At 59.2% G+C, this 42,999-nt stretch carries 56 protein-coding genes; 26 read left to right on the plus strand and 30 right to left on the minus strand.

Annotated features, from left to right (window positions below; genetic code table 11):
- A partial coding sequence (locus tag OCW50_RS26730) for a hypothetical protein (RefSeq protein ID WP_262299670.1) occupies window positions 1-696 on the plus strand: 696 nt, incomplete at its 5' end.
- Window positions 697-1,419: 723 nt separating this feature from the next.
- Entirely contained in the window at window positions 1,420-2,109 is a 690-nt protein-coding gene (locus OCW50_RS26735) for a LuxR C-terminal-related transcriptional regulator (protein WP_262299671.1), read from the plus strand.
- A 452-nt stretch (window positions 2,110-2,561) separates the two neighbouring features.
- Here the strand turns inward: OCW50_RS26735 and OCW50_RS26740 are convergent, their stop codons facing one another.
- From OCW50_RS26740 to OCW50_RS26750, 3 genes are all read right to left on the minus strand, one after another.
- Window positions 2,562-3,962, minus strand: a complete 1,401-nt coding sequence (locus tag OCW50_RS26740) for an ISL3 family transposase (RefSeq protein WP_262299672.1) — start codon at window positions 3,960-3,962, stop codon at window positions 2,562-2,564.
- 125 nt (window positions 3,963-4,087) lie between these two features.
- Window positions 4,088-4,945, minus strand: coding sequence for a recombinase family protein (locus OCW50_RS26745; RefSeq protein ID WP_262299673.1), 858 nt, complete (start codon window positions 4,943-4,945; stop codon window positions 4,088-4,090).
- Complete coding sequence (locus OCW50_RS26750) at window positions 4,942-5,328, minus strand: DUF2513 domain-containing protein (RefSeq protein ID WP_262299674.1); 387 nt, start codon at window positions 5,326-5,328, stop codon at window positions 4,942-4,944. The genes OCW50_RS26745 and OCW50_RS26750 overlap by 4 nt, the downstream gene beginning before the upstream one ends.
- Window positions 5,329-5,971: 643 nt before the next feature.
- Here OCW50_RS26750 and OCW50_RS26755 point away from each other — a divergent pair.
- Entirely contained in the window at window positions 5,972-6,724 is a 753-nt protein-coding gene (locus OCW50_RS26755; protein WP_262299675.1) for a cadherin repeat domain-containing protein, read from the plus strand.
- A 173-nt stretch (window positions 6,725-6,897) separates the two neighbouring features.
- On the opposite strand, the gene OCW50_RS26760 is transcribed toward OCW50_RS26755, so the two are convergent.
- Window positions 6,898-7,146 carry a WGR domain-containing protein gene (locus OCW50_RS26760; RefSeq protein ID WP_262299676.1) on the minus strand — a complete coding sequence of 83 codons (249 nt, stop codon included), beginning with the start codon at window positions 7,144-7,146 and terminating at the stop codon, window positions 6,898-6,900.
- A 245-nt stretch (window positions 7,147-7,391) separates the two neighbouring features.
- Between OCW50_RS26760 and repA the strand changes: the two genes are divergently transcribed.
- The 10 genes from repA to OCW50_RS26810 all read left to right on the plus strand — a co-directional run bounded on the left by repA (window position 7,392) and on the right by OCW50_RS26810 (window position 14,553).
- On the plus strand, window positions 7,392-8,606 hold the full coding sequence (gene repA, locus OCW50_RS26765; protein ID WP_262299677.1) for a plasmid partitioning protein RepA: 1,215 nt from the start codon (window positions 7,392-7,394) through the stop codon (window positions 8,604-8,606).
- Window positions 8,607-8,608: 2 nt separating this feature from the next.
- A complete protein-coding gene (gene repB / locus OCW50_RS26770) occupies window positions 8,609-9,664 on the plus strand; it encodes a plasmid partitioning protein RepB (RefSeq protein WP_262299724.1) in 1,056 nt (351 codons plus the stop codon).
- A 154-nt stretch (window positions 9,665-9,818) separates the two neighbouring features.
- On the plus strand, window positions 9,819-11,045 hold the full coding sequence (repC, locus tag OCW50_RS26775; RefSeq protein WP_262299678.1) for a plasmid replication protein RepC: 1,227 nt from the start codon (window positions 9,819-9,821) through the stop codon (window positions 11,043-11,045).
- The gene (locus OCW50_RS26780) at window positions 11,042-11,737 is read left to right on the plus strand and encodes an endonuclease/exonuclease/phosphatase family protein (RefSeq protein WP_262299679.1); all 696 of its coding nucleotides are present in this window, start codon (window positions 11,042-11,044) and stop codon (window positions 11,735-11,737) included. The genes repC and OCW50_RS26780 overlap by 4 nt, the downstream gene beginning before the upstream one ends.
- 75 nt (window positions 11,738-11,812) lie before the next feature.
- Complete coding sequence (locus tag OCW50_RS26785) at window positions 11,813-12,070, plus strand: WGR domain-containing protein (RefSeq protein ID WP_262299680.1); 258 nt, start codon at window positions 11,813-11,815, stop codon at window positions 12,068-12,070.
- 609 nt (window positions 12,071-12,679) lie between these two features.
- Window positions 12,680-12,982 carry a hypothetical protein gene (locus tag OCW50_RS26790; RefSeq protein ID WP_262299681.1) on the plus strand — a complete coding sequence of 101 codons (303 nt, stop codon included), beginning with the start codon at window positions 12,680-12,682 and terminating at the stop codon, window positions 12,980-12,982.
- A 262-nt stretch (window positions 12,983-13,244) separates the two neighbouring features.
- Window positions 13,245-13,631 carry a hypothetical protein gene (locus tag OCW50_RS26795; RefSeq protein ID WP_262299682.1) on the plus strand — a complete coding sequence of 129 codons (387 nt, stop codon included), beginning with the start codon at window positions 13,245-13,247 and terminating at the stop codon, window positions 13,629-13,631.
- 74 nt (window positions 13,632-13,705) lie between these two features.
- Window positions 13,706-13,936 (plus strand): DUF6894 family protein, encoded by a 231-nt coding sequence (locus tag OCW50_RS26800; RefSeq protein WP_262299683.1) that lies wholly within the window; start codon window positions 13,706-13,708, stop codon window positions 13,934-13,936.
- A gap of 135 nt (window positions 13,937-14,071) precedes the next feature.
- On the plus strand, window positions 14,072-14,329 hold the full coding sequence (locus OCW50_RS26805) for a DUF6894 family protein (protein WP_262299684.1): 258 nt from the start codon (window positions 14,072-14,074) through the stop codon (window positions 14,327-14,329).
- A gap of 35 nt (window positions 14,330-14,364) precedes the next feature.
- On the plus strand, window positions 14,365-14,553 hold the full coding sequence (locus tag OCW50_RS26810; protein WP_262299685.1) for a hypothetical protein: 189 nt from the start codon (window positions 14,365-14,367) through the stop codon (window positions 14,551-14,553).
- Window positions 14,554-14,791: 238 nt separating this feature from the next.
- Here OCW50_RS26810 and OCW50_RS26815 read toward each other — a convergent pair whose 3' ends face one another.
- Complete coding sequence (locus tag OCW50_RS26815) at window positions 14,792-15,616, minus strand: hypothetical protein (RefSeq protein WP_262299686.1); 825 nt, start codon at window positions 15,614-15,616, stop codon at window positions 14,792-14,794.
- Window positions 15,617-15,896: 280 nt separating this feature from the next.
- Here OCW50_RS26815 and OCW50_RS26820 point away from each other — a divergent pair, with 280 nt between their 5' ends.
- From OCW50_RS26820 to OCW50_RS26840, 5 genes are all read left to right on the plus strand, one after another.
- On the plus strand, window positions 15,897-16,595 hold the full coding sequence (locus OCW50_RS26820; RefSeq protein WP_262299687.1) for a MerR family transcriptional regulator: 699 nt from the start codon (window positions 15,897-15,899) through the stop codon (window positions 16,593-16,595).
- Window positions 16,596-16,683: 88 nt separating this feature from the next.
- Complete coding sequence (locus tag OCW50_RS26825) at window positions 16,684-17,505, plus strand: DUF7146 domain-containing protein (protein ID WP_262299688.1); 822 nt, start codon at window positions 16,684-16,686, stop codon at window positions 17,503-17,505.
- The gene (locus OCW50_RS26830) at window positions 17,505-18,944 is read left to right on the plus strand and encodes a phage/plasmid primase, P4 family (RefSeq protein WP_262299689.1); all 1,440 of its coding nucleotides are present in this window, start codon (window positions 17,505-17,507) and stop codon (window positions 18,942-18,944) included. Before OCW50_RS26825 ends, OCW50_RS26830 begins: the two co-directional genes overlap by 1 nt.
- 235 nt (window positions 18,945-19,179) lie before the next feature.
- Complete coding sequence (locus OCW50_RS26835) at window positions 19,180-19,494, plus strand: hypothetical protein (protein ID WP_262299690.1); 315 nt, start codon at window positions 19,180-19,182, stop codon at window positions 19,492-19,494.
- The gene (locus tag OCW50_RS26840) at window positions 19,494-19,880 is read left to right on the plus strand and encodes a hypothetical protein (protein WP_262299691.1); all 387 of its coding nucleotides are present in this window, start codon (window positions 19,494-19,496) and stop codon (window positions 19,878-19,880) included. Before OCW50_RS26835 ends, OCW50_RS26840 begins: the two co-directional genes overlap by 1 nt.
- Window positions 19,881-19,916: 36 nt before the next feature.
- Here OCW50_RS26840 and OCW50_RS33500 read toward each other — a convergent pair whose 3' ends face one another.
- The 24 genes from OCW50_RS33500 to OCW50_RS26955 form a co-directional block, all read right to left on the minus strand.
- On the minus strand, window positions 19,917-20,408 hold the full coding sequence (locus tag OCW50_RS33500) for a VRR-NUC domain-containing protein (RefSeq protein ID WP_373371520.1): 492 nt from the start codon (window positions 20,406-20,408) through the stop codon (window positions 19,917-19,919).
- A 37-nt stretch (window positions 20,409-20,445) separates the two neighbouring features.
- Complete coding sequence (locus OCW50_RS26845; protein WP_262299692.1) at window positions 20,446-20,652, minus strand: hypothetical protein; 207 nt, start codon at window positions 20,650-20,652, stop codon at window positions 20,446-20,448.
- The gene (locus OCW50_RS26850) at window positions 20,649-20,930 is read right to left on the minus strand and encodes a hypothetical protein (protein ID WP_262299693.1); all 282 of its coding nucleotides are present in this window, start codon (window positions 20,928-20,930) and stop codon (window positions 20,649-20,651) included. Before OCW50_RS26850 ends, OCW50_RS26845 begins: the two co-directional genes overlap by 4 nt.
- A complete protein-coding gene (locus OCW50_RS26855) occupies window positions 20,927-21,178 on the minus strand; it encodes a hypothetical protein (RefSeq protein ID WP_262299694.1) in 252 nt (83 codons plus the stop codon). Before OCW50_RS26855 ends, OCW50_RS26850 begins: the two co-directional genes overlap by 4 nt.
- 8 nt (window positions 21,179-21,186) lie before the next feature.
- A complete protein-coding gene (locus tag OCW50_RS26860) occupies window positions 21,187-21,636 on the minus strand; it encodes a DUF5681 domain-containing protein (RefSeq protein ID WP_262299695.1) in 450 nt (149 codons plus the stop codon).
- Window positions 21,637-21,638: 2 nt separating this feature from the next.
- Window positions 21,639-24,224: a hypothetical protein gene (locus tag OCW50_RS26865; protein ID WP_262299696.1), complete on the minus strand. Its 2,586-nt coding sequence runs from the start codon at window positions 24,222-24,224 to the stop codon at window positions 21,639-21,641.
- The gene (locus tag OCW50_RS26870) at window positions 24,225-24,548 is read right to left on the minus strand and encodes a hypothetical protein (protein WP_262299697.1); all 324 of its coding nucleotides are present in this window, start codon (window positions 24,546-24,548) and stop codon (window positions 24,225-24,227) included.
- A gap of 151 nt (window positions 24,549-24,699) precedes the next feature.
- Entirely contained in the window at window positions 24,700-25,104 is a 405-nt protein-coding gene (locus OCW50_RS26875; RefSeq protein WP_262299698.1) for a hypothetical protein, read from the minus strand.
- An 11-nt stretch (window positions 25,105-25,115) separates the two neighbouring features.
- Window positions 25,116-25,973 carry a hypothetical protein gene (locus tag OCW50_RS26880; protein ID WP_262299699.1) on the minus strand — a complete coding sequence of 286 codons (858 nt, stop codon included), beginning with the start codon at window positions 25,971-25,973 and terminating at the stop codon, window positions 25,116-25,118.
- A gap of 14 nt (window positions 25,974-25,987) precedes the next feature.
- Window positions 25,988-29,374 (minus strand): hypothetical protein, encoded by a 3,387-nt coding sequence (locus tag OCW50_RS26885; RefSeq protein ID WP_262299700.1) that lies wholly within the window; start codon window positions 29,372-29,374, stop codon window positions 25,988-25,990.
- Between the two features lie 8 nt (window positions 29,375-29,382).
- Window positions 29,383-30,573, minus strand: a complete 1,191-nt coding sequence (locus OCW50_RS26890) for a hypothetical protein (RefSeq protein ID WP_262299701.1) — start codon at window positions 30,571-30,573, stop codon at window positions 29,383-29,385.
- A gap of 12 nt (window positions 30,574-30,585) precedes the next feature.
- On the minus strand, window positions 30,586-31,575 hold the full coding sequence (locus tag OCW50_RS26895; protein WP_262299702.1) for a hypothetical protein: 990 nt from the start codon (window positions 31,573-31,575) through the stop codon (window positions 30,586-30,588).
- Window positions 31,565-32,305, minus strand: a complete 741-nt coding sequence (locus OCW50_RS26900) for a hypothetical protein (protein WP_262299703.1) — start codon at window positions 32,303-32,305, stop codon at window positions 31,565-31,567. The genes OCW50_RS26895 and OCW50_RS26900 overlap by 11 nt, the downstream gene beginning before the upstream one ends.
- 2 nt (window positions 32,306-32,307) lie before the next feature.
- On the minus strand, window positions 32,308-32,544 hold the full coding sequence (locus OCW50_RS26905) for a hypothetical protein (RefSeq protein ID WP_262299704.1): 237 nt from the start codon (window positions 32,542-32,544) through the stop codon (window positions 32,308-32,310).
- A gap of 38 nt (window positions 32,545-32,582) precedes the next feature.
- Complete coding sequence (locus OCW50_RS26910; RefSeq protein ID WP_262299705.1) at window positions 32,583-32,807, minus strand: hypothetical protein; 225 nt, start codon at window positions 32,805-32,807, stop codon at window positions 32,583-32,585.
- A gap of 135 nt (window positions 32,808-32,942) precedes the next feature.
- A complete protein-coding gene (locus tag OCW50_RS26915) occupies window positions 32,943-33,266 on the minus strand; it encodes a hypothetical protein (protein WP_262299706.1) in 324 nt (107 codons plus the stop codon).
- A gap of 211 nt (window positions 33,267-33,477) precedes the next feature.
- Window positions 33,478-35,271: a DUF927 domain-containing protein gene (locus tag OCW50_RS26920; RefSeq protein ID WP_262299707.1), complete on the minus strand. Its 1,794-nt coding sequence runs from the start codon at window positions 35,269-35,271 to the stop codon at window positions 33,478-33,480.
- Window positions 35,268-35,501, minus strand: a complete 234-nt coding sequence (locus OCW50_RS26925) for a hypothetical protein (protein ID WP_262299708.1) — start codon at window positions 35,499-35,501, stop codon at window positions 35,268-35,270. Before OCW50_RS26925 ends, OCW50_RS26920 begins: the two co-directional genes overlap by 4 nt.
- On the minus strand, window positions 35,498-35,887 hold the full coding sequence (locus OCW50_RS26930) for a hypothetical protein (RefSeq protein ID WP_262299709.1): 390 nt from the start codon (window positions 35,885-35,887) through the stop codon (window positions 35,498-35,500). The genes OCW50_RS26925 and OCW50_RS26930 overlap by 4 nt, the downstream gene beginning before the upstream one ends.
- The gene (locus OCW50_RS26935; protein WP_262299710.1) at window positions 35,880-36,146 is read right to left on the minus strand and encodes a hypothetical protein; all 267 of its coding nucleotides are present in this window, start codon (window positions 36,144-36,146) and stop codon (window positions 35,880-35,882) included. Before OCW50_RS26935 ends, OCW50_RS26930 begins: the two co-directional genes overlap by 8 nt.
- A complete protein-coding gene (locus OCW50_RS26940) occupies window positions 36,139-36,537 on the minus strand; it encodes a hypothetical protein (protein WP_262299711.1) in 399 nt (132 codons plus the stop codon). The genes OCW50_RS26935 and OCW50_RS26940 overlap by 8 nt, the downstream gene beginning before the upstream one ends.
- An 83-nt stretch (window positions 36,538-36,620) precedes the next feature.
- Window positions 36,621-36,848: a helix-turn-helix transcriptional regulator gene (locus tag OCW50_RS26945; RefSeq protein WP_262299712.1), complete on the minus strand. Its 228-nt coding sequence runs from the start codon at window positions 36,846-36,848 to the stop codon at window positions 36,621-36,623.
- A gap of 82 nt (window positions 36,849-36,930) precedes the next feature.
- On the minus strand, window positions 36,931-37,668 hold the full coding sequence (locus OCW50_RS26950; RefSeq protein ID WP_262299713.1) for a hypothetical protein: 738 nt from the start codon (window positions 37,666-37,668) through the stop codon (window positions 36,931-36,933).
- Between the two features lie 491 nt (window positions 37,669-38,159).
- Window positions 38,160-38,417 (minus strand): helix-turn-helix domain-containing protein, encoded by a 258-nt coding sequence (locus tag OCW50_RS26955; RefSeq protein ID WP_262299714.1) that lies wholly within the window; start codon window positions 38,415-38,417, stop codon window positions 38,160-38,162.
- A 121-nt stretch (window positions 38,418-38,538) separates the two neighbouring features.
- Here OCW50_RS26955 and OCW50_RS26960 point away from each other — a divergent pair, with 121 nt between their 5' ends.
- The 7 genes from OCW50_RS26960 (at window position 38,539) to OCW50_RS26990 (ending at window position 41,197) form a co-directional block, all read left to right on the plus strand.
- Window positions 38,539-38,811 (plus strand): hypothetical protein, encoded by a 273-nt coding sequence (locus OCW50_RS26960; protein WP_262299715.1) that lies wholly within the window; start codon window positions 38,539-38,541, stop codon window positions 38,809-38,811.
- A 12-nt stretch (window positions 38,812-38,823) separates the two neighbouring features.
- Window positions 38,824-39,003, plus strand: a complete 180-nt coding sequence (locus tag OCW50_RS26965) for a hypothetical protein (RefSeq protein WP_262299716.1) — start codon at window positions 38,824-38,826, stop codon at window positions 39,001-39,003.
- On the plus strand, window positions 39,003-39,215 hold the full coding sequence (locus OCW50_RS26970; protein WP_262299717.1) for a hypothetical protein: 213 nt from the start codon (window positions 39,003-39,005) through the stop codon (window positions 39,213-39,215). Before OCW50_RS26965 ends, OCW50_RS26970 begins: the two co-directional genes overlap by 1 nt.
- Before the next feature lie 310 nt (window positions 39,216-39,525).
- Window positions 39,526-39,792, plus strand: coding sequence for a hypothetical protein (locus OCW50_RS26975; RefSeq protein ID WP_262299718.1), 267 nt, complete (start codon window positions 39,526-39,528; stop codon window positions 39,790-39,792).
- Window positions 39,793-40,033: 241 nt separating this feature from the next.
- Window positions 40,034-40,213: a hypothetical protein gene (locus OCW50_RS26980; RefSeq protein WP_262299719.1), complete on the plus strand. Its 180-nt coding sequence runs from the start codon at window positions 40,034-40,036 to the stop codon at window positions 40,211-40,213.
- Between the two features lie 143 nt (window positions 40,214-40,356).
- Entirely contained in the window at window positions 40,357-40,680 is a 324-nt protein-coding gene (locus OCW50_RS26985) for a hypothetical protein (RefSeq protein WP_262299720.1), read from the plus strand.
- Window positions 40,681-40,894: 214 nt separating this feature from the next.
- Window positions 40,895-41,197: a hypothetical protein gene (locus tag OCW50_RS26990; protein ID WP_262299721.1), complete on the plus strand. Its 303-nt coding sequence runs from the start codon at window positions 40,895-40,897 to the stop codon at window positions 41,195-41,197.
- Window positions 41,198-41,982: 785 nt separating this feature from the next.
- Here OCW50_RS26990 and OCW50_RS26995 read toward each other — a convergent pair.
- Window positions 41,983-42,198, minus strand: coding sequence for a hypothetical protein (locus OCW50_RS26995; protein WP_262299722.1), 216 nt, complete (start codon window positions 42,196-42,198; stop codon window positions 41,983-41,985).
- A gap of 214 nt (window positions 42,199-42,412) precedes the next feature.
- Between OCW50_RS26995 and OCW50_RS27000 the strand changes: the two genes are divergently transcribed.
- Window positions 42,413-42,999: hypothetical protein (locus tag OCW50_RS27000; protein WP_262299723.1), on the plus strand; the 587-nt coding region annotated here is incomplete at its 3' end.

The raw sequence follows: 42,999 nt of genomic DNA on the forward strand, positions 1-42,999 counted from the left end.
CTGCTGTCTGTTCTGATCCCTTTAAGCGTTCTGCATGTCCACTCCCGGCGGCAGGGCGCTGCCCTCGCTCTCGTGGGCTTCATAGGTTGTGCACTCGCAAGCGACGCGAACCCGCCAAGTGACGTGCTTGATCCTGTACTATCAGGGCGCGTCTTTGACGGTGCCTCGTTGATGGCTGCTTTCCACCAGGAACTTGCGTCACAGCCCCAAAGCTCGAAAGAGCGGCTGAACGTGCCGGTCGACCAACAGGAATTTTTGGAAATCTGTCACAAAGCACGCGCCAAGTATGCTCCTAGCGGGCGGGAGGACATGGTTAATGAGTCAGCCCGGTTCGATCGTGAGAAACTCCTGTGCGATGCATTTCCTAGCCCGGACGTGCAGAACTGGATCGGTCAGATTGCGGCTGTTTCAATCGACTCTGCTGGGCGCCTTGCGCTAACCGTTTCGCTTGACGCCAACACCACTGTCAGCACCGAGCGTAGCAGTTACCTGACACTGACGAACACTCCCGGCGCTGGAGACTCTGCTGCCCTGCTCGAGCAATCTGGCCTCACGAAGGGACAGTGGGTTCAGTTCTCCGGGACTTTCATCAAAGCGAAACGAGACTGCTTTGCGGAGAAGAGCATGACGCTATCGGGCTCAATGCAAACGCCGGAATTCGCCTTTCAGTTCTCCGATATCAGCCTGATCCCTTGATGAGTGAACAGGCACGAATTCCTTTCCTCATTCGCGAAGAAGCGGCCTCCATCCCTTGATATGCCGATCCGAGCAGAAGAGCGGTGGATCGCCGAAGAGCCGCCAATAGCCTATGCGAGCCTCGGGACTTTGGATCCAGTAGCCAACAGATTGCGGGGCCTCTGGCAGGATCTCGTCTTGGGCCATCCATAAGATTATGGGCGTGCCATCACGCGGTGCAGCGTTGATTGGAGACCAGCCCTCATGCAGGTCCATTCTCGACATCGTAAGCTGAACCTTACGGAGTACCACGGCGTTTGTATGTCTGGGTGGCCCGGATCTGGTGCGGCACAATGAACTTTCTCGACCTTAAGCCTCATGTCCAACCCGAAGCGGCTCAGGCTGAGCTTGATCGGTTCGGATCTCAGGCCGTCTCCATCGTAGCTTTGGCCCTGGCGCTTTCCGGCTTGAACTGTGCGATCCTGATGTACGCAATGCTCTAAGACGCGCGCATTGGAGCCTTCCCTAACCTCGGCAAATTGCGGCCCGTGGTGCCAACGAGCTTACGGGCGGTGACCGTCTAGGGTTCAGGCGGCCGAAAGAGTTAACCCACCAGCGCCCGGGTAATGCCACGTTCGCGACCAACCACCGGGCATGCTCGTGGTACAGTATTGAGTTGCTGACTAAGGGCCGAGGGGGCGTCGAGTTATGAGACAGGAAGTTGTTGTCAGGAGGCAATCGCCATTGATTGCCTCCAATGCCTTACCGTGTACTACAACCTTGCTGATCTGCCGCAACATTGTTCTTCGCGCCGGTCTCAGGCTCGTCCTATCTGACACGCCGTTCGCTCTGTCGGATCATGCCATCGATCCAGCTTCGGATATGTTGGCCTTTGCCGAAAGCGACCGCATTCTCATTCTGCTGGGAGAGACCCTCACACTCGACGCGTATCTGGAAACCCTGGAGAGGCTGAAGGCCCAGTGTCCCGCAGCCTGGGTGGTCGTTCTGGCCGACCATTTGGAGCCCAACGCCGTCCTCCGTCTGCTCCAAGCCGGTCTGAACGGGCTGTGCTCTCCAGCCATGGGCGGGAGCAGCTTGGTCAAGGTTCTTGAACTGGTAACCGACGGCGAGACCTTCCTTCCGGCTGAGATAGGCATGGCTCTGCTCGAACGGCAATCCCATTGGAGCGGGCTTGACGCTCAGAACAGCCCGGTGCTCCCGGCTGTTGGGTTGGCAGGGCGGCTGTCGGACAGGGAAGCCCAGATCCTTCGATGCCTGACACAGGGCGCCTCCAACAAAATGATTGCGCGTCAGCTCGGGATCGCGGAACCAACCGTGAAGGTCCACATCAAGAGCATTCTGAGAAAGGTCAAGGCGGGCAACCGCACCCAAGCCGCCATGTGGGCGCAGCACCATCTGCAACTGCCTGCCTGAGGCAGCGGGATCGCACAGCAAGACCCGCCGGGAGAGCGGAAGCAGCGGATCAAAGAGAAGCCGACAGGGCGCGGAGCTTGGGAGCGTCCGTTGGATTGACCTGCATCGTTGCTTGTTCATACTGACCGCGATGAAGCGTTTGATCAGCCAAATCCGCAGCTACCTTGCCCATCTATCCGAGCGTCGAAGTCGAGACGGGCTCACAGCCGTCGAGTACGAGGCTGTCTGCCTGATCACCTATGAGAGTGCCGCGGCATACGCCCGTGCCCGGCAACAAGCCTTCTACTGTCGCTCTCGTGGAAGCGAACAGGGCTTTCGGTTCTGGTCAGCCGTTGCAGCCGAGATTGATCGACGGGCGGGTGCCAGCTCTAAAAGGGCCGATGAGCGGCCGGAATAGCCCCAGTACTCGCGCGTGGGGCTATCCGCGATAAGTGTTTGATTTGGTGTTCTCGTCAGGTGGCGGGCTTGAACGGATCCAGGCCTTCAAAGCCGCCAGGAGTGTCGAAGATTTCGATCAGTTTATCGATCGATGCGCCGTAATTGACCGTCTCGTAATACGTCACCACCTCGCCCCCTTTCGCGCCCCCTAGAGAGTTGAAGAAGCCGGGTCGCAGTTCCTTGGTGCTTAGATCCATGCGCCGGAATTTGGGACGCTTTTCCAGCTTATGAGTCGAGTGAGCCAACAAGATCTTGGCTCTCATCTTATCGAAGGAGTAACCAGACCCAGCCCATTTGAGTCCTTCGATAGATCGATTGATGCCTTCAAGGTAGTTCGTCGTGAATCTGTTGTCCCAATAGGCGAATACAACATCCTCACGTGGATTCACGAATTTGATAACGTCGAAAAAATCTCTATAGATCTCGTTCGGAATGCTGGCCTTCCATGCTTTATACAACTGTTTTGCTTCAGGAGAAGAACATTTTGTATCGTACATGTTGGCGAACCTCTCCTTCGCCCAGTACGCAGCCGCGAAGCGAGGAAGGCGATCAAACCATCTGGATAGTCGCTCGCGCGAGTCCTCGTCATTACCCCCACCTCGCAGAAGCAGGAGCTTTGCGTCATGTTTCAATTCAAGGCGCTCCTCCTTGCTCAAGGTCTCTGCTTCCGCCTTCCGGATCTGCTCCAACACGGCGACAACTTTGCTCTCGACGTGGAAGCGGTCTAGGACAATGGCCGCGCCCGGGAACCAACGGCGAGCGACCGAATGGAACTCACTACGCATGTCAAGGCAAACAACCTTGACCTTATGCCTGTCGCGACGGCTTTCGAAGTAAGTATCTAGCGCCGCTGAACTGCGGCTGGGAAGGATGTTAATCAGAGTTCGCTCTTTGATATTGCCGATCACGCAGCAATATTTCTTGAGCCAGAACTTTTCATCGAACCCAAGGACCTCTGGCATATCGAAATGAGTGCTTGCGAAAACATCATCGCTGAACGATTTGAACACTCTGCTGATCGTGTCCGTTGAAAGGCCGACTTCTCGTGCCAAGGCCTCGTCCGTCTGCCGGATGTTTGCCTCTCCAATATGCTGAAACAGCCTCATGGTCATCTTGTGGATAGGATGAAGGCTTGTTGGGAGAGGATCCTTCGCTGTTACCTTGCATAGCTTGCAGCGATAGAGCTGCCGTTTCAGGATCAGCTCAACCCACTTCTTGTTAATGGGTAGATCCGTGAACCGCGGCGGCTTCCCTCTAGGCCCATTTCGCGTCATGCGGCATGGTGGGTTCTTGCAGCGGTCTTCCCGCACCAGTCCCTTCGTCACCTCAATCTCAAAAGCATACTGATTTTCGAAGCGATGCCAGTCGACGACCTTCACACCTTCGAGGTCTAGGAAATCGGGAAGGTCACTCATGGGGAACTCTGGAGGGAACGCAGGCGGCGCTTCTTGCCCCTCTCCTGAGGTGCCGTCAATGCGACGATCAAACACTTATCGCGGATAGCCCCACGCGCGAGGATCGTCTGTCATTTCGCGTCTTGCTAGCCGATTATGATGTGCGGATGAGAACCAGCCCGAACGATATGGCTCTCGCTGCCATTCCACCTGAACAGATATTCTACCTGTCCTCGATACTTCGGGTTATCGAGGACATAGCGAACAGTTGCCGGCCACCACTTGCCGCCGCGGGCCGTAGGCACTCCATCGGTGTTAAGGACGTTGGCGATCGATTGGAGTGTGGCGCCCTCCCCTTTCATGGCGAAGATGCGACGCACCGTGTCGGCGCGCTCTTGATCCTCTACAAGGCCACCCTGCCTGTCTTTCCGATAACCGAGAGGAGCCGCCCCACCTGCGAAGCCGCCTCGGGATGCCTTTTCGCGGCGTCCTAAGAATGTGCGTTCAGTGATGACCTGGCGCTCCTGCTCGGCCATGCCCGCGAGAATGGCGAAGACAGTCCGGCCCATGGGGGTGGCTGTGTCGATAGGCTCGGTCACTGACCGGAGTTGCACCCCATGCTGTTCCTGTAGGTCGTTGGCGGCCGTGACGGCGTAGACAATCTGTCGGGCCAGGCGGTCGAACTTCCAGACCAGGAGGACGGAGAAGGCGCCCTGCTCGGCCATCTCCACGATGCGGCGGAATCCTTCACGGTCTCCTGGCTTGGTCGCACCCGAGACGCCTGGATCGGACACGACCTCGAGCAGCTCGTAGCCCTGGCTGGCGGCAAAGGCCTTGATAGCTGCCTCTTGGGTGGTGAGACCGAACCCGGAGGAAGCCTGTTCCTCGCTCGACACCCTGATGTACCCGACAGCTTTAGAAGCTACCTCGGCGCGGGCCGTCTCGGCTGCATGGGCACGACGTTTAAGGCGCTGAACCCGCTTCGATCCTCCTGCTGGCGTCATATTTCAAACCCCAGCTTCTCCTTGGCCATGTGCTTTATATAGCCTGTCGCCAAATCCTTGATGAGCCCTACGCCAAAGCCGCCGACTTTTGAGGCCCCCTCCTTTGTTTTCTTCCAGACTTCCGGGTCGCGAATTGCGTCCAAGAACTCATGTCCCTCCCATGACAGGCGGCTGAACACTACCTCGCCTTCGTGAACTCCATGGTGCCGAATGAAGCCGGCCTCGTAGAGCAGCATGACATGATAATCGACTTGCTCGGAGGTATACCCTTCGAGCTCAAGATCCGCGTCCTTTGAGGAAAGGGGCATTGGCTTGTTCGGGTCGCGGTCACTGCTCTCCAGTGTCAGGAGCAGGTTTCGGATGAGATCCATATCCCGTTTCATCGCCGTTCCGTTCCAGGCAGGGCAATATCCTACCTGCCCATTTATAAACTCTCCCGAGAATTTATAACTGCTTCGCTTATCAGATGGCAACTCAGCTTGTCGAGATGGCCGTATCCCAGGCTAACGCCACCTCAAGGCGGCGAAGCCTTCGCGATGCGTTTTAGACTACGACTCTGTAAGACATATACAAAATCTTTGTTAAAGTAGTGAAGTCTGAGTTGTCTATGGTTTCCTGCAGCGTTCGGAGCACACTTGGACGCTGGTTCATAGGTGATGCCAGCGCAAGATCCTCCCATGGTTGAGCGCGAAGACTGAACCGATCGATAGCGGGCAGACTGAGCCTAGGATCTTGCCCGTCGGTGTAAGGCAAAGTGCCCGAGTGTGAACAGGTAAAGCAATTGTCTGATGCTCAAGTCCCATGATTGAAGTCCCTCAAGTCGAGCCCAGCCTTTCGTTAGTAGGATGGTCTGTCTCCTCCCCGTCCGTACGCGGACTGAGTGGTGGTCTGTCCCTTTGCACCTGCCATTGCTGGCGAAGGGACACTACCTCTCCACAAAACAATTGTATCAAGCCAAGTTGAGGAGCAGGATGTCCCAAACCCGGCAGAGGCTTCAGGGGCTCACCAACACCTGAGGGGATGACCATGGCTCGCCCTGCTAGTCCAGGCCCGAAGATACTATGGGCCGACACGAACAATTCCAACAATGAGATTTCCGAAGGAGCGTCCGCGGGAACGTCGGTTGGGATCACCGCTCAAGCGTCGAAGGGCGGTTCGAAGTTCAGTTACAGCTTAACGCAAGGTTCGGACGCCTTTGCGATTGATCCGAGAACAGGAGCGATTACCGCTAAGGATGGCAGCCTTCTTGATTACGAAACCGCACACAGCAAAACCGTAACGGTCAAGGCAACGAGTGCCGGCGTAACCAGTTCGCAGGACTTCACGATCAATCTCAAGGACGTTTACACCATCACCGATGTAACACTTGGGGGCAATTACACTGCAACGTCCGAGAACGACTATTATGTAGTCGACCTGACGACGTTCAAAAGCCAGGTCGGTGTTGAGCCCAGCTATCGCTTTATTGCAGGCTTCGACCCGAACCACGACAAGGTCGTGTTGGCGAATTTCAGTTACGACAGCACAAATATCGGAAATGGAGGTCGCGATTTCGATCTTCACGGCCAAAGCAGTGACGGGTATTTCGCATTCTCGCGCTTCACGACCAACGACGCACAGACGAGCGTTGCTGTGAGGCTCACAGATCCTGACACGGCTGATATTGCCTATATCGAGGTGGTCCTATCTGGTGTCACGGGGGATTCCGGGCTGAGTAAGTTCAACCAGTTTGGCTTTGTTACTAGCGGCACATTTGAGTACAGCGATTTGTTCATCTGAGTGAATATGCGGCCAACGGTGTTTGGTAGGAGAGACACAGAACCTTCAGCGAATTCTAAGTTCCTCGAGGCAGCTTAGGTCACAGAAGACTGAAGGGAGGGCGATGACGGTAGAACCGCAATCGACACTATATATACGTGAGGTTGACGTCCCCCGCCGTATAGCGCCACCTTCTATTTGAGTGTGACATAACCTCTTTTACGTTTTCGCTTGAGCCACGCATTCAAAGCTTCTGCGGCCTGCTCCTGGGTTTCGTAGAGTTCTATACGCCTTCTTTCGACGAGGCCGATCCGACCCCATGCACGAACTAAGGCGGTATCTCCAAACAAGGTTGGTTCGACAGCAAGCGAGTAAAACCGGGCCATACTGCTGGCCGAGTTCCGCCTCTCAAGGGTGATGCGCTGCGGTTCGTTCTTGGGCATGTTCAAGACTTAGCGCAGGGCGCTTCAAGGTCTAATGAAAGTTATGAATCATTAATGCCAGAGCGATTCACTTCCATGGTCGGTCCGGAGCGGCTCTCGTCTAGTTGTCAGCTGACAACCAAGTCACGCCCATTCGTTAACAGCTTGGTAACCCTTAAACGCTTGCCCGGCTCACCGAATCGTGGCCATTATCTCAGACGGAAAGCAGGCGTTTAACGCCCGGAAACCGTTTTGAGAGAGAGTTGATGGCAGAGGCGGCGCTAAAGAATGAGCAGAGAGGCGAGGCGACCAGTGCGCGAATTGCACGCCATGCCCAAGTTCTCTCGAGTCAGCTACGCTCGCTTGGTACGTCACTATTCCCACCTTCAGCGTCTAAGGGTCTGAGGTCCTTCTCCTCCGGTGAGGTCGCCCGTATCGTTGGCGTCTCTGACGGCTACCTGCGTCAGCTCTCCCTTGATGGACTTGGTCCTAAGCCAGCACTGGCGACAGGCGGCAGGCGGTCCTACACGCTATCTCAGGTCAATGAGTTGCGAGAGTATCTTGCCGAAGCGCGCCCGAAGGAAGCCCTTCAGTTCAAGCCGACGCGCAGGTCTGGGGATAAGCTGCAGGTGATTGCGGTCGCCAATTTCAAAGGCGGATCCGCAAAGACTACGACAGCTCTGTACCTGACTCAATATCTGGCCCTTCAGGGTTTCCGCGTCCTAGCAATTGATCTAGATCCGCAGGCTTCATTGTCTGCCATGTTCGGGTATCAGCCTGAGTTTGACATTGCGGAGAATGAAACCCTTTACGGCGCCATTCGCTATGACGAGCTCCGTCGCCCGATGCGGGAGGTCATTCGTCAAACCTACTTCGATGGCGTGGGACTGGTGCCTGGCAACCTAGAGCTAATGGAGTTCGAGCACCATACGCCGCGGGCCATGATCGATCGCCGGGAGCGGGGGCATGACCTGTTCTTCCGTCGTGTCGCGACAGCGATCGAGCAAGTGGCTGATGACTACGATGTCGTGGTAATCGACTGCCCTCCCCAACTAGGCTACCTGACGCTTGGGGCACTCAATGCAGCGACCGCGATGCTGGTCACCGTCCACCCGCAGATGGTGGACGTTGCCTCGATGAACCAGTTCCTCCTCATGACCTCGGAGTTGATCTCGGTGGTCGAGGAGGCAGGTGGGCGGCTCGATCACGACTTCATCCGGTATGTCATCACTCGCCACGATCCAAATGACGTGCCCGAGGCGCAGATCGTCGCCCTCCTCCGCGGCCTATTCGGCGAAGACGTGCTGCGAGCCACAGCATGGAAATCGACCGCCATCGCGAATGCCGGACTCACCAAGCAGAGCCTCTACGAGCTCGATCGCGGATCCGTCGGCCGGGCGGCTTATGACCGTGCTTTGGAGTCCGTGGACGCTGTGAACGCAGAGATTACAAGTCTGATCAAAGGAGCCTGGGGGCGGTGAGCATGAACAAGCGGATGGACGCCATACGGTCTCTGATTGCTAATCCTCAACCCGACCCGTTGTCAGCTGACAACAAGCCGGCACCCCTGCCCCGTGTGTCCTCGGGCTCCGTCCGTTCCATGAAGGACTCATTTTCCGGCGTCGAGCGGGAGAACGAGGAACTCCGCGAAAAGCTCGCGGCGGCCGTCGTTGTCCTGGATATCGATCCCAGCCTCATTGACCCCTCGCCCATTGCTGACCGCTTCCGTGAACAGGAAGACGCCGGCTTCGAGGCTTTGAAGGAGTCAATCAAGGCCCGAGGTCAAGAAGTCCCCGTCCTGCTCCGCGCTCATCCGTCGGAAGCTGGCCGTTATCAAAGCGCATACGGCCACAGACGCATCCGGGCCGCCCGTGAACTTGGCGTGTCTGTTCGGGCCGTCGTTCGAGCGCTGTCCGATGAGGACCTGGTAATTGCTCAGGGTGTTGAGAACTCCGCTCGTCAGGATCTGAGCTTCATTGAGCGAGCTGTGTTTGCCGCTCGCCTTGAGGATGCGGGGCACGAAAGGTCCGTGGTGCAAGACGCCCTATCGGTCGACAAGGCCGAGGCATCCAAGCTCATTTCAGTGGCCAAGGCGATCCCGGCCGACATCATCGAGGCTGTTGGACGAGCGCCAAAGATTGGCCGGCCCCGATGGCAGGCATTGGCTGACGCGCTGAAGGCCCACCGCGGCGCGGCGAAGGCGATAAGGGCTGTCATCAGCAAACCCGACTTCGTGGGGCGAGATTCGGACGCGCGGTTCCTCAAGCTGCTGTCAGCGGCGACCCAAGCGCCTGACGAGCCACAGAATGGCAAGTCCGAGGCCCGGACGGTTGTTGCAGCTACCGGCCAGAAGATTGCGCGGGTGAAGAACTCGGGGCGAGATTTGAAGATTTCGTTCGATCAGGGACTGGATGCGGCTTTCGCATCGTTCCTGGTAGAGCAGATCCCATCCTTGTTCGCGACCTATGTGGAAGCGAACGGGAAGGGTGAAGCCGGTGAGGGTGATGCTCTCGCCAATCAGCAACGTGAGCAGGAGTAGCGCGGCAAAAGAAAAAGGCCCCCGGAACAACGTCACGGAAGCCTCTCTCTGTAGTCTGGACAACTCAGAGAATCCCACTTCCGCAAAACTCAGTCAAGAGTCTTAGCGTCGTTTTGGCGAGCGGATTTCCTTTGCCCTGAACAAGGCAAAGAACATGGATCATATCTCATCGACGCCCTTCGGGCGGCCGCTCTCGCTCACCATGGTGGCTGCGAGGGTGAAGGCGGAGCATTGCCCAGCCGAGACCATCGCCGAGAAATGGAAGGTGCTCGACAACTTGCGGGAGGCCAAGCAGGTCCTCGGAGTGTCGGATCGGGCGCTCAGCGTCCTCAACGCGCTTTTGACATTCCATCAGGACACGACGCTGGCGCTTGGCGGGGATCTCATCGTCTATCCGTCAAATCGGTCTCTGCTGCTGCGGGCGAACGGCATGGCGCCGGCAACGCTCCGGAGGAACCTGGCGGCGCTTGTCCACGTGGGGCTGGTAATCCGCAGGGACAGCCCGAACGGCAAGCGGTACGCTCGTAAAGGGGAGGGCGGCCAGATCGAACAGGCGTTCGGGTTCGACCTGAGCCCGCTCGTCGCTCGTGCGGCCGAGTTCGAGAAGCTTGCCGGGGAAGCTCGAGCCGCGGCGAAGGCTCGGTACCTGCTGCGGGAGGAAATCAGCCTCCTGCGCCGCGACATCTCGCAGACGATCCTCATGAGCCTCGACGAGGGGCTTCCTGGTCCTTGGCGCTCCCTAGCGGATCGGTTCAAGGCTCTCGGCGGTATGCCGGCACGGAACGCTGACGTCCTGCTCCTCGAGGGACTGGCGAAGGATCTGCGGGCGCTGTGGCGGGATGTGGACAAGTGCCTGACAGATCATCTGAAACAGGAGAATATGAGCACCAATGAGTCTCATACTGAGCGCCACCATCAGAATTCAAACTCAAACCCCTCAAATGATTCTGAACGCGGCTATCGAGTAGAGGAAGAAGGGACCGGCACACCTGATCCTGAAGCCTTGAGGCAGCCGGTGAGGGCATTCTCGTTAGGTGTCGTGCTCCAGGCATGCCCGGACATCGCCATGTACACGAGGGGCGGGGAGGGAATTGCAACTTGGCGAGCTCTCTCTGAAGCGGCAGCCGTTGTTCGGCCGATCCTTGGCATCAGTCCCAGCGCGTGGGCTGAGGCCTGCGAAACTATGGGGCATGACAATGCGGCTGTCACTGTTGCCGCCATTCTTCAGAGGGCAGAAGCTATCAGGAGCCCCGGGGCGTATCTTCGCAACCTGACGCAGCGGGCAAAGGAAGGAAAGTTCTCGCTCGGACCTGTTATCATGGCTCTGCTGCGAGTGAACACCAGTCATGAGACGAAACTCAAACCACAAACAGGGGCATGAAGATGCGGTTCATCACATGGAACGTGTGTGATGGGTTCGAGCGAAAGTTTGGTCACCTAGAGAGGCTAAAACCCGATATCGCAGTGCTACAGGAGGTCCGACCTGAGTGCATAGCTTATGCCGGCCTCACCGAACGCGCTGTATGGGTAGGCGATATGGGCCAGAAGGGACTGGCAGCAGTCGCCTATGGTGATTGGACGCTTACACCAGCGTCCTTTACAATCTCGGAGCGCTGGTTCATCCCGCTCATTGCTCAGAACGGTGCAACCAAAATCCACATAGTTGCCGTATGGGTTGACTCCGCTCAAGAGTGCGGACCTCCCACACTTCGGGCTCTGGAGCAGCTCAGAGACTTCATTGCAGCAGCTCCTACCATCATCGCCGGCGACTTCAATCACTGTATCGCAATGGATAAGCGCAAGGGCCCTGGGCGGCGGTTCTCTGAGGTCCTGGCTTTGCTTAAGTCCTACGGCCTGGAGAGTGCTTGGCATTCATTTTATGGGGAAGAGCAGGGGGCGGAGACCGCAGCGACACTCTACTGGAGATGGAACGCAGAGCACCCCTTCCATATCGATTTCGTGTTCTATCCTGAGCGTCTACAGGTCGAGAATGTCTCGATAGGCTCCTTTGAGAAATTCGTTCCGACGCGGATCAGCGACCACGTTCCCGTCGCCGTCGACTTCGCTCTCTAAAGAATACTATCGGTCTATCACCGCGGCGCTCGTGACGAGAGACTCAGAAGAGTGGACGCAACCGGAAAGGCAATGATGCCTGACGAATTCCGCTCCCCAATCAAGCATCATCTCGTGCTGCATCGGATCGACCCGGAGCAGGGGATCCGGCGTTTCTACTCGCTCATGATCGAGAGAGACTTGTTCGGCGTCGTGCGCCTGGTCTGCCATTGGGGGAGGGTAGGGACGCGAGGCCAAGAGGCTGTGACAGAGTTCACGACGGAGCAGGAAGCTGCGGAGGCTCTGGAAGCACTGGCTCGGCTAAAGCGGCGGCGCGGCTTTCTGGATCTCTAAAATCAGGGCATGGCATCGCGCATAAACTACGAAACCAAATTCCGAGGAGGATTGGGCTGCGTAACTCCGATAAGGCCGTTTCTGACATCAGCCTTAAGGCCAAGATGCTTGAAAGACCCCATACACAAGGTCTTAAAATTAACATGGATCAACTTATACTTGTCAGTGGTCGCCCTGGGCTCAAGAACGACATTTCTGGAGTGACGCAGATGCCCAACCTCTTCACTGACCGTTGGGAGGGCCCGATCACGGGTCTTCGTCTCCCCCTCGCAGTCTGGAAAGTCTTGATCAACGAAGGCATCAGAACCGTCGATCAGCTTAGTGCAGTCGCGGATCGCCTTGAACAGCTTCCGGGCATCGGACCGGCAATGGCGCGAGTGACCCGGGACGAGCTCGCCCGCGCTTCATTTCCTGAAGGAAGCCTGTCTGGCCGGGGCTGAAGCTGCGAACTTCCGGCAAATCCCTTTATCGATCGGTGAGCAAGCGGTCTCCTGGTGCATTCGTTGGCATTCCTCAGGCGGATAAGGGTGCGTCTCCTCCGTTTTCCGCTTCGGAGGATAGCGACAGTTCCAAGGGGAGCAGGCCTCGGGGGGAAGAGCTTACGGATCCATGACGCAGCCGGCGAACTTCTCGCGAGCGTTGCGGGAGCACTCTCCTGACAGCGTGCTGGATCAGCTTCAACTCTTCCTGGAGGAATGTCAGGCGCTGCAACAGCTCGGCATCCGCCATCGGCCGAGAGGGAGGCGCATCATCCCGGCCCAGGCGACGGATTTTCTTCAAGACGGCTGGGCCGATGGCCGGGGTGGCGAGCCAGTGAGCATCCGGGATGTCAGCCACCTCTTGCTGGCTCGGGCGACGGCCATCGAACTCGTCCAAGATTGCAGCCCTGATCCGAGACGGAAATTGTTCTAAGGGGAAAGGTTCATCCGGCGTCATGGGTTCTGCTCCAGGCGCAAGTGGGCCTGCGATGGCAGGTTCTAATCTTGGCACGTGCAAGGCAGGATATAGGCCGAGCTTAGGCATTCTAGCCTGACCATCCCTTTGCGTTCCTATACACCGATGGGAAACCGTCCGAAGGTGGCTGCGAATTTCGGGTAAGCCTTTTGTGGAACACGGCTAAAGCAAGGTCGTTGTTACATTGTAGGTCTGACCGATAGAGGTCAGGATCATGCCCATGCATGACAAAGCGGCGGATTACCGTCGACAAGCCCAAGAGACCCGCGCCGTCGCCAAGTGGCTCTCCTTGAACGATGATCGCCAGAGGCTTCTGGACGACGCCAATCGGTTAGAAGCTCTGGCCGAGACCGAGGAGCGTCAAGGGGATAGCCTTGTCCTGACTCCTCAGTCTCACGAAGATACCCTGTTCAAGCGTGCCGAGGCGGCCATTGCGGAAGCGTCAAGACTTCGCGAGGCCCGTCGGCAGATCCAGATGCGAACGGCTCAGCAGCTTGAACGGATGCAGCAGATCGAACGAGAGCTCGACCCCCTCTTCCTGCACCCCTATTGGGAACTTGGCATAGTGAGGGCAATCCGGGCGCAGGCAGGAAACCAGTCTCCGTAATTCGCAGAAGCCCTTTAGGGAACGGTGAGCGAGCCTCTTGGCTTAATAGCCATTAGCCTAAGGTCAGCGTATCCATGCCGCGTTATTACCTTCACCTTCACACCGGCCAGGACCTTGAGCTAGACCCAGAGGGCGATGACTTTCCGGATCTTGGGGCCGCCCAAGCGGAGGCTAAACGGGTGATCGGGGAACTCTGGCTCGATTGGCCTGAAGCCCGAATTGGCATGGCAATCGAGATTGTTGATGAGACTGGCCAAACCGTGCTGCGGGTTCCCTTCGCGGATGTAATCGGGCGGATGCAGTGAAGCCCGGTGGGCCAGGTGCGTTCAATAATGCCGATTGCAACACCCGGCGGTAATTCGCAGAAGGTCATTTACGGAATAACGAACAACCCGCTCCCCCACGAGTTGGTAGGCATCAATTCAACCAGGGGAAACGCCATGCCGCGCTTCTATTTCGACGTGCGGGAGGGGGCGACATTCACCCCTGATGAAGAGGGCGTGGAGTGCGAGAGTTTCGACGCTGCGGAACTCTTGGCCGCCGAGGCCGCGGCTGAGATAGGCCGGGACCGCCTGCCCAAGGGCGATGCTCGAGACGTCACGGTCGAGCTCAAGAACGAGCATCGCCAGCGGGTCCTGACGGTGACGGTGACGATGGAGATCCACCGGGTCCACCCGCAGCCGCAGCCCCCGCGATGATGTTCTCAATGTCCGAAGGATCAAGGTTCCACTCCGTGCCTCACCCCCGACCCAACAAGGCAGCCGAGTATTGGTGGAAGGCCGCCACGCTTCTGGCTATTGCCGAGGGTGCAGCGAACCGAGAGACCAAGCTCCAACTGATCAAGGCGGCGCAACACCTTGAGGTGCTGGCGGCGGATGAGGAGCGCCTCCAAGCCAGTCCCAAGCCTCTCCTGCGGGGGTGAAAGCCCGGTGCCGCATGATTGCCTAGCGAAGGAGAGGCCGAGAGGAACACTTCCCGGCCTCTCCCCGCCTGGATGAGGAGCAGTAGGGGGCTATGCTCCAGATCCAAGCCAAGAGATTATAGCCGCATCTCCAGGGACAGGTACGATAGCCTGCGAGGTGATGGATTAGGTTTCAAACAACTCGGGCGGATGGATGATGGATGGCTTGTTGCCAACTGGTCGACTGACTAGCCCGTCCTCATAAGCGAGAAAGCACGTCTTCCAGTCCGGCTTTATATTTGTCCGCTAGCTTGTTCTTCCAGCCATCAGGGAGACGGAAGCTCCGATGGTCAGCGCCGACGCTCTTCTTCCGCTTCTTCGTCTTGGAATAAACCTTGAACTCGATGCGACCCTGAACTCTGGGATCGGCATAAACGATGTAGCTCTCGGTCTCTTCCATGTAGGACTTGATATTTCCATCGACCGAAAGCTTGAATCCGATCTGGGCAAGCCGACCTTCTGCTACCGCTAGAGACTCCTCATCTCGGGCTTGCTCCGAAAACCACAACTCATTGATGAGCTTCGGAGCGCCTTGATCGACACGCCATAGGGTCTCAACCGCCCGGCGAGCTTTGGCCTCAGCTTCTTCCGCCTCCCGCTGCCTGCGCTCCTCTCTTTCGATCTGCTCGCTCTTGGACGTGTGTGCGAATTCCCAGATCACTTCCATGACCGAGCAGCCATGGCCTGTCGTGGCTCGATCAAGATGTCTCTCAAGCCCTAGTGGTATCGAGAAGCCCTCCTCATACGAAGATGATGGGCCTTCTCGGCACAGCGGGCAGTAAGCACGCTCGCCAGAATAGCGGTGCTTTGGGAGGATCTCAGCTCGGCTGATGATGTACCTCATCAGTCTGCGGCGCCAAGCCCCCAGCTCGGTCCTGGTTTTACAGGCATAGAACTCATCAATGACTTTCTGAACATCGGCCGGCATGAGGCGAATGACCGTCGAACGCGCGTCGTAGATCTCTCTCTCAAGCCTTCGTATGATTTGGTCCGATTGCCGATGGGGCGGGATCCTGGCGGACATAGAGGCGGCCTCTTGGAACTGCCCAAATGTACAAACGCCGGCGAGCCATACAAGCCACGCTTTAGGACAGTACGCCCGATACCTCGTTTTGCAGTTGTAACCCGTGTAACTGCTGTAACCTCAATTAAATCAACGACTTATCAGTTACACACCCGTGTAACCCGTGTAACCGAAACTGCCGAGCATGCTCTCATGTTGCCTCAGGGGTAGATGGAGCGCCCGGTTCGGAAGAAAAGTGTGGGCCTTGCCACGTTTTGAAAAGTGTGGCATATCCCACGGTATGGAAGAGATCCCTGCTTCGCGCCGCCTGAGAGTGGCGACTTTCACAGCTTCCGAAGTCGAGAAGATCACAGGTGTCACGTCCGCTATGCAACGCGACTGGCGCCGGCGTGAGCTGATCGACACATCCCCCGGCCGCGGATGGAAGAGACTTGGGACTGAAGAGTTAGTCCAAGTCTTGGTTATGCGCGTCCTCAGTGAGAGGAACATACCGCCAGGCTTCGCCCGGAAGCTCGGGCGCATGGCAATTTTGCCTGTGCTTGAACGGCTACTAGCGGAGGCTTACCCCGGCGAAGACATTGAACTCATGGAGACTACAGCAGCATTCGGGACGGTAGCCAGCATCCTCGACCAAGCTGAACAAGCTGTTCCAGCAGAGGAGAAGCTCCTTGTCGTAGGACCATTTGCGGGAGACCTGTACACCACTCCACTGCGTCAGGATGAGAACCGCTACCTTATCTACGCTGAAACTAAGGAGCCTTCCGGCTACATCAGCTACTCTATGGAGAGAGCTGCGAGCATTGAGAGCTTCAAGCTAAGTAATGCTGCTCAAAGGAAGAAACTCAAAAGACCTGCAGCTGATAGGTTCTTCGTCTTTGTTGTGGTCGATATCCTCGACATCTTCGCCGAGATGATTGATCGACGGATCAAACCCTACTTCATCGAAATCGAAGAGGAAGGGCAAGCCAATGAATCCTAAAGCCCTTGCTCGCGCCCTTGGCGGCGAGGTTACCGGCCGCAACCGAATTCTGGCTCCAGGTCCCGGCCACAGTCGGCAGGATCGCAGCATGTCGGTCCATCTTGATCCGATCTACCCGGAGGGGTTCTGGGTCAAGTCCTTTGCCGGGGATGATGAAATTCAATGCCGCGACCACGTGCGGGCATTGGCCGGGCTGCCTGCCTGGGGTCCAAACTCTGGGAACCAATCAGCAGCGCCTCGCCCTGTCATTGTTCCAGACAAACCAGACGATGATGAAAAGCGCAGGGCTGCATGGCTCCAGGCCCGCGTTCTGTCTATCTGGGAAGGTGGAAGCGATCCACACGGTACCATCGTAGAAGCTTATCTCGCCAGCCGCGCCCTCACACTACCTAGCGACGTGGCTGCAGCTGTCCTGCGCTTTCATCCGGCCTGCCCTTGGAAGGATGCAAACGGCAATCTCCTCTACGTTCCGGCCATGGTCGCTGCGATGCGTTGCATCAGGACCGACCGTCTCAAGGCGGTTCATCGCACGCGACTGACGCCGGACGGCAAAAAGGTTGATCGTCGGATGCTTGGAGATGCGACCGAGGTTGCTGTCAAACTCGATCCCGACGAGGCGGTGACAATGGGCCTTATTGTTGGCGAAGGCATCGAGACATGCCTCGCCGCACGCCAAATTGGCCTCCGACCCGTCTGGGCGCTTGGCTCCGTCAGCATGATCCAGACCCTTCCTGTACTTCCCGGGGTCGAGGCACTCACACTCTTGGCTGAGACAGACAAGAAGGGCGCCAATGCCCGCGCGATCAACGCCTGTGGGACACGCTGGCATGAGGCCAACCGCGCCGTGATTGTGGCCAGCCCGAAGTTCGGCGGCGATGTCAATGACGCCTTGCAAGGGAAGGTGGCCTGATGACTGAGATCACACCTCCTTCTGAGCAAGCGGCCGAGATCCTTGATTTTGCGGAGTTCTCTCCATCCAAGACCACCAAGAAGGCCAAACAGCCTAGTAAGATGGCCGCAGGGAGCAACATCGTCACCGAGGACGGCGCGGCCCAGCGGTTCGTCGAGATGTACGCCGACAAGCTCCGCTACTGCCACACCACAGGCGCTTGGTTCGAGTGGGATGGCATCTCCTGGAAGCAGGACACCAAGGGGTTGGCCTTCTATTGGGCCCGGAAACTGGCGCGCGAACTGGCGGTCACGCAGCCGGATAAAGTGCGCTACATGGCCAGCAAGACCAGCTTTGCCAGTGGCGTAGACAGGTTCGCCAGAACGGATCCCGCCTTGGCAGTGACTGCTGAGGTCTGGGACGAGGACACCTTCCTATTCGGGACACCAAACGGCACGGTGGATCTGCGGACGGGCAAGCTAAGGCCAAGCGTTCCTAAGGAGGGGATTACACGTCTATCGGCCGTCAGCCCAGCTGAGACCGCCGATTGCCCTCAATGGCTTGCGTTCCTCGATCAGATCACGTGCGGCGATGCCGAGTTGATCCGGTTCCTGCAGCAGTGGTGCGGATACAGTCTTACCGGAGACACGACAGAACAGACCCTCGTGTTCGGTTGCGGTCCGGGAGGCAATGGCAAGGGCGTCTTCGTCAACACGGTTTCAGGCATCTTCGGCGACTATGCCGTGACAGCTGCCATGGACACGTTCACGGAGTCCAAGTTCACGAAACACTCAACCGAGCTCGCCATGCTGCGGGGCGCGCGGATGGTTACGGCGAGTGAGACGGAAGAGGGTCGGCCTTGGGCTGAGAGCCGGATCAAGCAGTTGACGGGCGGCGACAAGATAACTGCTCGCTTCATGCATAAGGACAATTTCACCTATATCCCGCACTTCAAGCTCACCATTATCGGTAATCACCACCCGGTTCTGCGTACGGTGGATGATGCGATGCGCCGGCGCTTCCGCATCGTGCCGTTCATGCACAAGCCTGCGAAGCCTGACCCGCACCTCGAGGCAAAACTCAAAGCGGAATGGCCGCAGATCCTGCGGTGGATGATTGAGGGCTGCCTGGACTGGCAGAAGAACCGCCTTATCAAGCCGAAGGCGATTGCCGAGACAACGGAGACCTACTTCGCCGACCAGGACCTCTTTGGCTCCTGGCTGGAGGAGGAGTGCGACACGGATCCCGGCAATGCCAGCAAGTGGGAGTCCGCCGCCCGCCTTTATGCTGAGTGGGCAATGTTCGCTCAGAACGCGGGTGAGACGCCGGGCACAGCCAAGACTTTCGCTGCCGAGATGGGACGAAGGGGCTTTGCTAGGCACAGGGCTCGCTCGGCCGGCAAGATTGTCCGAGCCTTCAAGGGCATCCGTCTTGCTCCGAAAAGCTCTGACGCACTGTGAACACGTGAACACATGTTGCCAGGAGAAACCTAAAACCTCCCCCACGCGCACGCGTACGCGCGTAAGACCGTTCTTTGTTTGGACGTGTTCACATGTGTTCACGTGTTCACGGCAGAAGCGACCAGACCCCAGCACCTGGTACCCCAACACCTAGACCGCACCCTGGCTCCGCTGGCGCAGGCAGGGATGAGGATTCACCATTCGCCAGCCGCAATCATCCAGAGGAACAGTTTCCATGCCCGATACACCCACCCCAGAGATGCCGATTCCAACCCACGACGAGACCGAGGCCCATTTCATCGCTCTCCAAGAGATCCTGCTGGGCACCCACGCTCTGGCAACAAAGTTCGTCGCCGAGATGCCAAGCCCAACCGGACAATCAAGCCGCCAACGTGCGGAGAATTATCTTGAGAGGCTGGCCGTCCTCATGGACAAGGTGTTCGAAACACAACCCAGCCCAATTCGGAACGAGGGCAGGACCTACGCGGCCGTGAACACCACTCGCCTTCACAGCATCATCAAGGACACTTGGCCGGAGAGGGTGCAGTGATGAACGCTATCAAGCCGCAGTTCCCGATCGCCAACACGGTCGAGGCAGAAGCTGGTCGTCTGCTCGCCCTGGAATGGGGCGTCAAGTACGCTCTACTCGTCCTTGTCTCACGAAAGGTCTGGGAAGAGAAATCAGGACCCGAAGGAATTCAAAAGCACATTGGATGGGTGGCTCATCACGTTGCCGTGCACATCAATGGCCTGCCAGCCGAAACCAGGAAGTACGCAACAGACTACGCAGCCGGCATCCTTGGCGAAGTGATTAGTGAGGTCGAGCTAGCCCTTGGTCAGGCGCCAAAGGATGGAGACGAGGCACGGCGCCTATCCATGCTTAAGAAGTTCATGGATGATGAGTCGGGTCCAGGGTCTGACGACAAGGTCAATTGACCGGAAGCCGCCCAGGATACTCGCAAATCGCTCCGCTCAACCCCGCCTGCCGTTGATGCAGGCGGGGTTGAGGACACGGTCGTAACTTGGTGAGGAGAAACATGTCAGCGGGTTCTTAAGCGCCCCCCAATTTGATAGGGCGACGAGAACGTCCCTAAGGTCATCCAAGCAGGCAAAGGGAACGCCCTGACTCTGGCACCATGCCGCAAACGATTTTTGTTCGTCGGTCATGACGCCACCCCGACGCTTCAGCTCCAAAGCATGCAGCCGCCCGCCCGGACCAAACAGGATGAAATCAGGCCAGCCCTTTTGGACGCCCATGGCTTTGAGCTTCGCAGCGGTCCGTGGGTCACGCTTTTCGCCGGCAGGGAAGTGGCTCCATCTCCAATCTGGATGCGCAAATGTCCGTAGATGGTCGGCAACCGCGCGATGGAGGACAGACTCCTTCGGAGCCGGTACCTTGGGCTGCCGATACGCCTGGGGCTTGCCACGAGAAGGGAAGAGGGGGAGGGAGCGCTGCCTAGTCATCGTGACACAAACACCATGAACTCGGCCACCTCTCGGCTCATTCTGCCCCCTCAGGGACTTCGACGCCCACCAGGCGGATGACCATCAGGTTGTCGCCCTCGGTCCACTTCAGGGAGGCCTTCAGTTCTGCCGTCTTCTGCTCCTCTTCCTCGTCACTGCCCACGATGATCGAGTGCCACCTACCAGTGTCCTGCGGAGCCTTTCGCTCCAGGACTTCAAGCCGCTTGAGAGTGCTGCGGTTCATCGGTCAATCCTTCCATGGTCATGGACCCGGCGCCCGTTCATGGCGACATGGGCCAGCAGATCCGTCATCGTCTTGCCTGTGGTGAATGGGTCCGCCTGGGCAGATCCGTGGATCCGCACGAAGATGTCTCCAGGACGGGCGCCATGCTCCGCGAGGAGGATTGTCCGCTTCTCCTGAAATTCATCGCCATCGTGAGCGGGGATGACGTGCACAATGCCGTCCCATGTGAACGTGGAGGATTCCAGCTTCGCCAAGCGGATGAGTGTCGTTCGGTTCATAGAGCCTCTAATCGCTTCTCATGGGTTTCGGAGACGGGGATCGTCTGCGGCTCCCTGAACTCCCGCTGCTCCGGGGCCAGGTTGAAGTTCCAGTCGAAGAAGAAGTCATCGGGCTTGGCGCGGTCGGACTGGATCATGCCCACCTTCTGGGCCTCAAAATCCTCTGGGCTCCGTTCGTAGATGACGTGCAGGTACCCAAGAGCCCTCCGCCCTGCGGCTGCCTCCAACCTCATGAGGCGGTTCGTCAATGCCCTGCTCATTTCTGCCCCTGCGCTGCTTCCAACTTCTCGAGACGTTGTTGGATCTCGTGCAACTCCACAGCCTTGGTGAACCCGTCCACCAATTTGGCGAGTTCGCCGGCCTCCCCCGGGGTGATGTCCCCGTTGGCCACTGCCCCCGCTAAGGCGGCCGTCGCCTTTACCGCGTCCCCAGCGGTCTCCAGCTTTGGGAGGGTGAACATCACAGGCCGATCCTTTCGGGGCGGCATGATGCGGTCCATCACCATCCGGAGAGCTACGCTGTCCCCGGCAAGCGCCATCTCGACAGCCTTCCGCGTGATGGCCTCCGCCTCACCATCCAAGAGGGCTTCGAGTGCCAGCGTCGTCTTATTCCGAGAACCCTTAGGGCGCCCCGGATTGCCAGGGGCAAATAACCGTCCGCCCCTCGTTTTCTCCTCGTTTTTTCGGGAGGTGGTAGCCTTTGCCATGGTCAAAGAATTCCCTGCGGGGAGTTCGAATTGTAGCCCGCCATCTCGCTGTAGGAGCCATCGCCTACCGTGGCGTTCCCCGAACGATCCTCACCCGTAGGCGAGCGTTCGCCCCGGGAGTTGTACCCAGGCCCGTAGCCCATGGTTGCGGCATCCCAATTGTCCCAGCTTGCGGCCGGTCCGCCGAACATGCCCCCGAGCATGTCGCCAAAGCCTGTGTTCCCCCCGAAGAGGTCGCCGATGGCATTGAAGGCCTGCCCGCCGAACTTGCCCGTCTGGTAGCCCATGAAGGCACCCATTGGCCCGCCCGTCACAAGACCCAAGGCGCCGCCAATCAGGCCGGGAGTGCTCCAGCCAGAGGGGGGGCTGCTCGACATCTTGTCCATGAAGCCAGGGTGATAGCCCTTCGCAATGTCAGGATTGGCCATCGCATCCATGAAACTCGTGTCCGGCTTGGTGGAGAAGCCCAGACCGTCCTTGATGGCATCCACGGGCGAGGCGTACCCGCCGATGGTCAGGCCCGTCTTGTCATTCCAACCGAAGGGACCGATGGAAGACGTCGTCGTGGGAGCGGTCGACGCCATCTCGTTCATGAAGTTCTCATAGGACTTGCCGAAGTTGTCGAGGTCCAACCCAGCGAGACCGCCCACTCCGGTCGTATAACCACCCCAGCCATCGGGACCGACGCCAGGGTTCCAGCCCTCCGGGGCGCCACTGGTCGGAGCTGACCGGACAGCAGCCACGGGAGCCGAGGCGACGGGTGCGCTCGGCCTCGTCGGAGGTGTCGGCTTGCTCAACCGAGCAGGAGCCATGGCCGGGCCAACTGCCGTTCCCGTCGTGGGATTGGTGAACCCAGCCAGACCAAAGGAATTCAGCCCCGACGCCACAGGAGCCTCGAGGGAGGCGATGTCAGTGTTGAAGCCCGACGGCGTGGCTGAGAACGACTTGGTTGCGGCGTTGTAGGCTGCCAGATCCCGCTCGTATTGTGCCTTCTCCCGATTGTACTCAGACATGGCCCGTTCATAGGCCTGCTGTTCCTTCTCGGAGACGCGGCCCAGGTCGGCATTCATGCGGCCGGCAATCGCCTCGTTGTCCATATCCGAGCGGTGCCAACCAGTCGCGGCAGCGGCGTCGTTCAAGGCGGTGATGCCGAACGCCTCATTGGTGCGGTAGGCTTCCGAGGGTGCGTTGAAGTCTGGGACGTTGCCCCAAGGACCGGAATCCACCCCGGCCGAGAAGCCTGAGGGAGCGAAGCCCTCTGCATTGATCCCGAAGGTTTCACCCATGCCAAGAGCGCCAGGCGAGACGATACCCAGATCAGTCTCCGGATAGCCCGTCTCAATGGCACGCTCTGGAATGGCACCGTTGAAGCGAGCGTCGAAGTTGGCTTGGTCGATCAGCCCCGGGGCATCAAACCCCTCGAAACCTGGCGTCCATCCCGCATCAAAGGCCTGCGGGGAACCCATGGGAGCGCCACCGAACAATGCGGCCGCGTCCGGCGAGGTGAAACCCTGCGACGGACCAAGGGGCTGCCCACTGAACGCCCCGGCAGGCGCAACGGAGCCAGTACCCGTGATGGCGTCAGGACCATCGATAGGACTCGGCCCGACAGGATCGAGATATCCGGCGAAATCCACCCGCCCGATAGGATCAGCCGGGAAAGAGCTATAGCCATCATCCGGCGTGATGCCGAACGTGTCGCCCATCTCCGTCGGCCCCAGGGGACCGATCCCGAGTTGTCCCGTCATGTCGGGGACGTCTACGGCCGCGAGACCCGTAGGCTGCACAACGTCGTCATAGTCAAAGCCTGGCATCACGTCTTGCCCGAGCTTCTGGCTCAGGAAGTCTTGGGCTTGCCGCTGCACGGCAGGGGCCGCCGCCATAATGGCCGCGTTGCTCGTGAACGGCGCGATGTCTTGAACGACAACCTCATCAGGGACCTCAACCCCGGCCAGTTTCGCAGCCACGGCGAACCGCGTTGCCATCTCCTGCTTGGATGGGGCCCTTACGCCTGCCGGCCACCCGCCTGTTGGTGAGAAGCTATGACCGCCGAACCTCGAGCGGTTGGCGCCTACACCAGCATCCTTCTCGAACCCCGGAGCGGAGAAATGCTCCACCCCAAAGCCGATATCGATCCCCATGCTATGGGCCTTCGTTGCTACTTCCGTAGCAAGCTGGGCACGTTCAAAGCTAGCTTGCCGGGGACCAAGGGCCGGCGAGAACTCGGGATCGAGAGCTGCCATCAACGACGCCTCAACACCCGCCTTGAAATTGGCATGGCCGGCCGTCGAGGCGCCCCGCATGTCCTTGTTGAACGTCGGGGAGAACTGCCGACCAGCACCAGGCAGAGAACGGTTCTGTCGTGTGGCCTCGAGCATGGTCTCCGCACTGAAGGGAGCCGAGAAGATGTCGCCAAGGGCAGCCGAGCGGGACAGGTAGGCGCTCGGGTTCATCGAGCGGTTAAGACCCGTGGCCGCCACGATGCCCATACCGACAACGCCCTCGTTGAGGGCTTCGCCCATGACCATGCCAACGGTCATGGCATAATCCAGGTCACTCAAGCCGTATTCGGAAAGAGGGTTAGGCATCTATCGGGCCTCCGGGGGCAGCATCATGGGCGGCCCAAAGTTGTACGGTTGGCGGGGCTGGGATCCCGCCGCAGAGGAGTTCCCAGCCGGCGCCTGGTTGTATTTCTTCCGGTACTCCTGGAGGGCCTGTTCAGCCCCCTCCCGGTCGCCCTTCATCATGAGGTCAACGACCCCCCGCAGTTCTTGCCCGCGGGGGGAGTTCAACAGGCGTTCGGCCCCCGTCTCGCCTTGGAGCGGAGGCGCAAATTCATAGTTGGTATCACGCGCCATGACGGGGCTCCCCAGCAGCAGCGTTGCGAGAGCGAGAGCGGCCGGCCGGTTCATGGCGGGTTCCTTCGTCGGAGTTGTGCCCGGCTAGATTAAGCCGCTTGGCAGCCTCCGGGTCCACCTTCATCAGGATAAGGTGCCCAAGAGACCGCACAAAGCTGTCTTGATCCGCCTGCAATTGGGAGCGGGTGCTGTTCATCGCGTCCCTCTATGCGCTTGGGGCCAGGAGCTCAGCCGCTCGGTCAGGTCCAAACTGAGCCACGAAGCCGGCCTTCAATTGGATGAAGTAAGGGTCCGCATGGTCCAGGAAGTCGCAATCCCGGAACAGGTTGCGAAGGCGAACTGGCTGGGCGTTGATTTGAGCGTCGATCGTGACCGCCTCTGCGTCAGTTGCCTCACGCCAGATATCCGCTTTGTAGGTGCGGGCAGAGAAAGACGGAACCGGCTCAGCGGGAAGGTCGACTACCTCAGCATCCACCAGCCGAGCGCGTCCAACCTTACCGGCGGCTTGGTCATACACGGCCTGAGAAACTTCGACGGCTCCAGGCTGAAGGTCGTTCGACTGAACAATGGTCCGAATGATGTTGTTTTCGTCGCGAATGATTTGAAACATAGAGCGCCCCGTTAGCCGATGTTCTGGCCAGTAACCCATTGCCCACGAGGAGCAACCGCCGTACTGCCGTTTGATTGGTAGAAGTACAGGCGAACCGTGTACTGTGTGCCCACGCTCAGGCCAGTGACGACTAGGCCCATGTTGGCATTGCCGATGCCACGAGCCACCCGCGTGTCGAGGCGGCTGTACTGGACCTGACTCTGCGCAACCGTTGTGCCGCCCGTCGTCGCAATCAGGCGGATGAAAGAATAAACTTCCGTTTCGGAGGCCCCGGAGGTCTTCTCGTAGTGACATCCCGCGTTCAGCACGAGATTGGGGGCCGTCGCCGTAAACGACACCTGCAAGCCTGCCGCGGCGGAGCCAATGCCCCCCGCCGTGACAGCCGGCTCCGTCCCGCCTTCGGCTCCGAACAAGGTCGAGCCGGTTCCTGACGGATTGAGCAGGATGTACGCACCTGAGCCGCCGTTGGCCGCCGCCTCGTACTGCACACTGTACCGTCCGCCCGAGACTATGTCCCCCGGCGCCAGAGCAACCTCTGCGTTGTTGACGAACCTCCGAATGCTTTTTGATGCGAAGGCACCACCGCCGGCAGGAGTGGTCACCAGCGTGGCGGCGCCCGTGTTGGTGTGGTTCGCCGTGAAGGAGAAGTTCAGACCATCAACCAAGGAGGTGGGCGCCGTGCTCAATGTGATAGTGTAAGCGTTGGAAGAGCCCCCCGCAGAGAGCGAACCACCATCGTCTTTCAGATATTTCGCAAGTTCACCCTGCACCGCGCGAATAGCGTTGTTGACCGCTGACGGCGCCATACCCTCGGGGGCGATGTCCGTGTTGCTGTCGGCTGTCGTGTTGTAGTCTCTGATACTCGCCATAACTGGCCCCTTGATCACTGAATTGGTTGGTTATTGGATGACGGCGCCGCATACCCAGCACCTGTGGCTGCACTCTTGCCGATCCGTTCGAGGCTTTGACGGAGAACCCGTTGAGCCGCCTTGCTCGATACCGGAGCCTTGAGGAGGGCAGCCTTTGCCAACTGCGGGTCCAGCATCATCTCGAGGACTAGGTCGTCGACTTTCTTGAGACCAGCCGCCCGCATGGAGCCAAGGACTCCCTTCAGGCCGGCGCCCGCAGCACCCACCGCGGCGCCCGTGAAGTCCCCAATGAGGGCACCGCCGCCAGCAGCCACGAGGATCTGAGAGAACAGGCTGGACTTGCCCGCCTTCTCAGCATGTTTGTCGAGAGCTGCGCCGATGTCTTGTGCCGTGTTGGAGTTGCCAGGAGTCCGAACAGCCTGAAGGGACCGCTCCGACCGCTTGATGTCGTCCGCAATGGCCTGGAGCCTCAGAACATGCTCCTGTCCGAAGACGAGGGTCAGAGCCCCCTTCTTCGACCGGATGAATCCTTGGAAGGCATCCGCCCTGATGGCGTTCTCTCCGGAGGCGCCGACCTCCTTGTTGGAGATGAACCGCTCCTGGACATACTCGGCCACGGCCCGGCGCAGCCCTTCCTTGGCATTCGGGTTCTTGTTGGCGGCCGCCACGAGTTGAGCCATCTGCTTGTTGGCATCAGCCCCGTTCAGGATCCGACCGATTGCCCCAGGGAGATCCGCAGTATCGACCTTAGCGAGCCTGCCGAGGACCGACTTGTTGAAGGCATCGAGTTTCGCCTTCCGGAGCGCCGCGACCTGATTAAGGGTTTCTGATGCCAGAGAGGCATTGGCGAACCGTGCCCGCACGTCAGGAGGCAGTTCCTGCAAAGCGGCTTGGTACTGCTGCCGCCACCGTTGGAAGCCCTTCGGATCCAGAACGCCGTCCTTGATGTGCTTGGACAGGGACAGAGCGGCCGCCTCTGCGATATCGGAGTGCTTGGCCCCAGCCTTCACCAGAGCCTTGACCCTCTCGCCGCCCGTAGCGCCGGGCATGAAGGCATTCTTGGTCACAGACCCCGGACCCATGCGGAAGGTGTCCTTGTCGCCTTCCTTGCGCAGGATCTGACCAGCATAGCCCTTGTTGAACGTGCCGACGCGTTCCCGTGTCGCCTTGGTTGCGGCGTCGTACCGCTTGCCGGCCTCCGGATCCTCGTTGAAGCCATCCAGGAGAGAGCCAGCCGACCGACCCGCACGCGGGGCATAGGTCGCCCCTACAGGGCCTTCGTCCTCGAGGGACATGACAGCCCGCTCATACGCCGTGATGGCATCTGCTTCTTCGCTCCGGGCGAGCCGCTCGACGGCATCATTGAACGCTTGAGGGCTGATTTCCTCCGGACGGACCCCAGCCCCTTGGAGTTCCTTCTGCAATTGTCTTGAGACGGCCGCGGAGTTACCCTTCGGCTCATCATCGAAGGTGCCGGTTGTGTGATTGGCGCGGGTACTCTTAACGGGGATCTGGGACGTCAGGTCGTTGATAGGCCCATCAAGTTCCTGAACGCGAGCCTTGGCCGCCTCAAAGGCTGCCGTGTCGCCACGCTGCTGGGCTGCTACTGCCTGATCGAAGGCACGAGACCGCTCGTCCCGAAGGCGGTCTATTTCCGCTCGGAGTCCCGCTTCGTTTTGTACGCCTTGATTTCGCGTAGGGCTTCCAGATCCGCGAGAGAACGGGCCTTCTTCTCGACCCACGCCAGGAACGCCGCCCTGTCGTACGGCTCGAACCGCTCCATTACCTTCGCTAGCGTTTCGCCCTGTGGCGTCTGCCCACTCATTGGCCCATTGCGCGAATTTGCTGCCGATAGCAGGATCAGTCGAGATCCGCTCCGCTGCTGATTTAGTAATAGCAGAGCGAAGAGCCTCGTTCAATTGAGCCAGGCGGGCATAGGCTGGTGTCCGTCCGCGGCCGGGCGAACTCAGTTCCGCTCGCATCGCTGCCTTGATCTGCGAGGCAAGGTCATTGAGTTCACGGAACGCCTCGACAGGCCCGTATGAACCGATGAGTTCCCGAATGCTCCTCTCTTCAGGGGTGAGGCCAATTTCAGCCGCTCGGGTCATATTCCCATAGACGCGATGTGCAGCCTCACGTGCCCCCTGTGTAGGAACGGTCAGAGAGCCGTCAGGATCTACGGCTTCCCAGAGGGACTTTTCCCGCCTGCGGGCTTCGTCCTCGGCCTCCTTCATGGCACCGCGGATTGAATTGCCAATGCCGTCGGCGTCCTCACTGAAACGGATGGCGTCAGTCGCCTCTTCCGCAGCCGCCCGTGCTTTAGCCTCGTAGTCGCCCGTGACGCGGTCGATTTCGTCCAACTGTCCCTTCAGGAAGGTGACGATATCCTCCGAACTCCCTTCGCCCTGGACTGAACGCAAGGACTCCAGGCGGGCTGAGTTCTGGTCGGCACGACGCTGTGCGAAAACCTCGGGGTTGTTGGTCTGCAATTCCCGCTCGAGGGAACCAAGCCCCATGTCCCCGGTCGCCTGGAACGTGGTGGGCCTCGACCCCGGGACGAGTTCAGCCCCGGCGCCTTCCTCGAGTTCCCGCAAGGCTGCATCAGGATCCGAGGCCGCACCGAAGATGCGAGCCCTCGCGGCCCTTGCCTGTGCCTCAGGAGACCGCAGGAGGGCCTGATCCAGCGCATTGGTCGCCGACTGGAAGCCCTGCCGTGCCAACGTGGGGACAGCAGCCCCGGTGACGCCGAGAGCCAAGCCCCCGACGGTTCCGAGGAGCGGGTTGACGTCGTTCTCAACGGCCGTCTGGGCACCAGTCCCCGCAAGACCACCAATGGCAGCCTGTGTGAAGGGAGCGTCCGCCAGTTCCGTGAAAACCCGTCTCGTCCCGCCTTCGACGGTCTTCGCGCCGACCTTGGCGAGACCCGCCCCGGACAGTGCCTCGAGGGCAGTCTGTCCGCCGGCAACCGCAATCCGTTCGCCCTCCGTCTCCGGCTTCGGCAGGCCGAGAGCATCAGCCCCGGCCTCGCCCAGCGATGAGACGGCATTGGTCATCTTGAATGGATCGCGGTAGGGAACCTCCTGTGCTCCGAGAGCACGGGCGCCGACGTTGTAGGCCTGGCGCGTCATGTTCTCGAGGAAGCCAATCGTTCCGTCGTAGGCGAGAGCCGGAAGGCCAGCGATTGCCCCGGGGACGGCCTGCACACCCGCACGACCCGTAAGGCCTGCGGCGCGTCCGGCCGTGAGTTCGGGTGCTTCAGCCGTATCGGATCCTGCGTCATCACCCGTAACCCCGAGTGACTGCGCGATTTCCTCCACGGTTGCGTTCTGCTGTTCCGGAGAGAGCTTCAGGAAGTCGTCGCTGACTTCAACTTCCCGATTGCCGATGGTGAGGGTTGTCATGCTTCACCTCACCGTGCCGACCAGGTGACGCCCGAGGACGTCTTGCCGCTGGCAGCCTGTTGGGCCGTGACCGATGCACGGTTCTGGCCGACGGGCTTCCGTGCCCCGGAGTAAACCCGCTTCTGCACTTCCTCGAACGTCGGGGACTCGAACTCGGGATAATCAGTGTCGACTTGGCGCTTGGAGCGGCGTCCCGTGAGAGCTTCACGCTGGGCGCTCCGGAGAGCCGCCCGAAGGCGATACTGCTTGTCCAGCACAGTGGCGGCGTTGTCGCCCTGCTGCACCAGGTACTGGTTGGCCTCTTCCCGCGCTTCCGACTCCGAACGGCCAGCACCCGTCAACATGCGGACGAGAGCCTCAGAGCCAATCTTCATGTCGCGCTGGAGAGAGCCGCTCTTACCGAAGCCAAGGCCATCGATGGGGCCCGTAATCTTCGGATCCTGCGATTTCAGATCCGACTCGATGCCGCCGAAGCGCTTGAAATACTCGTTCGCCAGACCGAAGCGGCCGGCGATTTCAGCGGGAAGAGGTTCGTTGATGTCCCTGTCCGGATCCTGCGGGCCGCCGGGGATTGGCGCCAGCTTGCCGTCAGGGCCATAGGCATAACCCGACGGTGCGTTGGGAGCACCCTTCTTCTCACGCAGGAACTTCGCGAATTCCGGATCACGCTTCGCCAACTCGAATTCGACCATGTCGTCGGTCGTGGCAGGCTTAGTCTCGAGGCCGAGCTTGTAACGCTTGGCCTTCTGCAACTCCTCAGGGGACAGACCCTGCGTGAGGCGGTCCCATTCGGTCCGCTCGCGGCGCTTGTATTTGTCGAGCGCCAGGGAGTCGAGGACGTCCGGCATGTTGGCGAGTTCCGGATGACCGATTTCCTCGGCGAACTTCTGATACCCGACGCGCTTCTGTTCGAGCTCCGCCTGCCTCTGTCGCTGGATGCGCAACGCGTTATCCTGCTGGGCGCCTTCTGCGAAGCCCTTAATGCCACCGCCCCAGCCCTCGCCATCGAGGAGGGCGGCCGCCATCTGCAACTGCGCATAGGGGTTTTGGTCCGCCATGCGGTTCAGGCCCCCGAGGATGCCCGACCCATACTGCGGGGACGGCACTCCCGTCGTCACTGCCCCGGGAGTGCTACTCAGGATCCCGAAGCCCCCGGATCCCATATCGCCGAAGATCCCGCCAAGAATTCCACCGCTCATGTCCTGGCCTCCTTACGAGAACGCACCGAGGCCACCGAGGATTCCACCTCCTAAGGCGCCCCAAGGACCCAGCAGGCTGTTGCCGGCCATTGCACCACCCAAGATGCCTTGAGCCGCGGACGGCGTGGCCTTCGTGGCGGTCGTGGTCTTGCCCATGCCGGCAATCGGGTTGATGAAGTTGGAGAGCTGCGAGAGACGGTCGAACTTCGCGTCGTACTTGGCCTGATCCCGCTGCTGATAGTAGTCGCCGACGCTCGCCAGGCGGCTGGCGGGGTCGTACCGGAGATTGTTCAGGGCGCCCGTCATCGACATCGCACCCATCATGTTGTCGGCGCCCTGCGAGTAGAGCGAACCCATCGCACCAGCAGCCGACAGGCCACGATTGGCCGCATCCGAGTACATGTTCCCGAGGATGCCGGCGGATTGCAGTTGCCTGTTCCTGCCGTTTTCGTTGCTCTCTAACATCAAGCGGTCGGTCGCCTGCGACGCCGCATTGGCGAAGCCTGCGCCAATGGCATTCGAGCCGTACTTGCCGCCGCCCAACCGCGTGGAGGCAGCATTCAACGCCTTCTCGCGCTCTGCATTAACGACACTGAGGAGGCGAGGGTCTTCCTGATAGCTGCCGTTGGCGAAGTTCTTCAGGTACCCGGCCGCCTCTTGCAGCTCCGGGGACATGCCGCCGCTCGAGGCAATGCCCCCAAGGATGCCGGCCGCCTGGTTCATGCCCGACGTCATGCCGCCATTGCTGAGCAGGGACGACTGAGCGCCATAGGCTGCGTCGAGGTTCGGAACGCCCTGGGCAGCAAGCGAACGCGTCTGGTTCAGAGCATCCTTCGTGTAGGAGTTGAGCGGAGCAAGCGTCGACTTGTTCTTGTACTGGTTATACAAGTTGCCAGCAGTCCCCATGATGTCCTTGAGGGGCTGCTGTGTAGGCTCCCACGGGGACTGCGTGGAGGTCGCGGGCTTACCTTTGCCGCCGCCACCAAACCAATTATCGGACATTGAAAATCTTCTCCAAAGTAATCTGTGTGCGCTTGAAGCCGTGCGGCTCAAGGATGCGCGTCAGGCCCTCGCGGCCTGTTGCGACGAGGCGGGAGCAGCCTTGCTCCCCGAGGAGTTGGAAGAGTTCTGGGAGGACCGCTTGCGTGGCTGGGATAGACTTGCCGCCCCACCACATCAGTTCGCCAATGCGTCCACGTTCGTGATCGAACACGCGGGTTCCGATGGCTGCCACGACGTCGCCCCGGTCCAGGACGAGGTGGATCTGCACATCCCCGGCCTGAATGGCCTCGAGGATGGCTTGCGAATTGCGGCGTTTCGCAAAGGTCTGGAAGTGAGGCATCCAAAGCCCGACTTCCTGCATGGTACGTTCAAGAGGGATGCTGAAGAGCCAGGGCGTCTCAGGAACTGCGGAAGTGACTTCCTGCTCTGCATCCCCCTGGGTGACACGAAAGGCATTGGCCACAAGGGCGGTGTAGCTCTCGGCTATCTCCAAGGACTGCCGCATGTGCTCCTGGTGTTGAAGGAGATAACCGTGGATCGACAACCCATCGGTCCGGCCATGTTCCCACGACTGGATGATGAGGTCCAAGCACTCACGGGCCTGCCTGATGTGCTCGAGGACGTCCGGTCCTACGGCATCGGCGAGTTCACGCAGACCCTCGTCAGTGAGGGCGAATGCGTGGATCTGGTCGAACCTCTGTTGAAACGAATTGGAGAGGGGCTGCACCATGATCAGGCGTTCCCCTCTGCCGGCATCGCATCAAGACGGGCCGTGTTCCCGTATTCCTTCAGAAGGCTCAGGGCGCCCGTCGCGTGATGGTGGAATCCCCGAAGGGCGTAGTTGAGAGCCTCGGAGTTCCCCGGGGCATTCCGCATCTGGGAAAGGACGAGACCAAGGAAGGCCTGTGCCTGCTCCAGGTCGACGATGGCAGCCGTGCGGGTCTGGTCCCCCGGATGTACTTTAGCCAAGCTCAAGGTTGCCGATCCGTGTCCCCCCGTCTCCATTGCTAGGCGACCGAGATGTAAGCCGTGATGTCCTCATGTCGGCTATTATCGCGACCATTCATTTTGGTCGGGTCGATGCCAAGCGATCGAAGGCGCTCAACAAGGGCGCGTCTGACAAATTCGGATGTGGTGGTGATGTCGCGTGCGGCAGCTTCTGCGATTGCTTCGCCGAACCCGTCCGGTGCGCGAAACCGGATCACTTCAGAGTAGGAAGTATGTTGCGGCATTTCTCCAACCTTTCGTGGCTTCATTGTAGCAACAAGCCGGAAAAAGTCAAATATTTCAAGTAGTTATTGCCTGTAGTCTCCTGTAGATGGCTAGTATTTCCCTCAATATCCAGTAGTATTAAAGAGGGAGGTTGTTTAAGCGGTTCGGGCAAAAATATTTTCTGATATCTTCGCGTTCCTGCGTTCAAAGGTGCGGCCATCGGACAGCGACGCAGTCGTTGAGGTGAGAGTGATGACACGCGCGCCTCGGAGCGTTCGGACGAGCCCATCAGAATGGAAGAGATCATCTGCCTGCCAGCCCATGGCGTGTGCTTGCTGTCCGAAGACATCAAGGAAGCGCCCTGCATCATCGACGGCTTGGAGCCATTGAGGAACCGAAAGATCAGCAGGTGGCGTCAACTGTAGTTTGGCAAATCCAGCCGAGTAGAGGGGAGGCACGCCCCCTTCTATCTCCGCCATGGCTTGCCTCTCGTCCAGATCCGAACACGCCAGGATATCGCTGGCGACCTCGGTTACACAGGTTACAGAGTCTTGTAACTGGCAAGTGGCTGATCTTGTTGAGGTTACACTGGTTACATCGGTTACACGCGATTTCTGACCAGCCCGAGCTATGAGGTATGCCTTGAATGTATCAAGTTGCGGCCTGAGAGGAGATCTCATGGTTGGGCCCTCAATAGCTCAACGCCGTAGCCCGGACAGCGTAGGTAGCGACCGAACGCCCATCGATCTTCTGGACGTAGCGGTTGGCGCGGTCTGATGGGGTGACTAGAAGTGCGCCTCGCTCCGCCAGCATCGCCGCAATGCCCTTAGAGTCCGCAACTCCGGCAAGGGCTTCTTTCCATCCGGTTGGGGTAAAGCCCCAATACAGGTCATCTCCCCGCTTGAAGCGGTAGCCGATGAGGTCGCGCACACCCTGCCCGCTCAAAGGAACGTCCTGGGACATGTCGTGCAGGAGCCGGAAGCGGCTCTCACCATGTTTCTCGACAGCGGACCGCAGGGCATCGATGGCCGCTACCAATTCACCCGGGCCATCCCCGCCGAGTGTAGAGCGCCAGGCGTCGAAGCAGACAGCAGCTGCCCGTTCAGCCTCGATCTCGGCCCATGGCAGGCCAAGAGCGTACGTTGCCAACTCTCCAGCCGTCGCGATCAGGGCGAACCGGTGTGCAACCCGGAACAACTGACCGCCAGTTTCCCCAGCGCCGTCGAGAAGCTTTTTCTGGATTTCTGCGATCCGATCCCTGGCCTTGTCCAAGACCGCACCCGGATTTTCCGCCAGCTTTTTCACGAAGGCCTGCCCTGCCGTGCCGTAGAATTCGAGCGCGGCGGACTTAATGACTTTCGAGAACTGAGCCGGGCCATACCCTTTTGTGTTCTCGAACAGCCCAAAGCCCTTCCCAGCGTCCGCAGGCACGTCGACCAGACGGATGAGCTGACCGGCCTTAGCCCGTTTGCCCGTCTCTGCAATCTTGTCGCCGAGGCCGATCTCACCGGACGACAGAAGCATGACGCGCCACTCAGAACGCACCCTAGCGTCGCCGTCACGGGTGCCTCGAGCCTTGCCTTGCCCGTTGACCAGCAAGTAGGCGGTTGAGCCTGCCTCCCGAGCATCCAATTCCCCCAACTCATCCAAAGCAAGGAGCGTGCCTGAATGAGCCCGAGCAATGGCCTCTAAGGCGTTTCCGGTAGCTCTCCACGTCTGGGTAAAGCCGCCGCGCCCACCGCCACCCCAGACGCTTCCAGCGATTACGAGAGCCGTGCTCTTGCCAAGGGATGACCCGCCGACAAGATGAACACCGCCGCCCTCATCATTGAGTAGATCAGCCAGTGGACCGGCAAAGGCAGTTGAGAGAGCTAACACGAGACGAGAGTTGCCCGCAGCCGGCGCCGCCACCTGCTTGATCCAATCACCTAGGGTGCCATTCTCACCATACCGAGCAGCATCAGCCTTTCCGTCGTAGACCACGCTTTCCCCGGCCGCTTGTCCAAGAGTAGCGTGAGGCAGAACGAACACGTCATTGTACCAGCCGCTACGCCGGACGAGCCGGACCCTTGATCCACAGCTTACGCCAACGAGAGCTGCCTTCAGCTTCTTCAGTCGGTCTGAATGAGGAGACAGCTCCAGCCCACCAGCCGCCAAAGGCTTTAGGACCTCCGTCCCGTCGCCGATCAGATCCGCCAGCGGCAGAAAGTGGCGGTGCCGGATCCTGTCCCGGTCATACCACTCCAAGGCAATGGACCACCCTTCGCCGTTCGGATCGCGGGCTAAGCCGAGGACCGTGAAAGGCCCGGACAGGCGAATGCGCGGTTTGTCCTCTCCAGGGTCGAACCACATGCCTTTGTGGTCAAGAACATAGCCTTGAGGCCATTTGATTGGGTTAAATTGGTGCGACATCTCGGGCTCTGAGGCAGCCGCTCCAAGGCGCTCCATCTCATCAGCAAAGGGATCGTTGTCGAGAGCGTTCAAAGGCGCTGCTCCTTGGTCGTGCGGAGATCATTGAGGGTTGTGAGTGCGGCGCGCGTGTAGGCCACCAGCCGACGCACAGTGTATTCAAGGCCGGCATCATCCCCGATGGATGCGTAGGTGACGCCTAGTTCTGCCTGGATGCGGGCCATGTTGAGAGTCTCTTCGATGAACTCCCGATAGGCCCAGGGCGATCCATGAGGAGCGCCCTGAGAGAAAGAGGCACTGCTCATGGCACATCCCCGCAGTTCCAGTAGTAGATGTTTCGAAGCCAGTTCTCCTGCTTCTGGGAGATCTGCCTGCCTTGGCTCAGTCGCTCAACCATGTCGCAGACGAACTTGCGCTCGGTTGAAGTGAGGCGCCCGGCGGCATGGGTTCGGCACCAGTTAGCGATATCCAGCAGGGATCTCGGGTGTGGCTCAGGGGCCGCTGCCGAAACTGGGATGCTGGAGGGCTGCCGATAACACAGAGCTTCCACAAGGTTGTGGAAGTCCATGCCAGCACTTTTGAGTGTGCGGTCGATTGCCCGCACGGCAGCGATAACCTCGCCGTCATGGTCCGTAGCGAGCATGGGAATGAGCCTGGAGAGCTTTGGGGCAATGATGGCCATGTCAGGCATGATCGCCTCCCATGTCGCTCCAGATGTTCACATTGAACCACGGCACGAATGCCTTCATGTATGCCGATGCCGCGCCGACCGCTTCATCGATCGATGTGTCGAGAAGTGAAGAGGGCGGGTTCCAAGTGTGACCAGTCTCAGTTGCGAAGCGCCTGACGATGTCAGCCTCTCGGAGCGCCAAATGAAGGCGCTCGGCCCACTTCTGGAACATCAGTGGTTCGGCTGGCGCAAAGTTGGGGACGTCGAAATCCTCAGACATTGACGAAGTCTCCCGTCAGAGCGAAGTGAGACGCCAGCTTGGAGAGACCTTGCTTCAGGAGAGTGGCACGCTGCGGGTTGCCGACACCGCAGTTGTCGCGACAGACCGAAACGACCGCCAACGCGACGTTTTCCCCGAGGGCGAGAAGGGAGCGGCCAGCAGAGAGGCGGGCTTGCTGTTCTATGCCACCGGCAGCCTGCCAGAGAGCCGCCATGCGTTGACCCGCCTTGAATTCTCGATTGTCGATAATGCCTGCATTCCGAGCCCGAGCGAGTGCAGATCCAGGACGTCCGAATTCCTCGGGGACGGTGTGGATACGAGGCCTGTGGCCGAGGTCAGGAAGACGCGAATTTTCGTTGCGCTGAGAGCGCGATAGTGTATTGATTGTCATAGCAAATACTTTTCTGAGCCCCGCGCAGCCCCTGTGTCGGGGCTCTTCTTTTGTCCACGTGAGGCCCGCAATGGGTGGGTGGATCACGCGGCGGTCGCGGTGCTTTCGGTAATGCTGGTGCGCTTGTGGGCAGCAAACCAAGCGTCAAGGTCCGTAGGGTCGTAGACCACGCGCTTGCCAATCTTGATAAAGGTGGGACCACCGCCTGCCGCCCGAAGCTTATCGAGGGTGGACTTGCCGAGGCCAAGGTATTCGGCGGCCTGTGGGGTGTCGAGTTTCTTGCGGAGTGGTGAGAAAGCCTGCGTTGACATTGTGATGCTACTCCTGAACAACCCAAACCAAACTGGGTTGATAGGAGCAACAGTAGGCGACTACAGGAGATATGAGCGGGGTTTAAGCGCCATCAATTTCGGTGGGCTTGCCCCCCGAACTAACTCGCCAGGTAGACACAGCATCTGAGACAAGGTCTCTGTAGGCTGCTGTACTATTGGATTTTCGACGGAATTGTTCTGGTAATGCGCGTTCGACCTCTTTGACAAAAGTAACGAAAGGGGGATCCGTTACATCTGGCTTCATCTTGTCAGTGTCTTTGCGGATCTTAATGCGACCACGTTTGAGGGTTACCTCCCAGAATCCTGCAAGCGGGCCAATGAATAATAAGCGCCATGCGGTGTTCTGCTTGAAATGGGGCTCCTGCCGCTTCAGTGCCTCCAATTGTCTTCTGGCTGAGTCACAACCTTCCATGAAGGTCAACATTATCTGCGACAAGTGATGAAGTCGGATCGGCGGATCCAAGTCGAGGCGGTCTTCGAAATAATCATTCAGCAATCCCTCAACATGGTGCATGGCCTCGCGGCCGATATCCTTGCCCGCACAGTCGAGCACTCGCCAGAATGGCTCTGCGGCTTTTTCGATCTCTCGCAATCGCTTTTCCGCCTCGGCAACAGAGGTAGCATTCTGCTCAAACTCGCACTCACGGACATAAGCTTGAACGATCTCGACCAGAGTTTGGCGTTGGCTTTGGTTCATCTCACTCGCATGGCTTTTAAGCGAGTTCCAGAACTCGGGCGTATCCTGCCAATCAAGCGCAGCAAGAACTGTCGAACTCGGGAGCTTCGGAGGAGTATACATTGCCTTTACATGTTCTCACGGCCGGAAAGGTAACACATAACTGCCAGGTGCGGGCGGGTTTTCGGATGGCCGTCACACCTGTACCCAGTCTTGATCAAGGCTAGCCTGCCTGATTGGGCCGCCTGCATTGATTAGTCTTCTGCAGCTCGCCAAGTAAGAAGTCGTCTGTTCGCAGGCTTGTCCGAGCAGCCGATGTCTTCAGAGCGTTGTCAAATGTGACCAACGCCTCGTAGAGAGGCACATCAGTCCGCCTGCAAGCAACCCACAACGCAGTTTGCACATATGCCATGCAGGCAGAAGCAATCCGTTGATCCACTTCGTTCGCAAGGCCGTTAGTTCCATTCAGCAGATCCCAGAGCGGCTTGCATTCTGCGAAGAAGCGATCAGGAGACAGGCCACCGTACGATCTGAGAGGCAAGGCCACGCGATCCTGGGCTTCAGCAGGGACTGATGCGAGTGCTAGCAGAAGAGCGGCAAGGAGCCTCATGGCGCTAATCACCTGACCGATCCTTGAAGCGCACGCCAGCACCCCCGCCGTTCTCTGGAATGAACTGTATGCCGGCTTCCTCGAGAGCCTTCTGGATGTCTGCGAGGGTTCGGTCGTAGGGGGTGCGCTTACCCGCCTCAAAGTCTGCCAATGTAGCATTCGATACTTTGCTGCGCTTTGCCAGCTCATCTCGGCTCCACCCTAAAAGAGCACGGGCCGCACGACATTGATCTGCCCTTAGTTCATATATTTTATCTGACATTAGATAATTTATCTTGACCTAGTGATTAGATGAGATAATTTATCTGACATTGGATGAAACGACAAGGCTTCAGACGATGGCAACCCACCGCAAAATCGATTGGTCCGCTGCGATGTGCGATATGCGCAATGGCCGCGCCAAGCCAGTCCCTGGTTTCCTCGCTGCCCGTTCGTTGGAGGCTGCCCGCCTCGACCGGATCGCCAAGGAAGCTGCTGCCGTACCCTTCGCGGTCGCTGGCTCCTATGACCGCTCGGCCATCATGAAGGCTGCAATAGCCTCCGCCCGTGCTCAGAAGGCCAAGGGATCCAGGGCACCCTGGTCCCAGCTCGTCGGCGCCGCTCTCAAGAACATTTGGCGCACCGCCAAAGCCCAACGCGCCTTTGCCGCTCACTGAGGAGGATCCCCTATGATTATCGAGACCTCTGACAACCGCTTCTTCCGCGTCCGCGAGACGGGCAACCGCGACTTGGCTCACGTCTGGTTTGGGGTGGCGGTGAAGCGCTCCAAGGGTGCCTGGATCGAGAAGGCCAAAGCCCGTGAGATCCTCGTCCGCAAGGCAGCCTCTCGCATTGTGGAGACCGCATAATGGGCACCGTGAAGCAGAACCTGTTCCCCGCGGGAGCCATATCGGAGTCCTTGCAGGACAAGAGCTTTGAATTGTCCTGCGCACTGGATGCCTTGAAGGAGATTGCCGACCTCGTGGCCGAGTACCACGAGACGGGACGCCTGGATGACGCTCTAGTCGATGACATCGGCATCCTTGCTCGCCGCACCATTTCGCAGGTGAGGGCGCACTGATGGCCCGAGAATTCTTCACCTTCCTGCACTGTGCCCGGCAAGCTCGGATCCTAGTGAAGGCCTGCCCGAACGAAGCGGACCACTACAAGAGCTGCTGCCGTTACTGGTTAGCCATGGCTCGAATGGCTCAAGCGCCGCCGCTTCCGTAAGCGCGTCTCAAACCTACCGCCTCGCATCCCTGCCCCAGCCTCTGGAGCCCCTGGAATGGCAACGACCCTGCACACCCTCTCGCTGGCCGCCCGCGTCCTGACGGGCACCGCCTTCCTCTGCCTCGCCTGCTTCCTCATCAGCATTTCATAGGAGACATCACATGCGTACCTCTCACCTTCGCCTTGTCGCTGTCGACGGCACCCAAGTAGCCCCCGCCCCTCGCCGTCCACGCGGCTGGAATGTCCGCCGTGAGCGGGAGATCCGGCTCGTCATCATCAAGGAGCACCTCGGGCACGTCACGCACTCCCTGAAGCGTCTCAAGACTCTCATGGAAGAACTGGAGACCAGCCTGGGCCTGAGTCTGCCAGATGATTTCGTGTGGCCTCGTCCTGACGCCCTTAATCCCAACCCGGATAGGTCCGCCTGATCTCGGCACCTACATCGCACGTCTCATGCAGGAGCATTGCCGTGACATCTGCACAGTATCGGAAGTGGCGATTCTATGCCGAAAGCCTGATCCAACAGGCCATAGACATCCTCGACGCAATCGACGGGGATGCAGACCTGGAGGACAACGGAGATCCCGAGCCCGACGGCCACGAGGAACCCTCGATCAACCTTGTGGAGCCGTGGTTTCGGCCGGCACCCGCAGCCGGGAGGCTCGCAGCATGACACGCAACCTCATTCGTCCCCGTGAAGCCTGGATAACGGCTCTCGCCCTCTTCCTGGCAATCCGCGCCCTCGAGGCACAAGAGAACCCGCCGCACAACGAACTGGAGGACATGCGGACACTTCTGCGGGAAGGCTACCCAACCCATGCAGCTGCCCTTTACGCCATGTCTCAATAAGGATGACAGGGCAACGGGCCGTTAATTCCCTGTCGCTATACAGAACTCAGCCTGGAGTACGTCTCAGGCTGAGGCAGCAGGAAGCCCCGTTCGGCTCTACCCCGAGCGGGGCTTCTGCATCGCGTGGTCATTGGGGAGCCTGAGTGAGAGTACTCGCCTCTATCCTTGTGTGCCTCATTCCTCTCGCCGCCTTCGCGGCCGAAGAGGACGTCATCCTCCAGAAGGCATTCCGCATCATCACCCAGCATCGCCTTCTTTCACGGGCGGAGTTGGCTTGTTCGTCCCTGGTGCTGGAAGAAGCTACGAAGACAGTGGCAACGGTCACTGTTCGGGAGAAGCACGGCGGCAAGTGCGGCGGTGCTCCGGAAACAGCTCCGCGTCGGTTCACTATGGAAATCGACCTGAAAACCGGGGCGGCTCGATGGGATAACAACTATCCCGATATGGAAATGCGGCCTGTTCCCTGACGGACTGCTCTTTGTGTTCGAGCACACGTGTCGGTAAGAGTCCCGTAACCACAACGGGAGTTAGAATGATCCGCAAACGGACGTTCGGCGTTGTTCATGCGCCTGCACAAGAGAGGCTGCCATGACCATTCTCGACCCGATTTCCGGACAGCACGTCACCATTGACGCTTCGGGCCGTCCCCGTAAGTAGCGCGGTATGCCTAGCATCTATTGGATGAAAACCTCTGAGGCCTGGCCCGACGATACCTGGCTTGAGACGAGCTGGACCTGTTTCGACGAGGACAAGCCGGATCGGGAGAGCGGCAGCCGCTGGCACACCTACATCGGCAACGTTCATCAGGAGCCTCATGGGCCACTAGCGGGCACATGGGCGTGGAGCTTGACCGCCACCCTGCCCGGCCCGGCGCTTCCATTCTCGAGAAATGGCAGGGAAGACAAGCGGGGGGATGCCGGCCGGCGCCTGACTGAGGCCTATGAGCGGATGCTGCGGTTCTATGTCAGACAAATAAGCCCATAACGGGCGGCATCGAGAACTTTTCGGCCTTACTTATCGGGCTTGGGGGCAGTGCGGGGATCATAGGGGTAGACTGGTTGGTCGAGCAGTTTACGACTTTCCTCGATCACGCGCTCAGCTTCCCGGATCGTTTGCTTGGTCAGCCTGAGGCTTTGCCGCGCCGCGCGCCGGCGTAGATGTGTCCAGTTCCGATTGGCCTCTAATCTGCTCATGGCCTGAAGCATGGAGCGATTGGCCCAAGGTTGCCTTAAACTATGTTACGGTCGCTTGCTGTTTAATTCGGCGCGCTATGCAGAATTACACGTCCGGCTTGGGCTTCAACTGAGCGGCTGCGTACTTGGCCCTGCGCTCCTCCTCCTCTACCAGCACCTCCAGATGCTGAGCAGCGTCAAGGAGTTGCCTCTTGGTGTCGAGTAATGAGATTTGCCGAGCGATGGCCCGGATGCTCTCGGCCTGCTGTCGATACTCAGCCGCCTTGTTCGCTGGGGATGGCTCGGACATAACCATGGGGCTTTGGGCATCGGAGACAATGTCCACCAACGCCCAGCGCCTTACTCACCTTTCCATACTGAGGCTTATGCTAATTGCTGGGCAGGTTTACGTGCGAAGTCGGCGGGCGCAAAAACGCCCCAGCCAGAGGGTGTCCTATACCTCCGGCCGGGGCGTTCGTGGCTGAAGGGGGCTTTGCCACATTTCGGAAGCTAAACTGTTCTGGCCGCTCCACAACGGAGCAAACGGGTCGAGGAGATATTCCTAAAGGTTTAGCTCAGAAACAGTATGAGCCTGTCCTATGACTGGCGGATCGAGGACATGCGGGCCTTGCTCGACTCTTCCGCGCTGTCGAGTTCGGAGCGGTTTCGGACCAATCTTTCCCGCTCTGCGGACAAGGTATCCCAGGTTTTGGCCATCTCCAGAAGCTGATTGCGCTGTTCCCCCTCAGGCACCTGCTTGGCGAGTACCCGACACTCTTCAGCGTGTTTGCTGTATTCTGCTGCGGTTTTCATAGTTTGATAGACGTCCCCCAACCTGCTGCTGTCTTCAGCACCACTGTCATACCGCCACGTACTTTCACCAGCACAAGTTACGATAACGGTCGGAGTCCCAGATCTATTCCCGCCATGGGGGTCATCATGCAGTGGTATTGGCGGCCGGGTCTCCTTTGGATAGAGACATAAGAACCTTACAGTACCGACACGAACATGCTCACAGGACATCGGCATGTGGAACTGCGTTGCTTCAGCGTCGATACTCGCCCTCATCACCGGGCTGCTGTCTGTTCTGATCCCTTTAAGCGTTCTGCATGTCCACTCCCGGCGGCAGGGCGCTGCCCTCGCTCTCGTGGGCTTCATAGGTTGTGCACTCGCAAGCGACGCGAACCCGCCAAGTGACGTGCTTGATCCTGTACTATCAGGGCGCGTCTTTGACGGTGCCTCGTTGATGGCTGCTTTCCACCAGGAACTTGCGTCACAGCCCCAAAGCTCGAAAGAGCGGCTGAACGTGCCGGTCGACCAACAGGAATTTTTGGAAATCTGTCACAAAGCACGCGCCAAGTATGCTCCTAGCGGGCGGGAGGACATGGTTAATGAGTCAGCCCGGTTCGATCGTGAGAAACTCCTGTGCGATGCATTTCCTAGCCCGGACGTGCAGAACTGGATCGGTCAGATTGCGGCTGTTTCAATCGACTCTGCTGGGCGCCTTGCGCTAACCGTTTCGCTTGACGCCAACACCACTGTCAGCACCGAGCGTAGCAGTTACCTGACACTGACGAACACTCCCGGCGCTGGAGACTCTGCTGCCCTGCTCGA

It is taken from the genome of Microvirga sesbaniae (assembly GCF_025460805.1).
GTDB classification, from domain to species: domain Bacteria; phylum Pseudomonadota; class Alphaproteobacteria; order Rhizobiales; family Beijerinckiaceae; genus Microvirga; species Microvirga sesbaniae.

What these genes read in the sequence shown, in the direction of transcription:
- OCW50_RS26740 (WP_262299672.1), bottom strand. Translation starts at nt 3,962, where the DNA reads ATGAGTGACCTTCCCGATTTCCTAGACCTCGAAGGTGTGAAGGTCGTC.
- OCW50_RS26745 (WP_262299673.1), bottom strand. Translation starts at nt 4,945, where the DNA reads ATGACGCCAGCAGGAGGATCGAAGCGGGTTCAGCGCCTTAAACGTCGT.
- OCW50_RS26750 (WP_262299674.1), bottom strand. Translation starts at nt 5,328, where the DNA reads ATGAAACGGGATATGGATCTCATCCGAAACCTGCTCCTGACACTGGAG.
- OCW50_RS26755 (WP_262299675.1), top strand. Translation starts at nt 5,972, where the DNA reads ATGGCTCGCCCTGCTAGTCCAGGCCCGAAGATACTATGGGCCGACACG.
- OCW50_RS26760 (WP_262299676.1), bottom strand. Translation starts at nt 7,146, where the DNA reads ATGCCCAAGAACGAACCGCAGCGCATCACCCTTGAGAGGCGGAACTCG.
- repA (WP_262299677.1), top strand. Translation starts at nt 7,392, where the DNA reads ATGGCAGAGGCGGCGCTAAAGAATGAGCAGAGAGGCGAGGCGACCAGT.
- repB (WP_262299724.1), top strand. Translation starts at nt 8,609, where the DNA reads ATGAACAAGCGGATGGACGCCATACGGTCTCTGATTGCTAATCCTCAA.
- repC (WP_262299678.1), top strand. Translation starts at nt 9,819, where the DNA reads ATGGATCATATCTCATCGACGCCCTTCGGGCGGCCGCTCTCGCTCACC.
- OCW50_RS26780 (WP_262299679.1), top strand. Translation starts at nt 11,042, where the DNA reads ATGAAGATGCGGTTCATCACATGGAACGTGTGTGATGGGTTCGAGCGA.
- OCW50_RS26785 (WP_262299680.1), top strand. Translation starts at nt 11,813, where the DNA reads ATGCCTGACGAATTCCGCTCCCCAATCAAGCATCATCTCGTGCTGCAT.
- OCW50_RS26790 (WP_262299681.1), top strand. Translation starts at nt 12,680, where the DNA reads ATGACGCAGCCGGCGAACTTCTCGCGAGCGTTGCGGGAGCACTCTCCT.
- OCW50_RS26795 (WP_262299682.1), top strand. Translation starts at nt 13,245, where the DNA reads ATGCATGACAAAGCGGCGGATTACCGTCGACAAGCCCAAGAGACCCGC.
- OCW50_RS26800 (WP_262299683.1), top strand. Translation starts at nt 13,706, where the DNA reads ATGCCGCGTTATTACCTTCACCTTCACACCGGCCAGGACCTTGAGCTA.
- OCW50_RS26805 (WP_262299684.1), top strand. Translation starts at nt 14,072, where the DNA reads ATGCCGCGCTTCTATTTCGACGTGCGGGAGGGGGCGACATTCACCCCT.
- OCW50_RS26815 (WP_262299686.1), bottom strand. Translation starts at nt 15,616, where the DNA reads ATGTCCGCCAGGATCCCGCCCCATCGGCAATCGGACCAAATCATACGA.
- OCW50_RS26820 (WP_262299687.1), top strand. Translation starts at nt 15,897, where the DNA reads ATGGAAGAGATCCCTGCTTCGCGCCGCCTGAGAGTGGCGACTTTCACA.
- OCW50_RS26825 (WP_262299688.1), top strand. Translation starts at nt 16,684, where the DNA reads ATGTCGGTCCATCTTGATCCGATCTACCCGGAGGGGTTCTGGGTCAAG.
- OCW50_RS26830 (WP_262299689.1), top strand. Translation starts at nt 17,505, where the DNA reads ATGACTGAGATCACACCTCCTTCTGAGCAAGCGGCCGAGATCCTTGAT.
- OCW50_RS26835 (WP_262299690.1), top strand. Translation starts at nt 19,180, where the DNA reads ATGCCCGATACACCCACCCCAGAGATGCCGATTCCAACCCACGACGAG.
- OCW50_RS26840 (WP_262299691.1), top strand. Translation starts at nt 19,494, where the DNA reads ATGAACGCTATCAAGCCGCAGTTCCCGATCGCCAACACGGTCGAGGCA.
- OCW50_RS33500 (WP_373371520.1), bottom strand. Translation starts at nt 20,408, where the DNA reads ATGACTAGGCAGCGCTCCCTCCCCCTCTTCCCTTCTCGTGGCAAGCCC.
- OCW50_RS26845 (WP_262299692.1), bottom strand. Translation starts at nt 20,652, where the DNA reads ATGAACCGCAGCACTCTCAAGCGGCTTGAAGTCCTGGAGCGAAAGGCT.
- OCW50_RS26850 (WP_262299693.1), bottom strand. Translation starts at nt 20,930, where the DNA reads ATGAACCGAACGACACTCATCCGCTTGGCGAAGCTGGAATCCTCCACG.
- OCW50_RS26860 (WP_262299695.1), bottom strand. Translation starts at nt 21,636, where the DNA reads ATGGCAAAGGCTACCACCTCCCGAAAAAACGAGGAGAAAACGAGGGGC.
- OCW50_RS26865 (WP_262299696.1), bottom strand. Translation starts at nt 24,224, where the DNA reads ATGCCTAACCCTCTTTCCGAATACGGCTTGAGTGACCTGGATTATGCC.
- OCW50_RS26870 (WP_262299697.1), bottom strand. Translation starts at nt 24,548, where the DNA reads ATGAACCGGCCGGCCGCTCTCGCTCTCGCAACGCTGCTGCTGGGGAGC.
- OCW50_RS26875 (WP_262299698.1), bottom strand. Translation starts at nt 25,104, where the DNA reads ATGTTTCAAATCATTCGCGACGAAAACAACATCATTCGGACCATTGTT.
- OCW50_RS26880 (WP_262299699.1), bottom strand. Translation starts at nt 25,973, where the DNA reads ATGGCGAGTATCAGAGACTACAACACGACAGCCGACAGCAACACGGAC.
- OCW50_RS26885 (WP_262299700.1), bottom strand. Translation starts at nt 29,374, where the DNA reads ATGACAACCCTCACCATCGGCAATCGGGAAGTTGAAGTCAGCGACGAC.
- OCW50_RS26890 (WP_262299701.1), bottom strand. Translation starts at nt 30,573, where the DNA reads ATGAGCGGTGGAATTCTTGGCGGGATCTTCGGCGATATGGGATCCGGG.
- OCW50_RS26895 (WP_262299702.1), bottom strand. Translation starts at nt 31,575, where the DNA reads ATGTCCGATAATTGGTTTGGTGGCGGCGGCAAAGGTAAGCCCGCGACC.
- OCW50_RS26900 (WP_262299703.1), bottom strand. Translation starts at nt 32,305, where the DNA reads ATGGTGCAGCCCCTCTCCAATTCGTTTCAACAGAGGTTCGACCAGATC.
- OCW50_RS26910 (WP_262299705.1), bottom strand. Translation starts at nt 32,807, where the DNA reads ATGCCGCAACATACTTCCTACTCTGAAGTGATCCGGTTTCGCGCACCG.
- OCW50_RS26915 (WP_262299706.1), bottom strand. Translation starts at nt 33,266, where the DNA reads ATGGCGGAGATAGAAGGGGGCGTGCCTCCCCTCTACTCGGCTGGATTT.
- OCW50_RS26925 (WP_262299708.1), bottom strand. Translation starts at nt 35,501, where the DNA reads ATGAGCAGTGCCTCTTTCTCTCAGGGCGCTCCTCATGGATCGCCCTGG.
- OCW50_RS26930 (WP_262299709.1), bottom strand. Translation starts at nt 35,887, where the DNA reads ATGCCTGACATGGCCATCATTGCCCCAAAGCTCTCCAGGCTCATTCCC.
- OCW50_RS26935 (WP_262299710.1), bottom strand. Translation starts at nt 36,146, where the DNA reads ATGTCTGAGGATTTCGACGTCCCCAACTTTGCGCCAGCCGAACCACTG.
- OCW50_RS26940 (WP_262299711.1), bottom strand. Translation starts at nt 36,537, where the DNA reads ATGACAATCAATACACTATCGCGCTCTCAGCGCAACGAAAATTCGCGT.
- OCW50_RS26945 (WP_262299712.1), bottom strand. Translation starts at nt 36,848, where the DNA reads ATGTCAACGCAGGCTTTCTCACCACTCCGCAAGAAACTCGACACCCCA.
- OCW50_RS26950 (WP_262299713.1), bottom strand. Translation starts at nt 37,668, where the DNA reads ATGTATACTCCTCCGAAGCTCCCGAGTTCGACAGTTCTTGCTGCGCTT.
- OCW50_RS26955 (WP_262299714.1), bottom strand. Translation starts at nt 38,417, where the DNA reads ATGTCAGATAAAATATATGAACTAAGGGCAGATCAATGTCGTGCGGCC.
- OCW50_RS26960 (WP_262299715.1), top strand. Translation starts at nt 38,539, where the DNA reads ATGCGCAATGGCCGCGCCAAGCCAGTCCCTGGTTTCCTCGCTGCCCGT.
- OCW50_RS26965 (WP_262299716.1), top strand. Translation starts at nt 38,824, where the DNA reads ATGATTATCGAGACCTCTGACAACCGCTTCTTCCGCGTCCGCGAGACG.
- OCW50_RS26970 (WP_262299717.1), top strand. Translation starts at nt 39,003, where the DNA reads ATGGGCACCGTGAAGCAGAACCTGTTCCCCGCGGGAGCCATATCGGAG.
- OCW50_RS26975 (WP_262299718.1), top strand. Translation starts at nt 39,526, where the DNA reads ATGCGTACCTCTCACCTTCGCCTTGTCGCTGTCGACGGCACCCAAGTA.
- OCW50_RS26980 (WP_262299719.1), top strand. Translation starts at nt 40,034, where the DNA reads ATGACACGCAACCTCATTCGTCCCCGTGAAGCCTGGATAACGGCTCTC.
- OCW50_RS26990 (WP_262299721.1), top strand. Translation starts at nt 40,895, where the DNA reads ATGAAAACCTCTGAGGCCTGGCCCGACGATACCTGGCTTGAGACGAGC.
- OCW50_RS26995 (WP_262299722.1), bottom strand. Translation starts at nt 42,198, where the DNA reads ATGAAAACCGCAGCAGAATACAGCAAACACGCTGAAGAGTGTCGGGTA.